The following is a 57671-nucleotide window of genomic DNA, read 5'->3' as shown; positions in this document are numbered from 1 at the left end:
CTAAAAACCATGCAAAATTCCTCAATATTGCACTAATTTTGATTACACTTCCATATTTTATTTTCATGGGTTCAAGAAATGTTTTGCTTGCAGTTACTTTTCCAGGGTATTTAAGTTACTTTTTGTTAAGTAGAGATAAAATAATCAAAAAAACCATCATAACAATTATTATCTATTTAATAATCTCAAATATTTTATTATTGGTAATTAACTATCGGAACATTGGTTTTCAATCATTTTTTAATTCAGGACAAAGCCTACCTTACATAGAAGAGACGAAAACTAATGAGAAGCATTTGGGTTTAAATATGCTAGAAGAGCTTGCTAACATCAACAATTTTTATAATAAAAAACAACTAGAACCTAGTTATGGAATGGGTTATTTATCTGAGTTACTGAATTTTATTCCCCGTGCTATTTGGCCTAATAAACCATCTCCTAGTATTGATTATTCTAAACTCAGAGGATTTTCATCAAATACCAGAGATGTTGGTGTTTTTGCAACTATCTCTACTGGTATGATTGGCCAAGGTGTTACTAATTTTGGCCGTTTCTTAGGACCAATTGCTGGAGGATTCTTAATGTCCTGTTGGGCTGCTTTCATGTCTAGGCTTTGGCTACAGAGGTTCTCAACATTACGACTTAGTTTATTTATGATTTGCTTAGGGCTTACTTTTAACTTAGGTCGAGACATAACATTGCTGGTTTTATGGCCTGCGGTGTTTGGTTATGTGATAGTTCGATTGTTTGAAAATAATTTGAAGCGTAAGAGCCAAAATCTACTACAAATAAATCCAGGTATTAGTATCAGATAATCAAAAGGATTTTTTTAACTCATCTTACAGCAGATTGCGCTCTTTTGAGGTAAAAACTTAAATTATGAACCTATTGTGGTGTGGGCATCTTGACGGCTAGAAGTGTAGCTCATAAAATCGGGAAGTGCTGTATTTCCAAGAAAATGTTGCAAATATTTTCAAACATTAATAAATCGGTAAAAACTATTTTAAACACAAATTTCATATTTTAATTTACCGAAAATAACAAAAGAGAGTGAAATAGTGCATATAGTTTTATTGTTTACAAACTTTGGACCATATCATATAGCACGAGCCAGTAAACTTTCCGAACACCTGGCTCTCAAAGAATGGAAAATGACGGCTATAGAATTGGCTCGCTTTGAACAAGAATACAAGTGGGAAACAGAAGTATCTGCACTAAATTTTGATTTGGTTTCTTTGACAAAGAATAAGTTAGAGAACCAGGCTGGACATAATCTGGTTTGGCAACTTTACCAACGGTTATTTGAGTTGAAACCGGATGTTTTAGTAATTGCAGGTTATTCCAGACCATCTATGTTAGCAGCTTTATTATGGGGATTATGGCATGGAAAATATTTGATCATCATGTCTGCCACTACGGAAGGTGATGCACCTCGTATTTGGTGGCGAGAAATGTTCAAGAGTTGGTTTTTAAAAAAATATGATGCAGCTTTAGTTGGTGGACAGCCTCATAAACGCTACTTTATGAAATTGGGAATGGTTCCAGAATCGATATTTTTAGGTTACAATGTTGTAGAAAATTCAGTCTTTAATACACAGCAAATTCACTTATTGCCTAACCCTTTAATTAAACCTTTTTTTCTGACAGTTAATCGCTTTGTTCCTAAAAAGAATCTCTCTAGATTAATATCAGCTTATGCTGCATATCGTGAATTAGCTGGCTCAGATGCTTGGGATTTAGTGCTGGCCGGAGATGGAATTCTATTATCATCACTGAAAAAACAGATTAACAACCTAAATTTGCCAACATCTGTTCATTTACCTGGTTTTCTGCAACAAAATCAACTTTTACCTTACTTTGCTCATGCCGGGTGCTTTATTCATGCTAGTATTCAAGAACAGTGGGGTTTAGTAGTAAATGAAGCAATGGCAGCAGGTTTACCAGTATTGGTTTCCAATCGTTGTGGCTGTTATGAAGATTTAATCATAGAAGGTGTGAATGGATTTGGTTTTGATCCTGAGGACTCTCAACAGCTAACTGAATTGATGCTGAAAATGAGTTCAGGAGAGATTGATTTACAGAGCATGGGTAATGCGGCTTTAGAACATATTGGAAAATTTTCTCCTGATTATTTCGCTCAAGGATTGATACAATCAATTAGTTACGCTTTAAATAAACATTAATTTTAATTTATGAGAATTTTAATGGTTATTCCTGCTTTGGCAGATGTGTATGGTGGAACGACAAAAATTGTTCTTGAGTTAGCAGAATCTCTTGGTAAATTGGGTGTTAAAGTTGATGTTATAGCTACTAATGCCAATGGATCAAAAACTTTAAGTTTCCCTCTTAATCAGTGGATTACACAAAAAGATTATAGAGTTCAATATTTTTCTTACTTCGATTTTATAGATTATAAATTCACTTTTTCAATGAGTAAATGGTTATTTAGCAATGTATACAAATATAATTTAGTCCATACTCATGCTATTTTTTCCTATCCAGTTCTCGCTGCGTATTGGATGTGTCAAATACACAAAATTCCTTATATTGCTACACCTCATGGAATGTTAGAACCTTGGGCGTTAGCTTATAAAAGTTGGAAAAAGCAATTTTATTTTTCCTTTCTAGAAAAGCCATCATTACAAAAAGCAAGTGCTATTCAAATGACAGCTTCTAGCGAAGTTAAGCAAATCAACAACTTGAAATTAAAAGCTAATCCAGTTATTGCTCCAAATGGAATTCATAGACAAGATTTTGAAATTCTCCCTGATCCAGAAATTTTTTATAATCAATTTCCAGAGACGAAAAATAAAAGATTAATTATATTTTTAGGACGCATTGATCCTAAAAAAGGATTAGATTTATTAGCACCTGCTTTTGCTCAAGCATATCAAAGATTTCCTGAGACTCATCTGATTATTGCCGGACCTGATAATACAGGATTTTTATCTACTGCTGACAGCTATTTTATCAAAGCAGGTTGTAGAAATGCTGTTACATTTACGGGGATGTTGACAGGTACGATAAAATATGCTGCTTTAGCAGCAGCTAATATCTATGTTGCCCCTTCTTATTCTGAGGGTTTTAGTATGTCGGTCCTAGAGGGCATGGCGGCTGGTTTACCCTGTGTAATTACCACTGGCTGTAATTTTCCAGAAGCTGCGGAAGCTCAGGTGGCTAGTGTTGTTGATATCAATACTGATAGTATAGCCAATGCCTTAATTCAACTGTTAAAGGATGATCAAGAGGCTAAAAAAATGGGCGATCGCGCTCGTCAATTTATCCTAGAAAATTATACATGGGATAGGGTAGCAACAAAAATGGTTTCAGTTTATCAAGACATTATCAACAACGTACTATAAATTAATACAAATAAGGGTTGATTATCATCATGGTTTCTAAGCAATACGAATATTCCTATGCTGATGCTAAACTTAATCATCACCATGCCTATTTGAGCAAACCTCTCTTAGAGATGATATCTGAATTTGCTTCTCTAAATGCTAATCAGCAACCTCTTCGCATCTTAGATATTGGCTGTGGTAATGGTAGTTTCAGCAACTTTATTGCACAAAATGGATATGAAGTGGTGGGGCTTGAGGAGTCTGCATCCGGTGTTAAGTTTGCAACTCAATCTTTTCCGGATTGTCAGTTTATTCAAGGAAGTATTTACAATATTCCCTATACAGAGTTAGGAGATAAGTTTGATATTATTATTTCCTGTGAGGTTATTGAGCATTTATTTTATCCAAAAGAATTAGTGAGAAATATCAAAAAATGTCTTAAGCCGAATGGGCTTTTAATTATTACTACACCCTATAATGGCTATTTAAAAAACCTGATTATTGCTGCAACAGGTAAAATGGATCAGCATTTGACTACTTTATGGGATGGAGGTCATATCAAATTCTTTTCTGTAGCAACTATGACTACGTTACTCAAATCAGAAAATTATACAAACATCAAGTTTAAGTTTGCAGGTAGACTTCCTTATATTTGGAAATCAATGCTATGTTCTAGTGTATATATTCATCCAGAGTAATTATTGACATTGAGAGAATGAGTATAGCTATAAAAATATTAATCTTTACTAGCAGTTCAAATAACAATGCAAACATATTATATAAAAGCATTAAAAGCCGATCTTATTAAGAATAATCAATTTTTATCTTTCCTCATTTCGATCAGTGGATTAGTAATTTTATTCTTAAATACCCTATTAGAAAATAAACCACCTATATTTGATGAAGTTTTCTATTTAGATCAAGACATAGCGCTAATTAATAAATTAGGGATATCAATTGAATTCCTACGTGATTCCCAAGTTGCCGTAGGTCCATTAACAGTTATTATACATTATCTTCTGCAACCAATTACTCATCTTCAAGTTCCTTATATCAGATTAGTAAACTTTTTATTACTTATTGGCATATTTTTTATCCTCATTAGTTCTCTCAAAATATTAGGATATGCAAAACCCCATTTTCATGTGATGGGAATGATTTCTGCACCTATTCTTTGGCCAGTTTCAGGAATGGCTTTATCAGAAATCCCCGCCATGTTTTTTTCATCTATGGGGTTGTATCTTTTTTTGTTAGCCTTTTGTCAAGAATTTGACTCTAAATGGACATCCCTAAACCAAAAATATCCAATTAAACTAATAGCTTCATCATTAGGTGGTTTATTATTTAGTTTTTCTATTCTTGGAAGACAAACATTTTTAGTCGGTTTATTAGCATTTCCTATACTTCTAATTAAAGATATAGATAAAAGAAAATATATATATTCGTTTTTATTTACTGCTTTAATGCTACCAATAATTGTATTTATAATATGGGGAGGAATCGTACCTCCTTTGCACTTAGCTAAACCAGGTTATATCTCTAAAGAAACATTTTCTATTGTTAACGGTTTTCTTTCTTTTGCCTATGCAGCTATTATTATGGTCATAATCGCACCAAAAATTTTTATTTTAAATAGAAAGCTGTTATTAATTACAATATTTTGCAGTACCATTTTATCTACAACAAACATATTTTATAATTTTCTTACAATAACTCCAGCGAAATCACTTGCTAGTAAAATATTTCCAGATTCCTTATCTTTAATTATCTATACTAAAGTTAGTTCTGGTTTTTTAGCTGTATTCGGATTATTTTTTTTAATTGCTATTTTCAAAATGATTATAGAGAATAAACATGATTTAATTTATGTATTTCTGTGTATTTATTTCCTGTTATTATGTTCGACTCCCTTTAAAATAGTTCATCTGTTTTCTAGTAGATACACTGCAACTACTCTGCCAATTATGATACTTGTAACAGCAAGATATAGTAGCACGAATGATTTATGGAAACCAATTAGATTAATGGTGGGCATTATTGCTGGTTTTTTAATTCTCAGATCATTTTTTGATGTTCATTAAATAAAACTTATGCCGAAGAATTTAACTCCTCTCATACTGACATATAACGAAGCACCTAATATTAATCGTACTCTAGAAAAACTCAATTGGGTTAATAGAGTTGTTGTAATTGATAGTTATAGTACAGATGAAACACTTGAAATTCTATCTTCTTATCCTCAAGTAGAAGTATTTCAAAGAAAATTTGATTCTTTTGCTAGTCAATGTAACTATGGATTAGGGAAGATTTCATCAGAATGGGTACTATCTATAGATGCAGATTATGTATTAACTGATGATTTAATTAATGAAATTAAAAAACTATCAATAAAGTCAGATATAGACAGTTATAGTGTCAGATTCAAATACTGTGTATTTGGGAAACCCTTACGTGGCACTTTGCTTCCACCTAGAAAGGTTATTTACAGAAGGGAAAAAGCAATTTACCAAGATGATGGACACTCTCATAGAGTAATTGTAGAAGGTAAATCTGAACAACTCTCTGCTTACATTCACCACGACGATCGCAAACCTTTGAGTCGTTGGTTGTGGGCGCAAGATCGTTATATGATTTTGGAAAGTAAAAAATTATTGGCAACTCCTAATCATGAACTTAGTTTAGGCGATCGCATTCGTAAAAAGAAAATCCTAGCACCTTTAATAATTTTAGTCTATTGTTTAATTATCAAAGGCGGTATTCTTGATGGGTGGCACGGTTGGTACTATACATTTCAGAGAGTTTTAGCAGAAATTTTTCTAAGTATACATCTTATAGAATCTGATAAATTAAAATCTTAATTATATCCTATATGCGTCTAGATAATTATAGTCTTGGTACTTATACACCTGGTGCGCCGTATATTCAGCAATTATTGTGGTACTTTGTTGGCTCACCTTTAGTGGAAAGTCATTGGCTTCCTATATCATCTATAAAAGTTGGGATTTTGCGAATTTTTGGCGCAAGTGTCGGTAAAGGTGTCCGCATCAAACCAGGAGTACGCATCAAGTTTCCCTGGCGCTTAGTTGTTGGTAATTATGTCTGGATTGGGGAAGATACCTGGATTGATAATCTAGCTACCGTAGTCATCGAAAATCATGTGTGTCTATCCCAAGGAGTTTATCTTTGCACTGGTAATCATGACTGGAATCAACCCAATTTTCAACTGATTACCGCCCCTATTCATATTCAAGAGAGTAGTTGGATAGCAGCTAAATCAGTCATCGGACCTGGTGTTATCATTGGTAAGGGAGCAGTTTTAACACTAGGCAGCGTTACAGCAAGATCCTTAGAAGCGAATATAATCTACTCAGGCAACCCTGCTCAACCAATCAAAAAAAGGACAGAATCCCACGACACCACAGGGAAAATTAAATAACTCTTAAATTATATACCTGATTTATTTATAGTTTGTTGTATTATTTATTACAGAGCATAAAATAAGAGTTACAAACATTAGTCTATAACTAAACACAATTACATTAGTAATATAGGACTAATATTTGATTTTTGTATCCCTTATGGGAGGAGAAGCCATCAAGATACGTATGTACGCTTGATTAATGGTACTTCACGGCTTTGCCTAATGCACCCTACAAATACTTAACCCAAGTTGCTACTCATCTAAATTAAGGCTGACAAGAGGTAATTGGTGATAAAATCTCAGTCTTAATCCTGTTCATCCTTAAATCCTGATTCTGACAATTTGCCTAACGCACCCTATAAATACTGAGATTTTTTCAAAATTAAAATACTATCGCTATATATACAGACAAATGACAAATAAGCGTGTAAAATGTAAAAATGCTTTCTGTATAACAAAGACTCTACCAAAATTTTGATACAATGCAGCATTTTTGTATCTTGTTATCTAAGTTACTACTTGCATTTTGACTTATTTTCAAGTTTATTTTTAATTGCCGAAATAACAAACGATATTTTTTCACAATAGTAAAAAACATTTATATATCTTTACTTTACTATTTACCCAATAAAAATCAATGATTGAGAAGCAAACAACAACCCACAGAAGTTATTACGGCGACTCTATTCCCAGCCCTAAATTATCTCCCTATGCAACCTTTTCGCCGTTTCCAGAAGAGGCTAATGAGTGGAATTTAAAACGCTTTTTTGGTCTTATACAACGTCGAGCCATTATTATCACAGGGGTAGTCTCTGTCACAATGGCTGGTGTTAGTTATTCAACACTGAACCAAGAATCTGTATATCAAGGTAGCTTTCAAATCTTAGTTGAATCTGTCAATGATGATAGCAAAGTAGGGAAACTAAGTTTACTCGATTCTAACGCTTCTTCAGGAAGTAGTCTAGATTATGAAAGTCAAATTCAGGTTCTCAAAAGTACAGAACTGCTACAACCTGTTTTGACAAAGTTGCAAGAAGCATATCCTGATCTTACTTATAATGCTCTTCTACAAGGTTTAACTATTCGTCGCTTTGGTGCAACAAAAGTAATCGAAGTTAAATATCAAAGTCATGATACTAAAAAGATTCAACTCATATTAGATACAATTTCCCAATTCTATTTAAACTACAGCTTAGACAAGCGGCAAACAAAACTGCGTCAAGGAATTCAATTTGTAGAAAAACAACTACCTGATATCCAAAAACGGGTAGCGCAGTTACAAAGAGAAATGCAAATATTCCGACAAAAATATAATTTTATTGATCCAGAAAGCCAATCTCAAAGAATTTCTGGACAAATCCAATCTCTGACGCAACAAAGATTAACAATAAATCAACAATTAGCTGCTGCCAGAGCTAATTATATGAGTTTACAGGGACAAGAAGGACAATTTGCTGCAATTAATAATGCCCCTATATATCAACAATTAATTACTCAACAACGCCAATTAGAAACCCAAATATCTGGAGAATTAGCTCGATTTCAACCCGATAATCCAGTCGTTCAAACCTTACAAGAAAAAAGAGATAACCTCTTCCCCCTGATTAGAGAAGAAGCAAAACGAACTTTAACTATCAAATTAGCTGAAGCTACAATTTTACTTCAGAGAATAGAAGCAGATAGTCAACAACAGGCACAAGCAGAACAACAACTGCAAAGAGAATTAGAGCAATTACCAGTTTTATCGAGGCAATACACTGATATCCAGCGGAATTTACAACTAGCCAATGAGAGTTTGACTAGGTTTTTAGGTAATCGGGAAAAGCTGCAAATAGAGGTAGCACAAACAGAACTTCCTTGGGAATTAATTCAATCACCTACTCTAGCAGAATTGCCAATTTACCCCAATATTCCCCGCAGTTTACTATTAGGATTGGTGGCTAGTTCTTTGTTAGGCATTGGTGCAGCCTTACTCATTGAAGAGATGGATAATACATATCATAACATTGAGTCTCTGCAAGAAAAGATTAAACTACCCATATTAGGAAGACTTCCCTTTGATAAAACTATAGCTAATAATTCATCTTTAGATATTGCAGGTAAGGTAAGTAATAAAGAACAACTATCAGATGATTATTCTAGAAACAAGCATCAATTGTCTAATATGTTTGCTAGTCAGATTACCCAGTCTGGTTATTATAGTCAAGGAGCATTCTGGGAATCTTTACAAATTTTATATGGTAATCTTCAATTACTCAATTCTGATCAACCAATTGGTTCTTTAATAATTTCTTCTTCTCTTCCCGGAGATGGTAAAAGTACAGTAGCATTTCATTTAGCTCAAATAGCTGCTGCGATGGGAAAAAGGGTATTACTCGTAGATACTGATCTTCGCCGTCCACAAGTTCACAAACTCTCAGGATTAAATAACTTATGGGGATTAAGTAATTTAATTTCTGCAAATATAGCAGTAGAGCAGGTGATTCAAGAAATGCCGGGAATGAATAATTTATCTGTGATTACTTCAGGACCAATACCACCTGATCCGGCGAGGTTGTTGTCATCAGAAAAAATGAGGCAACTAATGTCATATTTGCGTCTGAATTTTGATTTAGTAATTTATGATTCTCCCCCAATATTAGGCTTAGTAGATGCTAGATTAATAGCTCCTCATACTGATGGTTTCATACTAGTTGTCAAAATGAATCAAACAGATAAATCAGCCCTCTTACAAGTTCAGGATAGCCTCAAAAGATATCCAATCAATGTATTAGGGATAGTTGCTAATGGTGATAAATGCCAACTTAAAGGCTATGATTCTTACTATCGGCAATCGAATTTTGCAGAAGTTAAATATTCTTGAAATGTTGCTAATTTAGGTAGATATAAAAAAGGGCGTTGCTGATAGCCTGCGTGGCGTAGCCATATTGGCGTATGATTTTCGGAGTAGAGACGTTCCATGGAACGTCTCTACAAAGGTATTAAACATATGCAAAATTATTTTCATCCCTAAAATCGGCAACACCGCTTTTTTAATGAAACGATTATAGTGTAAACTTAGGAACTATGATGACTAGTTATTGCTAAAACAATTGTTAAATAAATTTAAAATAGACTGGTATCATTCTTGATCTTACTACTAAGGAGTTTTGATGATGTGGTGTAATATAAGAAAATATAGTAAGAGTATTGCTCTAACCTGTTTCGTAACAGCTAGTGTTGTGGCTTCAAATATAGCTTTTGCTGCTCGTGAGCGCAACTATCAGCCCGATGAATTCCGCTCTGTATTACGAGGGTTAGGTTATAACATTAAAGTTACAAAAAATCCCCTTACCGACGAAGAAACTAAAAAGGGTATTACTGAATTTCAAACAGGTTACAAGCTAAAGGTGGATGGAAAAGCTGGTCCCCAAACCCAAAATCATGCTGCTATTATCGTTCAAATTCTCCAACGTAATTTGAATGCTGCACTCAAGCCAAATCCTCTATTACCCGGTGATCAATTTTACAGTCCCCGAATAGAAGAGTTGGTAAAAGAGTATCAGAAAAAACACCAGCTTCCAGAAACTGGTATTGCTGATTTACGACTTCGCCAAAAACTAGATCAAGAAGTTAAGAACATTATTGCTAAACCAACGGCTAAACCAACAGCTAAACCAACGACTAAACCAACGGCTAAACCAACAGCTAAACCAACGGCTAAACCAACAGCTACACCAACGGCTAAACCAACAGCTAAACCAACGGCTAAACCAACGGCTACACCGACAGCTACACCGACAGCTACGCCAACGGCTACACCAACAGCTACGCCAACAGCTACACCAACAGCTACACCAACAGCTACACCAACAGCTACACCAACAGCTACACCAACAGCTACACCAACAAATTGACATCCTTGATATACGCTGCTTAGAAGGTTTTCCCGTTTTGTCTAGACTTCCTCTTGTTGAACATTGCCTTTTTTGAAGTCAAGTTATGATGGACGAGAAACCCATGCAGCATATAGCCTGAGATTTGGCATGAAAGTAGCAGTTTTCAGTACAAAAAATTACGATAGGCAGTTTTTAGAAGCTGCAAATTCTCAAACTCAATATGAGTTGGTATTTTTTGAACCCCGTCTAAATCGGGATACCGCCATCTTAGCCGCAGGATTTCCCTGTGTTTGTGTATTTGTTCATGATCAAGTTGATGCACCTACTTTAGAAATTCTTGCTGCTGGGGGAACTCATCTTATTGCTTTGCGTTGTGCAGGGTTCAATAATGTAGATTTAGCAACCGCAGCCAAGCTAGGAATTAATATTGTCCGCGTGCCAGCTTATTCACCCTATGGAGTCGCAGAACACGCGGTAGGATTGATTTTAAGCCTGAATCGCAAAATTCACCGCGCTTATAATCGTGTGCGTGAAGGTAATTTTTCTCTGAATGGGCTTTTAGGATTTAATTTATATGAGCGCACAGTAGGGATTATTGGTACAGGTAAAATCGGGCTAATTTTAGGACAGATTATGAAAGGCTTTGGCTGTAATCTTCTGGCTTATGATGTTTATCACAATCCAGAGTTAGAAGCTTTAGGTGGTAAATATGTAGAGTTACCTGAGCTTTTAGCTAATGCTGATATTATCTCTCTTCATTGTCCTCTGATGCCGGAAACTCATCATTTGATTAATAGTGATGCGATCGCTCAAATGAAGCCGGGTATGATGATTATTAACACTAGTCGAGGTGCGTTGATTGATACCCAAGCAGTAATTGAGGGTTTAAAATCGGGGCAGATTGGTTATCTCGGTGTAGATGTTTACGAACAAGAATCGGAATTATTTTTTGAAGATTTGTCTGGAGAAATCATTCAAGATGATGTTTTTCAGCATTTGACAACTTTTCCGAATGTTCTGATTACTGGACATCAAGCCTTTTTTACGAAAGAGGCTTTAGAGAATATTGCTGAGACTACTTTGGGTAATATAACTGATATTGAACTAGGTCGTCCCTGCACTCATGAAATCCGTTATCAACCCGAAAAAATATTAATTGGGTGATTTCCGATAAATAAAACAATTGACGATTGTCAATTGACAATTAATAACCTTAACTCTTCAGCTTTAAGGCTTCTGTTGCTGATATTCCCTCACCTTGAGTACCGAAATACCACAAAGCTGCACTAGCTTCGGCACGAGTTACAGGTTTTTTCGGTTGAAATAATGTTGTATAGCCAAAAACTCGGCGAATATTTGATTGTTCAGCATTTTGGAAATCAGCTAAAACTGCTTTTAATGCTTTGGGTTCAATATTACCTGCATCTTGAAAACCCCAAGTTTGTTTAACGGCTTCTAAATTGGCTGCGGGTAAGGCTTGACGGGTATCTAAAGGAACTTTCCATAATAGCATTTGTTCTCGCGTTACAGGGGCATCAGGACGAAATAAAACCGCTGTTGCATCTCCAGATAAGGCACTGGGAAGTAAACCTGCTTCTGCTAATCCTTGAATAACTGGAAAATCGGGATCTTTAGTTAAGATATCTCTAAAAGCTGGTTGAGTGCTGGAGGATGCTAACCGAATTTGTTTGGCTGGATTGTTAGCATACATGGCATTGTTAGCCGCAACTAACCAGCGAGCATATTCTCGACGAGTGATGGTTTTATCAGGTAGAAATTCGTTGGTTTTTGGTTCGATAGATAAAATACCTAATGTAGCTAAATCTTGAATGTGCGATCGCCATTCTGGAGGTGCTTTTTGAATATCCGTAAATTCTTGGCTTGCTAAAGTCTCTGGTTGGGTAGTTGGCTGGGTAACTACGTTAGTATTATTAGTTTTAGGTAATAATGGACCGATAAATTCGGGATTATCTGATGGGGTAACTTGGTTCGCTGTAGTTTGAGAATTAGGCGAATATTCAATTACTAATTTAGTGGCTGTTTGAGGTTGATTGGCTTCAGCTTTAGTAACGGTTTGTGGCACAATTGTGACGTTGATGAGTAAATCATTGCGTCGGGCTGTAAAAGCGCCTTCTACATCATCTTGAGGTTGTTGGACAATCTGCCAGTTTTTAGCCTGAAATTGGCTACGATAAAAGCTGGTAATTAAATTACTAGGATCGGCACTTTGCCAACGAGTTGATATTTTATTTTCTGAATTAGTTGGTGTAATTTCCTGTAATTCCGCATTGGGATAAATGGGAATATCTGACGGAAAATCAGCAGGTAACTTAATTGTTGATGTGTTTGGGTTTGGGGTTACTTGCTGATTCTGAGGTTTGCCAAAGGGAACAGGATTATTTTGCAACTGAGGATCAGCCGCTAATGATTGTTCTAGATTTTTGGCAGATGGACTGTTAGTACAGGCTGTTAAGGAAGATAGGAAAACAGCTAAACTCAGGAATACAGCAGGGCGATTACGGGAAAACACAAAGAAATCACAAATTGATTTTCACTTCCTACACTAGCATTTTTAGGGCTTGGTGACTGGGGAAATTTTGTCCTACTGCTATTGGGTTCAGATTTTGCCTATAATGATTTTTTATCAAGTTTTTCAACCCACCTTCGTGGGTTTTGTCTGTGTAGACGCGGTTTCTAACCGCCCTTTTAACTCATGAAGATGGGTTTTGCCTGTGTAGACGGGGTTTCTAACTGCCCTTTTAACTCATCTAGCATAAAAATATGAATTCCCAAAATTATTATCAACCTGGTGGTAGTCTTCCTCCTAATGCACCTACCTACGTCACACGCAAAGCTGATGAGGATTTATATCAAGCTGTGAAAGCGGGAGAGTTTTGTTTTGTATTGAATTCTCGACAAATGGGAAAATCAAGTTTGCGTGTCCGCACCATGCAAAGATTAAAGGCTGAAGAAATTGCTTGTATGGCTATTGATTTAACCGCCATTGGCACATCAGAATTAACTTCTGAACAATGGTATAATGGCATTATTAATAATATTTCTGAAAATTTAAAGTTAGATAATAAATTTGATTTAGATGTTTTGTGGGAAGAAAATAAACGACTTTCTAATGTACAGGTTTTTGGTAAATTTATTGATCAAGTCTTAAAATTAGTTCCTACACAAATTGTTATTTTTATTGATGAAATTGATAGTATCCTCAGTTTAGGTTTTCCTGTTGATGATTTTTTTGCGTTAATTCGTGCCTTTTTTAATCTCAGAGTTGATAATTCTGAATATAACCGCATTAACTTTGTATTGTTGGGAGTTGCTACACCATCAGAATTAATTCAAGATAAAAAACGGACTCCTTTTAATATTGGTAAAAGTATTGAATTAACAGGTTTTAAATTTGCAGAAGCTTTACCTTTAATCAAGGGATTTTCTCACCAAACTAGCAACCCTGAAACCGTACTCGAAGCGATTTTAGATTGGACAGGAGGACAGCCATTTTTAACTCAAAAAATTTGTAATTTTATTTGTAAATCTAAAGATGAAATTCCGACGGGAAAAGAAGCTAGTTTTGTAGAAAATTTAGTCAAAAATAAAGTTATTGAAAATTGCGAATCTCAAGATGATGAGAGCCATTTTAAAACCATTCGGGATAGAATTTTAAAAAAAGATGAACAGAAAACAGCATATTTATTAGATTTATATCAACAAATTTGGTATTCACAAGGAATTGATACTGATAATAGTATTGAACAAAGTGATTTACAGTTAGCAGGAATCGTTGTTAACAAAGACAGTAAATTGAAAATTTATAATCAGATTTATCATACTATCTTTGATAATTTATGGATTGAAAAAACTTTAGCTAGTTTACGTCCTTATGCAGATAGTTTTCGTCAATGGTTATTATCAGGTAAACAGGATAAATCTCGATTATTGCGAGGGGAAGCTTTAGCAGAAGCTGAAGTTTGGGTAAAGGATAAAAATTTAGGTTTTGAAGATAGGGAATTTTTAGCAGCTAGTCGGACACAAGAACAGGAAGAAAAAGCTATAAAAATTGAAGCTGAAGCTAAACAGGAAGCAGAAAGACAATTAGCAATTGCCAAAAAAAGAACAAAGGTTGGTTTAATATTTTTATCTGTCACTTTAGGTTTTGCAACTGTTTCAGGAATAGCTGCATTTAAAATGAATCAAAATGTTGCTAAGATGGAAAAAAATGTTGCTAAAATCAGAGAATTATCAGAAGTAGCTTCTAAACTACAACAAAAAAATCAAGTAAATGAAGCTAACCAATTTTTAAATATTGCAGGTTTAGTTTTACAAGATAAAATCACAAATCAAGAACTTAAAGAAGCTTTATTAGATAGTTCTTTAGTTTCAGGATATGAATCTTTATCGAAAACAGAAGAGGAAGAGGATAAAAATCTCCAATTAGATCCAAAATATAAGAAAGCCAAAGAAGATTTTACTAAAAGTATTGAAAAATTACCAAAAGAAAATAATTTTGATAAAACTGACACCAGCTATTTAGCGACTTTAGTTTATATTTATTATGTAAAAGCGAAATTAGAAAAAGAACAAAATAAAGCTTTAGCTGATTACAAAAAAGCATTAGAGAAATATAACCTTCTCAAATCAAAATCTAATACTGATTTATTTAAGTTAGACCTGAATATTCTCTATAATGGCAATGCTGATATTGTCGCTAATCTTTATCGTGAACTTATTAAAAAAACTGATACAATGCAAAATGCTGATAGCTCAAATACAGTTTATTATGAATCTTTAAAAACACATTTATTAAATGAATTAGATTATTTAATGCAGCAAAATAGATGGAAAGATGCAGATAGTAAAAATTCGCAGTTTATTCTGGTTTCCGCTAAAAAAGAAAACCCAGGTTATTTAGAAGTAAATGATATTAAAAACTTTAACTGTAATGATTTACGAAAAGTAGATGATTTATGGTTAAAAAACTCCAAAGGAAAATTCGGTTTTAGCCTCCAAAAAAGGATATGGAAGGAAATAGGCAATTCTTTAGATTTTGAATGGGAAAAGGAAAGATTTCCAAAAAAATGGACCGCTCAAGGGTATAATAGTTTTGCCGAAAGGGTGGGATGGAAGAAGGACACAGGGGGAGGCTTTTTGATATATGATGAACTACTTTTATGGGAATATAAAGATTTAAGTACATATAAGCAGTATATGGGTACGTTACCTACTACCTTAGCAGGGGAGTGGAGCAGCGGTTATACTCCTTTCTTCTTGCAGAGACTTGTAGATTGTAGCAGATAAGGCTTTCAGAGCATTATAAAGATTTATTAAGCACTCATTTTCCACGAAAGAATAGGGTTTTCGCTTAACGGAAGTCAAAAGTCAAAGGAAAAAATTAAATAGAATTTCTACATATCATCGTTTGAAAATTGATTTTCTATATCTCTAGATTGATGAAAAATTCTGACAATTTCTAAACTTGCAGAATCTTGAGTCTAGAATATAATATATGGCTTAACAGGAAAGCTACGAAGTCCTGTTTCTAGTTCGTCTCTTTTTGTTCCCATATTAGGAAATTGAGCTAACATCGGAAATTTATCAAAAATTTGTGCGATTTTTTGGTCTGCTAATATTTCATTTTGTTGAGAGAGATAAATCCAAATATCTTCTAAATCTTTTTCTGCTAGTTTTGAAATCCGAAAGCGATTCATTCAGATATTTCTCCTTGTAAACGTTCCCGACCTCGTGCTTTAATTGAAGTTATGAGAGTAGATAAATTGTTTTCATCATATTCTGTGTATTCACCGTTTTGGAGTTGTTGAATACCTGCTGCTATATCCTGTTTTAAGGATTCAATATTTTGTGTTTTCTGGTATTCATTTTGTCGAGAATGTTGAATTTTTTCTACTAAGATTTGATATTCTTCTTGAGAAAGTGAAAGGATAATTTGAGCGAGAGAGTCAAGAAGTCGTGTATTAATTGTAGGAATGGGTTGGTTCATAAGGCAATAATGTTAGAAATTATGTTGATAGTTTTCATTCTAATTATTAACTATTAGTTAAGCATACTATGTACCGAATAACCAGATAAACTAACGAATAAAATTAATCTGACAAATATTAAGAGAAACAACAGGTTCAAACTCTTTACGATCTGAAGTAACTAAAATACCACTTTCTCGATTAGCCAGAGTTAATGCAAAACAATCTGCTAAAGAAATTCTTCTGATACTTGCCTTATAACCTCCTACCTGTGGCCAAAAACTGATAGTCAAATCATCTCGAATAACTAGCCCTAAAGATTGTACATCTTCAATAAGAGCATCTGCAATTGTATCTCCTCCCGTTCGCAGAAAATCATAATAAACTTCACATAAATTAATGCCATGAATCATGCAAATATATTGATTATCAGACAAATAGTTTTCTACAATTTCTGCCCCTATCTCATTTCTAAAAAAAGCAATTAAAGCACAAGCATCTAAAATAATATTCATCTTGCTAATTTTCTAAAGCAATCTCTGCCTGTTTCTTATCTGCAAAATCATCACTATTTGTAGCTAAATTAGAATACTTCCCTCGTAAGGAATGAACTCTAACTTGCTTAGTTTCCTTTTCTCTTCTTTTGCGGAGTGTTTCAAATAGAAAATCTTGATCTTCTTTTGACAAATTTGCTAATGAATTAATAATTTCTTGCAATGTTATCATAAAATCTCTGATAATGTAATCACTGACAAATTATAGCACAATCTCCCAGTTTCCAGCTTTCCGTTATTCCACTTTAGCGACAATCATTGGTTCTGTTGGGTTTCACTGTGTTCAACCCAACCCCCAACCTCCTCCCCGCAGGCGAGGAGGGGCTATGATGGTATTTAATGTAGGGGTAGCGCCCCCGTGCCTACCCCGGTATTTGGGGCAACCACAGGGGGTTTGCCCCAAATACTGGACGTATTTTTCTAAATCTTCAATTTGCGGTGCGGGTAGTATTTGGGGCAACCACAGGGGGTTTGCCCCTACTGGACGTATTTCTCTAAATCTTCAATTTGCGGTGCGGGTAGTTGGTTAAGAACTCGCCAAAGGATGGTGTAACTGCCATCTAGATGACTGCGAACGGGGCGGAAGGCGATGATGGTATCACTACTAGGAACTTGTGATAATTGCTGTTTAGCGCGGCTATTACGGCGGGTTATGGGTTGACGATTGAGAATTATGTCTGGAAGTTGGAATTGGAGCGATCGCACTAAATAGGTACGATTTAATTGGGCTTTTGCACCAGTTAAGATGACTTGTGATTGATTCCAGTTCTGATCTTTACCTGTCACAAAGCGGCGTTTATCTATTTGTAAAGATTCTAACTCTTTGGGCGGCTGGTAGTTGAGGAAAAAATCTCTTGTTGGCTTGTTGAGAACTGCCAGTTTCCCATCCAATTTTTCTAAAGCGAGATCACCGACATCAACAATAAAGCCATAATCTATATTTTCAGGAACTAATTGAAAGTTTTCGCCAACTACCTGAAGTGGTAAACTGGGAACAAAACTGCCTTTAGTCTCAACTCCCAAGGGAAAAGGATAGACGTTAATATTAGCTTCTAAACGATTCTGCACAACATTCGGCTGACGATGGTAAGCTGAATTAGGTAACACCTTAACCATACCTGTGTTAGGTAGTTCCAGAAAGTTAGCGTAAATTTTTTGTTCTGGGGAATTAGTGCGATCATTCAAGCGGTTTAATGCCGTAAAAGCTTGCTGCTGACTGGGAAATGCTCCTGGGGCTGTTTGCAAGAATTGAGTAGCAGTTTGGAGATGATTCAATGCTTCTATTGGTACTGCGATCGCCGGTTGCATTGGCGGTACATAATTAGCTATAGCTGTTTTTTGGGTTCTACCAATAATTGCTAAAGGAGGTGTAGTTAAATTTGGTTCTCTGTTATCAAGCGGTATTGCTGGTTTGTTCAAGTTAGGACGCACTACAGGAGCGATAGGAAGTACAGGATCTAATTGTCGTTCCCCGGAAACTAAGGGTAATTCTCTGACTAGAGTTATTTCCCCCCGTCGAGATAATAACCGATCTATGATTGGGCGTAGTTTAAACAATTCCTGACTAGACGCAAACAAAGAACAGTAAATTTGCGCTCTTGACTCATTGAACTGAATAGGTAAAGAAGAAAAATCTGAAAAATTCCCTTGGGAATTACATAATTTTTGAGAATTTGGGTACTGACGTTTGAGAAAACCCTCTATTTGAATAGTCTGGGTAATTAATTGTCCTCGTACAGATATCATTTTATTAGCATCTGGTGAGTTAAAAGCCTCTTCCATCCGGGCAATTAATCTTTTTTGCTGCTGGATTAACCGAGCAGTTGTAGTATAAAAACTATCCTCTGTTGACTGCAAATCCGGATTTTGACTTAGATCGGTCGGGGGCTGTAATTCCTGAGCTAGAAGCCTAATCGGTATAAAAGTAAGGGCAAAAGGCAGCAAGATTCCGAAAACAATTCCTTTCATATCAAAAACCTAGATCGGATTACGGTAGGAAGAATCTAAAATAGATATTAAATTAGAAAAAACAACGACCATCAACCAACGTCAGTCCATTTTACTTTCTGTAAAGCGTCGCCAGGTTGTTACCAGTGCTGAAACAAGATGTCATGCAAGTTTCCCAGGATCAGCCTATATATTCTGAAGCTCCACTCCAACTGTTGCTATTTGTAGATGGACGACCTAAGTCCCGTCAACAAGTGCAACGAATTCGCGCTTACTTAAAAGAATTAGAGACTGGGTATAGTTTTGAACTACAAATTATTGATGTTGGAGAACAACCCTATTTAGCCGAACACTTTAAGTTAGTAGCAACTCCTGCTTTAGTCAAGATTCATCCAGAACCCCAACAAACTATTGCTGGTACTAATATCATCCCGGAATTAAAAACTTGGTGGCCGCGCTGGCAAACTGCCATTGACACCTTTTTAAAATTACAGGAAGATTTACGAGAAGTTGAGGATGAAACCAGTCAGGTGATCTTGCCTAAATCTACCATTCATTCTGTTGCTACTTCGGCGGAATTGATTCAACTTGCAGATGAAATTTTTCGTCTGAAGCAAGAAAAAGAGAAACTTCAAGAACAGCTACTGTTTAAAGACAGAGTGATTGCGATTTTGGCGCATGATCTTCGTAATCCTCTCACAGCGGCAGCGATCGCTCTGGAAACTCTTCAATCTAATTACAATCCAGATATAGGAGCATTCCAACGCCTGAAACCAGGACTAGCTTTGCATCTATTAAAACAAGCTCGCACCCAAACACGGATCATTGATCGCATGATTGCTGATTTGTTACAAGTGGGACGCGGTGAGGATACGGAATTACCTATTACACCACAGAAGTTACAATTAGGAACACTGTGTTTAGAGGTATTAGAGGAATTGAGCGATCGCTACATTGCCAAATCTCAAACTATAGAAACAGATATTCCCCAAGATTTACCCTATGTGTATGTAGATCCAGAACGAATTCGGCAAGTGCTAACAAATCTTTTAGATAACGCCATCAAATATACACCTGTGGGTGGCATTATCAGTGTAGCGGGACTGCATCGCACTACACAAAAAATTCAATTTAGTATTGGTGATAGTGGTCCTGGTATTCCTGAAGAAAACCGCGATCGTATTTTTGAAAATCTTTTCCGTCTCCAACGTGATCAAAACACAGATGGATATGGAATTGGTCTTTGTTTATGTCAACGCATTATCCGCGTCCACTACGGTCAAATTTGGGTAGATTCATCTCCCCACGGTGGTGCATGGTTTCATTTTACTCTGCCAGTATATCCATCGTAGAGAATTGACAATTGACAATTGACAATTGACAATTGACAATTACCAACCCTTCGGCTACGCTCAGGGCAAGTCACCAATTACCAATTACCAAAAATGCCAAATCCATTAATGTATCAGCAGGATGATTTTGTTGTTTTAGAAACAAATCAACCAGAACAATTTCTCACAGCGGCTGAGTTATTAACAAAGTTAGAAAAAACTTTATCACAACTTTCTGATGAAGATTTACCACCAGATTTGCAAAAATTGGAGTCTGTTACCGAAAAAGCACAATATTTGCTCGATACAAGTTGTAATTTAGATGTTGGACCAGGACAATATTTACAGTGGTATGCAGTACGTTTGGAGAAATAAAATTATTTGTTAATAGGTTCAGGAAGAATTACAAGATCCAGCCAATAGTTAATGAAGCCTTGAATAGTGGCTATTAATCTTTTAATATCTATTGGTTTCAAAATATAACTAGCGACAGAATATTGATAACAAGCTTCAATATCTTTGGGGTTAGAAGAAGTAGTAAAGACAATTACAGGAATTGTTTTTAAATATTCATCCTCCTTGATTTCTTTTAATACTTCCCTACCATCTGTTCCTGGTAAATTTAAATCAAGTAAAATAATTGCCGGGAGAGGGAAAGAATTGAAATCTTGATAAATTCCGTTGCGATATAGATAATCTAGTGCATCATCACCATCAGTACAACGAAAAATGGGATTGACAACTGCTTGTTGTTGAACAACTCTAGAAAAAGCTTCAAAGTCTTCATCGCTATCTTCAATTACTAAAAAAGGTTTGGTATAGTTGCCAATCATTTATTATTGTTTTGATTTAGATTTGTATTATTAGTTTCTATTATACAAGTAATTTGTAATAGGTCATTATTAATTATTTTTTTTATAGAATTATGATTTAATAATTCTGAAAGTTTATTATATTAGCGTTGCTAGAATAATTAAAACAATATTAAGTTTTGAAAACCTTATGACTATTGTACTTCATCACCTTGCAATGTAAAATAGAAAGTAGTACCTTCACCATAAATTGATTCTACCCAAATTTTACCATCATGTTTTTCCAAAATTTTCTGAACAATTGTTAATCCTGCACCTGTTCCACCACCATATTTACTCGGTCCATGTAGTCTTTTAAAAATGCGAAAAATGGTATTAAAGTGTTTAGTTTTAATGCCAATACCGTTATCTTTGACGTAGAATTGTAATGGGTTAGTTTTTGGCAAATAACCAATTTCAATCCATTTTTCATCTTTATCATTGTATTTAATGGCATTAGCGATGAGATTATTAAATACTTCACTTATTTGTACGCGATCGCAATAAATTTTTGGTAAAGGTTCAGGAATCCGAATTTCAATTTTTTCCTGTTCAATCCGAGGACTTAACAAATCTAAAATGTTATCTAAAATTTTATTCAAATCTATTTGCTGCATAGATAAATCTATTCTCCCTAAGCGAGAGAAATGCAGCAGTGAATCAATTAGATCTTCCATGCGTTGAGTCAAACGAATTAATGTTCTTAATTTTGATTGGCCATCTTCATTGAGAGTTTCACCATAATCTTCAATTAAGAAATTAGAGTAATTATGAATTCCTCGCAATGGTTCTTTTAAATCATGGGAAGCAATATAAGCAAAAGCATCCAATTCATTATTACTGCGTTCTAAATCTCGATTTAATACTTCCAATTCATCTACTTTTCGCAGAACCACACCAATAATTGAATTTCTCAATTCTAAAGCTGCATTTATTTCACAGGATTTCCAAGGAAGTGACTTTAACTGAACTATTTCTTTCCAGAGTTCAAAAGATTTACGGGGTGATAGTGGTATCCCTTCATCTTCCATAATTTGTAATGGTTGATAAGGATTTCCTGCCCAATCTATCGTTTGTAACACTTCTGGACGAAACCATAAAATATAGTTTTTCTGACTTTTAGCAATAGAAACTACCAACAACCCACTAGCTAAATTCCGAAATTCTTCAGCAGGAGGATAAAATTGATATAGCGTATTAGTATAAAATATTGATTCTTGTAGATTTTGATTTATCCATGCTACCAGCTTTTGAATATCCTTTTGTTCAGGAGTATTGCCAATTGTAATATATTCTCCATCAAAACATATTGCTGCACCTTGGGCATTAACTAAATTAAGTATATTAATTTTGTGATTTATTAAACCATCAATAAAGTTTTTATCTATTGACATATATTCAATTAACTTAGATTGAATAGATGCTAAATGTATTTTATATTCACTATCTTGATTATCTTGTTTGTTTGCCAATTCTAAAGATGTCATCTGTCCCAAAATTTCGCAAGCACTACGAATTTCATAAGGTAGATATTTAGGTAATTGATGATGACAAGCAATTAAGCCCCAGAGTTTTTGATCCTTGACTAAGGAGATAGTTAAAGAAGCTGCAACACCCATATTATGTAAATATTGAATATGGCAAGGTGAAGCACTTCTTAACATCGAATTAGTTAAATCTGTGGGCTGATTTGTAATTGGATTATGGCAGGGAATAATTTCTATTGGTTTAGCATTAGCATCAGGTATTAATCTGGTATAGTTAGAAGTAAAGAGTTCTCTAGCTACGCGAGGAATATCGGATTCGGGATAATGTAGTCCTAGATAAGTTTCTAAACTGTCTAATTTATCTTCAGCAATTACATAACCATGTCCATCATCATCGAATTTATATAACATTACCCGATCAAATCCGGTAATTTTTCTGACTTCTTTAGCTAAAATTTGACAGATCAGAGGTGTACTATCAGCACCTTTTAATTTAGAAACAGCTAATTTTATTAAAGGATAAAATTTAAAAAACACCTTACTTTTATCTAAAAGAGTAGGTTCTAATTCTAGAATTAATATGTCTTGACTGCGATGAATAACTCCATCAAAATCTATATTTTCATCCCTGACGTTAATAGTAAATTCAATAGGATTACTAGATTGTAAATCCTGTTGAGATAAATAATCTAGAAATACATTAATTTGCTCCTGATCTATAAATTTACTTAAAGGCTGATTGAGTAAATCTTCTGGAGGAAAACCCAAAAAATGGGATGTATTGTTACTAACTTGTAAAATAGTTAATTCTGGTTCTTTTATGGCTAAAAAGACTCCATGAGGTTGAGTAAAGCCAATAAATTTTATGGGTTCTGGTGTATATTCGGAAATAGGTAAAAGGTGATTATTCATATTTTAATTTTTAATTATTTAAGTTTGTTGAGATTCAAAAGTAATATGTTCAGACTGATATGCAGGTGGTTCAACATGAATTAAAATCCTGACGGGACTAAAACGTTGTTCTAGTTGTTGTTCAACTTCTTCTGTAATGTGATGAGCCGTTTCTACATCTGGTGCATTAACAATTAAGTGCATTTCTATAAAAGCTTGACGACCAATGACACCACGAGAAGCGATATCATGACAGTTAATTACACCAGGGACAGAAACTGCGATCGCATGAATTGTTTCCGGAGCGATCGCCATTTGATCCACAAGCCAAGGTAAATTTTCCTTTAATACTGACCAACCACTCCAAAATACCAATAAAGCTACTGGGAAAGCTAGTGCCACATCTAACCATTGATAACCCAGCCAAACGCCAATCAAACCACCGATAACGGAGATTGTCACCCAAACATCACTCATGGTATGTGTAGCATCAGCAATTAAAATGGAACTACCTACCCGTCTCCCTACATTTCGTTCATAAAACGCTACAAAAATATTTACTCCTAAAACAATAAGTAATAACCACAATTCTGGAGGTGATATTCTTACAGGTTCACCACCTTTGAGAATTCTTTCGATTGCACCTTGCAGAATTTCAAAACAGGCTATTCCTAAAAATGCAGCAATACCCAAAGCACCTACCGCTTCAAATTTATTATGTCCATAAGGATGCTCCCGATCTGGTAAAGGTGAAGAAAACTTAATAGCAACTAATCCTAAGATATTATTGGCACTATCAGTCACACTATGTAAAGCATCAGCAAGCAAACTTAAAGAACCTGTCCAATAGCCCACAAGAGCTTTTAACCCCATCACAAATACGTTAAGTAACAGAGTAATAATTAAAACTCGTCTTACATCCGAGCGATTATCGTAAGTCATTATGTTTATAATTGTGATTTATGAAAAAAAAGGAATAGAGAACTTATTTTCTTTAACTCTTACTGTAACAACAATAAGTATTTATTTCTAAAAATAAATATATAGGAAATATCTAAAAAATTGCTAATTAAGAATTTATCTCTTTATCACTGAATCCGTTTAGTTTTTAGAAAATTGTAGGTTGGGTAGAACGAAGTGAAACCCAACAAAATCTCAGAAATGTTGGGTTGCGTTCCTTAACCCAACCTACGAAAAATAGATTTATCACCTGATAATAATCTAGATTTTATTGAGATTAATTATAATTAAAATCCAAAAATTCAGTTTTAGGAATCTTTGCAGAATTTAGAAAGATTGTAGAGAACATCTTCCGGTAATATAGATAATTACGAATAATTTTTAATAAGTAGCTTATGTCTTCTGTCCCTCTCACACTGAATTTAGTAGAAGGTTCTGTTTCCGTCAGTTTTTCACCCCAAGCAGCGCAAGAATTAAAAGCAGCAATAGATGAATTGATGAAAAGTCTCAAAGTTGTTGCTAGTAAAACTCCAGGTACAGGTAAAGTCAGTCCCCAACCCTCTTTAGAGTATCGTTACACTGGGGATGTATTTATAGAAATATTCTGCAATCCTAATATCTGGCCTACTCCTTTCGCAGCTAAAGTTTTATTAACAATTCGCAATATGGGTATTCGTCTGACAACCGAAGCAGAACTTACTCGCGTTATTGAGGATATTAACCAGTATTTAGAGCAATTTTAAATGAGGTGATAGGGAAGAAGCAGAATTTTTCCTAATAGACAACGACCGAATTTAAATATGCGTATCCTAGAAGCATTGTAGAGACGTTCCATGGAACGTCTCTACATTATCGGAGATGTCTAATCACCAATTATCAAAGTATGCGGTACGCTTGGAGAATTGACGCTCTCTTCCTTTGAAATGTAAGGGTGTTATTGCTTTAATGATCAAAGTTGACTAAACTTGTCACAAAATTGGGGTAGAGGTATTGTGAATATACTGGATTTTGCTTTGACTTGTTTTATTGTACATTCTAAGTATACTATGTAATAATATTTAGACATTGACCGACAAAACTAAACAAAACCAAGTATGGATTTTGGCAATATGAGTAACTCAGTATATAAGGTATTTGAAGAAATCGAGTTTAAAGCCAAGCTACTGGCTCAATACTGGAATAATTTTCACACGGAAATATCTCAGCATTTACCAGAGAGTTATCAGCCGGAAATTCAAGAACTATCTAACAACTTAGAAACAGCCTTAACTCAGCTAATTTACGAATTGCAAAATCCTACTCTTACCCTAGCCACAACAGGGACTACAAGTAGCGGTAAAAGCACTTTAGTAAATTTGCTATGTGGAGCAGAAATAGTCCCGGTTGCAGTGAGTGAAATGAGTGCTGGGGCTGTGACTATTGAGTACAGTAAAGACAAATCTCTGATCATTCACGAAACACCGGGAGCATTATGGGAGTGTGGAGAATGGAGAGGAATTAGTGACGATAAAATTTATCAACGTCTTTATCAAGCAATGATAAGTTATATCGAAAACAGAGAAACACAACCAAATTTAGCCTGTCCACAATCTACAATTTCTTACCCTTTTCGACTGTTAAAAGAATCTCAGTTACAATTACCAAAAGGAACAAGAGTCAGAATACTTGATTTACCTGGTTTAGCTTATGTGGGTGATCAAGGTAATGCTAATGTTATTAAACAATGTCGAGAGGCTTTATGTATAGTTACTTATAATAGTGCGGAAACAGATTCTCAGAAAGTAAAAAGTTTATTGCAAGAGGTTGTACAGCAGGTAAAAGATTTAGGTGGTTCTCCAGCGCGGATGCTTTTCGTACTAAATAAGATTGATGTTTTTAGAGCAGATAGAAGCTGGCCAGAATCAGAAACTCGGTTTGTTGAAAAAGCTATTCGTAGTATTAAAAATGAATTAACTGATCAATTAAGAGAATACACAGAAGAGATTGAAAATTTAAAAGTAGTTAAACTGAGTACATGGCCTGCTTTATTATCTTTGCAAATTCCAAATTATATTTATACTGCTGATGCTTGTAAAAAAGCGGATAACCATTTTAATGGATTAATTGAAGATATATTACAAGACTTGCCACGTAACACACAAAAATGGAATAGCCACGATAAAAATAGAGTTGCTGAGGCATTATGGCAGAAATCTTATGCAGAGGAATTTCATCATAATTTAAGGGAGCATATTAATAAACATTTTCCGCAGTTAGTAATTCCCCAAATGATAGATCGTTTTAATATTGCTGCTGGAAATCCAATCGCAGAATATGCAATACAAAAAACAAGAGCTATTCCTAATAGTTCGGAAGAACGCTATCAACAAGAATGTGAAAATATATTACACATCCGATCATCACTTGAGCATTTTTTACAAGACAGTAACACAAAGTTGAAGAAACCGTTTGAAGAACTAAATGCCAGTATAAAAAGAATAATAGCACAACAATCAGGTAATCGTCCAGATCCAGTGTCCCTTTTAAGAAAGAAGATTGAAGAACTCCAAAGTAAAGAACCTTATAATGAATTAAAAGAAAAATTATTTCCACTTCATTCATGGGAGTTTGAATTTAAAAAAGGCATAAACATAGTTTTGGATGCAGTAGCAAGGTCTTTAGAAACTGGCAAAGTAGACTTAGACAATCCGAATTTAAAAAAAGCAAAAGCTGAATATGTTAGTTTACTAGCAAGAAACTTAAACCGTTTGGTTAATTTAGGTTACACAAATTCTGTTGCTAAAGAAGGTAAAACAATAGAAGCAAGAACAGAAGAAGAAAAAAATAAACTCAAAGCAATCAATGAGGAATTAAATAACTTATCTATCCATCTGAACATTATCATAGAAGATGTGATAAAGCAAATAACTAAACAACAAATAGATAGAATTGAACACGCTGTATCTGAGTTGTTCCGGTGTAATTTATCCTATCTTGAAAAGGGAGCAAATGATATTGCACCTAATATGTTTTATTTTAAATTCCCTGAATCAAAACTTACTCAAGTTGATTGTAAACTTACATTTAGTTTCCACTTTAGAACAGAATTTGCTATTACACAAGGAACTTGGCAAGAAGAAATAAAAGTTGAAAGAAGAAAAAGAGTTTGGTATAAATTATGGTTAGGGAAAAAAACATTTTATGAGATAGAATATGAAAAACGATCTAGTGATAATGCTAAATTACCTAGTACAGAAGATTTACTAGGAGGTTGGATAATGCAGGCTAGAGAGCAAGAGCCAGAAAGATTCAATCAATTTGCAATTTGGATCATACAACGGATTGATTATCTAAAACAAGATGTAGATAAGATCCAGAATGATATTATTGACCGATATCAAGAAAGACTCAATAAAGCACACCAAGAAATTACTCTAAATTATGAAAAAGAAACAAACATCTGGAAAACAAACATCTGGCTACCTATGCAAGAAAAAGCTCAAGATTTAGCTGAAAAATCTTCTAGCTTAGAAAAATATTGGAAAGTGAATAATTAATTTTGAATGATAATATAATTAAACCTGAGAAAAGTTTTGGTAAGCCTGTTAATATGTGGAGAAGAATGATATGAAATTATATCTTGTAGTAATAGGATCTCTAATTGTAGCAACTTTGACGTATATAAAGTACATCAATAATAATACTAAAAATAAACGTAGAAAAAAAGCAAAATACGTTGCAGAAACTAAAGTATCACATAAATTATATCAAAAACAAAAAGATACTAGACCTGTGGCTTTATGTCTTATTGTACCAGCATTGCCAGCATTGGCATTAGAAAATGTCAGAAAAAATGATCAAATTAATTCTGAATATATAAAAGAACTCATAGATAATTCTTTATATTTTCTATGTACAGATGATACTTATGAAGCGAAGAAAATCTCAGAACTTCTAGAAACAACCGACGAAGAATATATAAATGTTAGCGAACAAAGAGAAGTTTATGTCAGTATTGAAATTGACAATGCTGAAGAAATGATTGGAAAGACAGTTCCATATATTTTAAAGAGAAATCTTCCTGTTAATGCACAAGGTGAGGTTAGAAAAATAGCTTGTCTGAAATATTTATCTGTATCTGGTTTAGAAAAATTTAACCGCATTTAAGGAGTATCTACAAAAGGGACTGGAAAACTGCATCTTCCTACTACGAAACCCGTCTAACTGACGCTTTAAACATCCAAAGACACGCGGTACATTTAGCCAACTTACCTCAAGCAGAAGTTCCCGAAAAATTGCGACAATTATCTATTGCCTTAAAAAGTAATATTATAGAAAGTGGGGGAAGATTTGCCAATAGCGTCATGTCATTCTGAACAGACTCCTAAAGTCTTGTTAACAATTCGCAATACAGGTATTCGTTTTACCAAATGAGCGAAACTTACTCGCGTTATTGAGGATACTAACCCGTATTTAAAGCAGTTTTAATCCTCTAAGTTAGAAATTTAATTTCAGAAGCTGACAAGTTGCAAAAGAAAAAGTTAAAATTAGATACAGCTATTTTAGAACTTGATAAAATAACTCAGAAATATAGTTTAGACGGATCTAATGTCCAAAAAGGAGAAAAAAGAAAGGTTGAGAAACCAGTATTAATTATTTCTGAATCTTTTACTTAATCACCTTACCAGCTTTCCTAATATGGTAACAATACAAATAAGGCAATTAACAGTACCACCAGGACATAGAATTATATTACACAATATTTCTTGGCAGGAATTTGAAGAAATATTAACAGAATTAGGAGAAAATCGTGCTAGTAGATTAGCTTATCATCAGGGGAATTTAGAAATTAAAATGCCGTTACCTAAGCATGAAGTAGCGAAAGTTATTATTGGAGATTTAGTTAAAATAATTCTAGAGGAATTAGAAATTGATTGTGAATGTTTTGGTTCAACCACCTTTAAACGTCAAGATATGAATAGTGGGATAGAACCAGATGACTCATTTTATATTCAAAATCATGTACAGATGATTGGTAAAGAAAAAATTGATTTAAATATTGATCCTCCTCCTGATTTAGTTATAGAAATTGATGTTACTTCCAAAACACAATTAGATGCTTATTTAGCTTTAGCAGTTCCCGAAGTATGGCGATATGAAAATGATAAATTGCAGATTAATATTTTGCAAAATGGTAAATATATAGAATCAGAAATTAGTCCTAATTTTCCTAATTTACCAATTTCAGAAATAATTCCCCAATTTGTTGAACAAAGTCGTATTCTTGGAAGAAGTCCCACTTTAAGGAAGTTTCGACAATGGGTAAAACAGCAATAACAAAAACCAGATCCCCGACTTCTTAAAGAAATCGGGCATTTGAATAAATATGCTATAATATTAAATCATCACAAATATCATTGGAGATGAAAATTATATGACTCTCACAATTGACACCTTAGAAAAAATAGAACAAATATTAAAAGATGATGATAAAGACTATCAAATAGAACTACAAGAAGGAAATATTTTAATTATGGGTCCATCGGATATAGAATCTAGTGAAATTGGTGCTGAATTGATTAGATTATTAGGTAATTGGATAAAACCTCGTAAATTAGGGCGAATATTTGACTCCAGTGGTGGGTTTATTATGCCGAATACTGATTTACGCGCTCCTGATGTTTCCTTTGTATCCGCCCAAAGATTAAAACGTACTGTGAGAGATTTTGGTAATTTAGTTCCTGATTTAGTAGTAGAAATTAAATCAAAAACTGATAGAGTTTCTAAATTAGAAGATAAACTCAAATTGTTTTTAGAATTAGGTGCAAAGGTAGGAATTTTAATTAATCCTGATGAATTAACTGTTACTGTTTATCGTCCTCATGAGAAAATTACATTATTAACAGAAGATGATAAATTAACCGTAGCTGAATTATTTCCTGGTTGGGAAATTGCTATTTCTGAATTATGGCCTCCTGTGTTTGAATAGGTGTTTATATGTACCTGAGCAAAATTAATTTAACATTTTTGGAACAAAGAAAAATCTCTGTATTCCTTATCTGTTCACTTTTCCCTGTTCACTGTTCCTTCTTCCCTAATCAACAAGTGACAAAGTTAGTTAAAATATTCAACTAACCTCGACACAGAAAGAAGCCGAAAACTCATGCCAGATCGAATGCAGTGGACAAACGCCCTATCAACTCGCCCTTCCTTAGAAGCGGCTATTAACGATGTTATAGAACAAGCTGTTGCATCATTAACAGCACCGGCGGATTTAGGGCTGGTATTCATTTCTTCGGCTTTTATGAGTGAGTATTCCCGACTTTTGCCTTTATTGGCAGAGAAACTTTCTGTACCTATATTGATTGGTTGTAGTGCTGGGGGTGTAATTGGGAAAAAACAGACAGGAGAAACTGAAGAAATAGAAGCAGAACCAGCCTTAAGTCTGACTTTAGCTCATCTTCCTGGTGTGGAGATCAAACCTTTTCATATTCTGGCAGAAGAATTGCCAGATTCGGATAGTTCCCCTACTGCTTGGATTGATTTAGTGGGTGTACCACCGTCACCAGTACCCCAGTTTATTTTATTGTCTAGTCCTTTTGCTTCAGGAACGAATGATTTATTGCAGGGCTTAGATTTTGCCTATCCTGGTTCGGTGGTTGTGGGGGGACAAGCCAGCAGCGGGTTTATGAATGGTCGGGTTGGGTTATTTTGTAATGATAAGTTGTATCGAGAAGGGACGGTAGGTATAGCGTTGAGTGGCAATATTGTATTAGATACTATTGTTGCCCAAGGATGTCGTCCCATTGGTGAACCGTTGCAAGTTACCAAAGCTGAAAGGAATATTATTGTTGAGTTGGATGAAAAAGTCCCCTTGGTGGTATTGCGGGATTTAATTAGTAGTTTGAGTGAAGAAGATAGAACTCTAGCACAGCATTCTTTGTTTGTGGGTTTAGCAATGGATGAGTTTAGGCTAAATTTACATTCGGGTGATTTTTTGATTCGCAATATTTTGGGAGTAGATCCTTCTGCTGGGGCGATCGCAATTGGCGATCGCATTCGTCCCGGACAAAGGTTACAATTTCATTTGCGGGATGCCAAAGCATCAGCAGAAGATTTAGAAATTTTACTGCAAGAATATCAAAATCAAAATGTCAGTGAACCTTCTCCTCTAGGGGCTTTAATGTTTACTTGTTTAGGCAGGGGAACAGGACTTTATGGCAAACCTAATTTTGATTCTCAACTATTTAGCAGCTATCTCCATGATGTGCCAATGGGTGGCTTTTTCTGCGGTGGTGAAATCGGTCCTGTAAGTGGCAGAACGTTCCTTCATGGTTATACTTCTGTTTTTGCCATTTGTCGTTCTTTAAGGGAATAGGAGTCAATTGTCAGTTGTCAGTTGTCAGTTGTTAGTAGAAAGAAAATCACCAATTACCAATCACCAACCCTTCGGCTACGCTCAGGGCAAGTCACCAATCACCTATTTACCAATCAAAAGCGTACTGTGGTTATCAATTAAAGCTGTTTTGCCATCATTAATGGCACTATATTCTTCAATGTAGCGACGGACATTGATAGGGAAGTGGGGATAGTCTAACATGGCATCACCATCAGCAATAGTCGCCCAAAAGTCCCGTAAACCGGGGGCTAGTGTTTGCGCTTGTGCTAGTGGTAAACTTAGTGGTGGTAAAGTTAATAATTTGATCAGGAAAGGATAAGAGCGATCGCCCATCCATTGTCGTGATAATGTTTGTAAATTGGGAAAATCTGGTACTGATTCAACTCGATGAGAGACAACTTGTAACCATTCTCTCCCCAATTCATCCCGATTAAATTCTAATACTCGATAAGGATGGGGATAGCTAACTAAAGAACCAGTAGTAATATCATATATTCCATCAGAACAAGCAACATCTTGAACGTGCAAATGTCCTGTAAATACTAACTTTACTCCATAACGTTGTAATAATTGACGGAGTTCAGCAGCATTTTCCAACATATAACGATTTGCCATCGGATGACGTGATTGATTCGGTAAATGTTCAACCACATTATGATGGATCATTACTAAAACTAATTCATCCTCAATGGCTGCTAATTGCTTTTCTAACCATTGGAATTGTTGACTATCTAACCGTCCTATTTGCTGACCTTGATCATTAAATGAGTTAGAATTAAGACCAATCAATCTTACTCCTGGGAATATTTGACGATTGTAATAATGTTGTTCAGGATTTTCATAACCAAACTTTTGGTAATAGCTAGGGAAATCTGCAAACGCAATTGATTGTTCATTGGCCATTAAAACAGGGACATCATGATTACCAGGAACAACATAAGATGGAAAAGGTAACTGAGATAACCTGTTTTTTAACCAAGTGTGGTTTGCTGATTCACCATGTTGGGTTAAATCTCCAGGGATCAACAGAAAATCTAAATCTAATTGTGTTAAATGTTCTAATACACTATCAAAAGCCGGAATACTCACTTCCACCAAATGAAACCGACTAGGATGATCCCAGATGGTTTGAGGAAGTGCAATGTGTAAGTCGCTAACGATAGCAAAACGAAAATTGAGTTTCATTGATTTAAGAAAATGTTAAAAATAAAGTTGCAAAGATTCTTTTTCTCAAAGTATAACTCTTACTATGTATACCTGTGTAGGAATATTTAGACTTAATAATATTTGTATACATTTGTTATGAATTGTTGTTTTTTAAGGAGAGTAAATTTTGTCACCTGTTCGAGTTCGTCAACACGTTAACCCCCTTGCGAGTAAGTTCCAAACCCCAACCGCTTCTCCAGACTGGGATCAGATTTATATCCAACCAAATCAACCTCTACATTTAGATATTGGTTGTGCTAGAGGTAGATTTGTCCTCAAAATGGCAGAAATAGAACCAAATTGGAATTTTTTAGGTTTAGAAATTCGAGAACCTTTAGTAATAGAAGCAAATAGAATCCGCGACGAAATGGGTTTAACAAATTTGCATTATGTATTTGCAAATGTGAATAATTCCCTAGATTCGTTATTATCAACTTTACCTTTAGGAAGATTACAAAGAATCACAATTCAATTTCCTGATCCTTGGTTTAAAAATCGTCATGCAAAACGTCGAGTAGTTCAACCAGAATTAGTGAAAGAATTAGAGAAATATTTAACAGTGGGTGGTGTTGTTTTCCTGCAATCGGATATAGAATTTGTAGCAGCAGAAATGTGCGATCGCTTTTATGAAAATCCCGCTTTTGAAAAGTTAGGAACAACAACATGGTTAGCAGAAAATCCCCTCTCTGTACCCACAGAAAGGGAAATAGCAACTCAGAAAAAAGGTGAACCTGTATATCGGGCTTTATTTAGAAAAAAAGAATTAGCAGGAGGTTAATTTTCTTTTTCACAGAAACAACTCATGTTTAAAAACATGAGATTTAAATAATTACACGGTTTTTTTTCGTGCTACGCATCTTTTTTTTGACTGAACTTTAAACTCAGCAACTACAGGTTCTTATCTGTTCCCTGTTCCCTGTTCCCTGTTCCCTGTTCCCTTCTTTAAATCATACCAACCATACCAATGCAGCACAGCTAACCATACCGCTGAAAGTAAAGCTGCAATACTCAAAGTCAAACCAGTGAAGGGAATTAATAAACCAAATACAGGTAACACAACTCCAGCAATAGTACAAATAATTGCTGCTAGAGAAACACGACGATTTGCACCTAAACCATAGGTTAAAGCTAGTAAAATTAAGGAAATTACCATCCAAGCTAATTCAGCATTAATTAACCGTGCCGTATAGGTTAAAGTTAGTAAACAAGCAAAGAAAATTCCGCCAGCAATAGTGACATTCTTTAAACTCATATTTATGGATAGATACAGAAGTAATATCCACCATAAAAACAAAGCAGGTGCTAACAATAATAACCTGGGAAGAATACCAGTTTTACCAATTGGTTTAGTGCTAGTAAAGACACCAAAAGGATTTTTCACAGAAACATTTTCGGCAAATGTCCAAGTAAATTGGGTACTTTGTCCATCAACTTTGATATTATTAGGAATAATCCCACTAGCAAAATCGGCATTATTAAAATTAGCGATCGCTACAAGCCGAAATTGGGAAAGTAACTGATTTGTAGCACTATAAACCCAACGTGGTCCACCTTGTGCTTGATAGGTAACTTTAAAAGTAGTTTCTTTCCCTGGTTCTAAACGGAAGGGAAAACTATAATTATCGTTATTTGTTTGTGGTAATCTTGTGCCATCACGTTCTAATTTATAACTAGCTAATAGTGAATAACCATTAGGAGGTGAAGCATCAAAGTAAAAATTATTGATATCACTCAATTGGTTAATAACTTTGTAATCAGCAGTGTAGTCTGTTTGATAAATAGAACTCCGATTTTGAACATCTACACTTTGATTAATTTTAACTTGAATTTGTGAACCAGCTAAAGCTAAATAACGAGTAACTTTTTGTTTATCATTAACTTTAACTATTTTGCCGTTAACTTGCGTGTTATAAACATAAGGTTCTTCGGTAATGTAACGGACTTGGGGCGCAAATTGTTCAAGTTTATCACCAGCTACAGTAGCAGCAACTTGTGCCACTTTTGCCTGTTCCCAATAATGGTAACGATTGCTTAAAGTTGAACACAGAAAAAAGCCCGTTACTAACAAAATTAAAATTAGAGCTAAATGCTGTAATCCCTGCAATAATTGGGAGTAACGAATTGACCATTGTCCAAAAAAAACCGCTTGTTCTGTCGGATATCTTCGCAGAGAAAAACTAATTAAAGCGATCGCCACACCCAAGGCTACAATTAAAAATACTAATAACAGTGAACCTTGGAGTAATTGAGAACCAAACTGCACCAATTCCTGGGGATGTGTTAAATCAGGTAAACCGGGAATACCTTTAGCGTCAAAAGACATAAATAGATATTTGGGTAAATTTTACACCTTGACAGATTTAATATCACAAAAGTTGCTAGTACCGCAGGGTAGAATTAAAAATTAATAATTAATAAAGCAGATTAAATAGGCTTTTCAAGTATTTTTAATAGTTGATTAACTTACTTTGTCTTGTGCTAGTAATATAGTCTATTCTAGTAATGGGTAATTTGTCAGTAGTCAGTTGTCAGTAGAAAACATATTCTCCCTGCACCCCTGCCCCTCTGCACCCCTGCACCCCTGCCCCTCTGCTTCCTCTGCCCCCTGTCCCCGATTCCCTGAAATAATCGAAAAATATGCCGATTGCGATTGATTTTGGTACAAGTAACACAGTTATCACTCGTTGGAATCCCGTTACCCAGCAAGCAGAAACCCTGAATCTCCCTGGTTTATCAACGCAACAATTTCTCAATCCTCCACTGATTCCCAGCTTAGTTTATGTAGAAAATGCCAGCTTAGGTAAAATTATAGCTGGACAACAGGTGCGCGATCGCGGATTGGATACAAAAACCGATGCGAGATTTTTCCGGAGTTTTAAACGGGGAATCGGTGCAGATATCCAAGGGTTTTTACCAGAACTAGATGGCCAAAATATCACCTTTGAACAAATAGGAAAATGGTTTTTAACCAAAGTCATTGCAGAATTAGCACCCCTAGAAGGGGGAATAGATTCATTGGTTTTAACCGCACCAGTAGATAGCTTTGAAGCTTATCGTCACTGGTTAGGGAAAGTTTGTCAATCATTACCCGTTGAACAGATCCGGATGTTAGATGAACCCACCGCTGCGGCTTTGGGATATGGTTTAACAGATCAAGGAACTTTATTAGTTATTGACTTTGGTGGAGGAACTTTAGATTTATCTTTAGTTAGTCTAGATCAAATCAAACAAGCCAAGACTAAACCCGTAGGATTTCTCCTCAAATGGGGCGAGAAAACTCTGGGGGAAGATTCTAAACAAAAAATTAAAACAGCCCGTGTGTTAGCCAAAGCAGGGCAAAATCTAGGCGGAACTGATATTGATAATTGGATAGTAGATTACTTTGCCAAAACCCAAGGATTACCAGTAAGTTCTCTGACAACAAGACTAGCAGAACGGGTGAAAATTCAGCTATCAAACCAAGATAAAGCGAGTGAAGTTTATTTTAATGATCAAACTTTTGAAAGTTATGAAATGGATCTAGATCGGCAAACTTTTGAAAATATTCTCAAGGAAAATGGATTTTTTGATAAACTCCATGATGTGATGATGACGTTGTTACAGCAAGCACGACGTTATGGAATAGAAATTGATGATATTAATGCAGTATTATTAGTTGGTGGCACAGTACAATTGCCAGTCGTGCAGACATGGATAGAACAATATTTTGAACCAGAAAAAATTCGTCGTCAATTGCCTTTTGAAGCGATCGCTCATGGTGCATTACAAATTACCCAAGGCATAGAAATCAAAGACTATCTTTATCATAGCTATGGTGTCCGTTATTGGGATCGCCGTAATCAACGCCATAGTTGGCATCCGATTATTAAAACTGGACAACCTTATCCCATGACTCAACCCGTCGAATTAGTTTTGGGTGCTTCCATGGAAAATCAACCCAGTATTGAATTAATTGTAGGGGAATTAGGAGCAGAAACAGGCGGAACAGAAGTATACTTTGATGGCGATCGCTTAATAACTCGTCAAATTGATAATCGTACCACCACTGTTAAACCCCTCAATGATACAGCAGGTGCAAGTAAAATTGCCAAACTCAGCCCACCAGGATTTCCAGGAAGCGATCGGATAAAAGTACAGTTTCAAATTGATGAACAACGGTTTTTAAGAATTACTGTAGAGGACTTATTAACAAATAATACCTTAGTAGAAAATCAGTTAGTAGCACAGTTGAGTTAAATAAGATGACAAATATCAAACGTATCGGCTCAATTACCCGATCAGGGGAAACTATGCAAAAATAAAAACATTACTTTAATGATGTAATGAGTATAATTATGCAGGATAGGATTAGCAAAATCAACTATGAAAAGCTTTATCCAGAACTCAAACAATTTTTCGGTGGCTACTTCCACCAAGATTGGACTTATATCTATGACTGGCAGGGAAAGTCACCATCATTTCAGGTTGTTGTGCGTGACTTTAAGACTAATAATTCTCAAGCGATTGTTACCCAGGTAACTCAAGAATTGGAACAATTCATTGCGGATCATCTGATATTAGAAGATGATTGGGATTTGGGTGAAATAGTAACTCGTAAACTTTTGTCTTGTATTTACGCTCCTGGACTGGGGCTAACTTATCGACAATGGTTAAGAGAAATTTTGACTATTCTCAAAGAGTGATTATATTCGCCTAAAACGTTTTATTAAATACTCAATTGTCAGAATCTAAAATTGATATTTTACTCAAACAGTGTAGTTCTAGTGAATCTTCTCAAGTCGTTGAGGGAGTTCAGGAACTGCTTGATCTTAAAGCTTATTCAGCAGTACCCACAATAGTAGCGTTATTAAGTTCTGCTGATACTGTAGTCCGGTTTACAGCAGCAGCAGCTTTAGGTTATTTAGGACAATTAAACCCGGAATTGGTGGGGAAGGAACTTGTTAAATTATTAGTTGATTCAGAAGCGATCATTAGAGCCGAAGCATTAGATTCTCTCGGTATACTTAGTTATACAGCAGCAATTGAACCCATAATGTTTTTGCTAGAAAACGATCCTGATCCCCTCGTTCGTGCTTCAGCCGCAGAAACTCTTGGTGACTTGGGACAAGAGGAAGCAATAACCGCAATCTTTGCAGCATTAGTAGATCCTGATGAATCTGTTCGAGCCTATGCAGCTAATTCTATCGGACTATTAGGTACACCAACGCTTTTGCCAAAATTAGCAGCACATATTAAATCAGAAAGTTCTCTTAGGGTGAAAGCGGAACTTTTAGGAGCTAGATATAGATTAGGTGCAAAGGAAGATATTCATCTTTTCTTGGATTTGTTGGATAACGCTGATGAAGATATGGCAACAACACTCCTCAATATTTTGGCAGATTTAATAGATCGCAAACAGCCTTTATATCTTTCTGAAAGTTCTTTTTCTATTAGTGAAGTGCTAACTAAGTTGTCAGATATTTTCCCCATGTTAAATCCCCAAGTTCAGGGATTAATATTCCAACTCAAGACCATAGCTCAAAGTTAAACTAAGTTTCTGATAATCACCTATGAAATTGGACAGCAGATCGTATGAAAAACTTTATCCAGAACTCAAACAATTTTTCGGTGGCTACTTCCACCAAGATTGGACTTATATCTATGACTGGCAGGGAGAGCCACCATCATTTCAGGTTGTTGTGCGTGACTTTAAGACTAATAATTCTCAAGCGATTGTTACCCAGGTAACTCAAGAATTGGCACAATTCATTGCGGATCACCTGACATTAGAAGATGATTGGGATTTGGGTCAAATTGTCATCCACAAACTTTTGTGTTCTATTTACGCTCCTGGACTGGGGCTAACTTATCGGCAATGGTTAGAAGATATTTTGACTATTCTCAAAGAGTGATTATAAGTATCACTCAGTCAAGTCAGGAAATACTAGTACAGTACGGCGTAAATCAACCAACCATTAAGAATTCTCAAGAAGCTTGTGTAATCTGCTTTTTTAATTTTTAATTGTTAATTTTTAATTCCGCCTTAATGGACTGGAAGGGAGAGAAACGGGGTAGCGTTAATGGGCTTTATTTATTAGACAAGGACAGTTAGCAACATTTTTTTTGCATAGAAAATAAAAAATAATAAAAAAATGCATTATAAAATTATAAACAATCCGACATATACAAATACGATGAAAATAGGATTAGAGGTACAACCAGAAAACGAACCTCTTCAATTTTTTTTCATTAGTATGCGATTACATAAGTATCCGGAATTTATACATGACATTTTAAATGACAGAGGTTATTTGGGAGACCCACAGGGAGTGTTATTTTACAACGACCTAGATGACGAAGACTTTGCAACAGACAATGTATTTAACAAAGAGGAAGTGAAAGTATATCACCATGTCTTTGGTGAAAGCATTGTCTCTAGAAAAACATTCATACAAATGGTCTATGATTTTAGCTGCAAACTGTTAGAAGTTTATGGGAACGATGGAAATATACCAGAAAATTGGAAACTTCAAATGGAAAATAGTTTAAAGGAATTAAGCCTAAAAATGGAACATTGACCTTCAATGCGATCGCGCATAGAAAATCAGTTAGTAGCACAGTTGAGTTAAATAATATGACAAATATCAACTGTATTGACTCAATTACCCGATTTATTGGAAACTATGCAAAAATAAAAACATTACTTTAATGATGTAGTGGGTGTAATTATGCAGGATAGAATTAGCAAAACCAGCCAAAATCACACATCTGCACCAAAGTCAAACCCCTTTCAAACAAGAGGGTTTGGGATTGATACCCCAAAAAAGTCAGCAACACCCGCCACAGACATAGACTTTGATGCCCAATATGAACACGCCAAGCGTTACGCACTGGACTTGTCTAATGTTCCCGTATTCCCACCATCACCAGTCCAAGCAAAATTAACCATTGGGCAGCCTGGAGACAAGTACGAACAAGAAGCTGATCAGGTAGCATCCCAAGTGGTACAACAGATCAATGCCCCTGCATCGGTACAAGCTGCTCAAGGACAGCCACAGCCACAGCAGCAAGAAGAACTAGAAGAGGAACTTCAGGCGAAACCGGAAATATCATCACTCCAACGCATGGAAGAACTAGAAGAGGAACTTCAAGCTAAGTCAACCGTACAGCGTCGGGAAGCGATAGGTGGAGGGGAAGCTTCACAGGATTTAGACACCGCTATTAACAGTTCTAGGGGCAGTGGACAGCCATTAGATGCAGGACTGCAAAGGTCAATGGGGCAGGCGATGGGGGCGGATTTTAGTGGGGTAAAGGTTCACACAGATGCACAGTCTGACCAGTTGAATCGCTCAATCCAGGCGCGTGCTTTTACAACGGGACAGGATGTGTTTTTTCGGCAAGGGGCTTATGATCCAGGGAGTCGCGGGGGGCAGGAGTTGATTGCCCATGAGTTGACTCATGTAGTTCAGCAGAATGGTGGGGCTGTGCAGCGATCGCTTATGCAAACAAAAAAGGAATCAATCCAGACTGCTAATATTTTGACTGTACAACTTTGGCCGGATGGAACGACACGTCATCTAAGACAAAGAGCAAGCGAGCGAAGTATTACAGAAGCACAGATAGATAATGCGGTCAATAACGGCGCTAAATACGACGATGCCGACTATCCAGGTGGAACAATTTATTACGACTCAAGTACCGGAGTAACTGTTTGTGAAGTAGCAGACCGAACTAAGACAACCTGTTATGTTAGTAGCCGTCCTAAATCTCGATGGACATTAAGAGTTTAGTTGATAATAGGACTTACGCAAAATATCTCTGAAACTCTCTTTTCTATCCCTAACGGGACGCTCCGCGAACGTGGTTCGTTCTTTCGTGACTTGTGCGTAAGTCCTGGATAATTAGGAAATCACTATTAAAATCGCCCAAAACTCTCTTCCTGTTCCTGCGATGCACTGAGCGAAGCCGATAGCGTAGCGTGGCGTAAGCCATAGTGTTCCCTTGCCCCAACGACAATTTTTAACGCCCAACTACTTATTCGCAGGAGAATAACATGATAGTATTTAACAATATTTTTGAGTTAGAAGCTCCGATGCAAATCCTTCTGCAAATTAATGAACCTGATACAGAAGGTTGGAGAAATTACAGAATGGCACTTGTCATCAACAAAGATAAATACAAATTGGTAGAATTTGAACAATCGTTCAGTAGTTTATGTATTGAACGATTGCAGGGTGGTATCAATGACCTTCTAGAAGCAAGAACGGAGCAGTTTGACTTTGAACCTCTAGAACCAGCATTTCGCTTACAAGTATCACGTTTAGCTCCTGACGAATTTGAGATGCTCTGCATTGTCGATATCAGTTATGTAAGGAAAGGTCCAGCAACGGAAACGGGAATTGGTATGGCAATAGTGGTAAAAGCGGATGAAGTGAAAAGCGCCTTGAAGGAACTTAATGGACGATAAATACAATGCTTGCCATAGCGCGATCGCCAGTATAAGAACAGTTAATAGTACAGTTTAGTTAAATAAGATGACCAATGTCAAACGTATTGGCTCAATTACCCAATTCATTGGAAACTATGCAAACATAAAAACATTACTTTAATGATGTAGTGGGTGTAATTATGCAGCATAGAATTAGCAAAACCAGCCAAAATCACACATCTGCACCAACGTCAAACCCCTTCCAAACAAGAGGGTTTGGGATTGATACCCCAAAAAAGTCAGCAACACCCGCCACAGACATAGACTTTGATGCCCAATATGAACACGCCAAGCGTTATGCACTTGACCTAAAAAATGTTCCCGTATTCCCACCATCACCAGTCCAAGCCAAATTAACCATTGGGCAGCCTGGAGACAAGTACGAACAAGAAGCTGATCAGGTAGCATCTCAGGTAGTACAACAGATCAATGCCCCAGCATTGGTACAAGCAACTCAACAACAGCAGTCACAACAGCAGTCACAACAGCAGTCACAACAGCAGGAAGAACTAGAAGAGAAACTCCAGACGAAACCAGAAATTACATCACTTCAACGCATGGAAGAACCGGAAGAGGAACTTCAGGCAAAACCAGAACTATCATCACTTCAACGCATGGAAGAACCGGAAGAAGAACTTCAGGCGAAACCAGAACTATCATCACTCCAACGCATGGAAGAACCGGAAGAAGAACTTCAGGCGAAACCAGAACTATCATCACTTCAACGCATGGAAGAACCGGACGAGGAACTTCAGCGACAGGAAGCGATTGGAGGAGGGGAAGCGTCAATGGATTTAGACACCGCTATTAACAGTTCCAGAGGCAGTGGACAGCAATTAGATGCAGGTCTGCAACGGTCAATGGGACAGGCTATGGGAGCAGATTTTAGTAGGGTGAAGATTCATACAGATGCTCAGTCCGACCAGTTGAATCGCTCAATCCAGGCAAAGGCGTTTACAACGGGGCAGGATGTGTTCTTTCGTCAAGGGGCTTATGATCCAGGGAGTCGCGGGGGACAGGAGTTGATTGCCCATGAGTTGACTCACGTTGTGCAGCAGAATGGTGGGGCTGTGCAGAAAGAGAAAGAAATTGTCAGCAGAACTCAGAATGAAACAGCTTCAATAGATCAAGCAGGTATTATTCAGCCAATGCTAGATAATAGTATTATGCGTGCCTCATTATATCGGGGCATGACAGAAAGCAGTGGTCAACCGAAAATTGGCAGTACGGCACGCGAACTTGGTGTACGTGATAGCGATGTGAAACTGAATGAACAGAAAAAAGTCGTTCCTGGAAAAGGTATGTCAACAGCGAAGGGAAGTCCAGAAAATCTACCATCACATCGTCGTTCATCCATCTGGGGTGGTACAGGAAAAGATCCAGTTTGGGAGATTGAAGAAAATAATATCAATGGCAAGCTGAAAGCAAATCATGATGGTGACAACCATGTAAGTATTACGGCAGCCCAAAAAAATATGTCACTGGAAGAATTTCAACAAGAACTAGCTGCGACACAACCAAACTGGACAAAAACTCCAGAACCACAGAAAAAAGAAAAGTGAATATAAAAAAGAGATTGACAAATAAAACAGGGGTGAATAATGGCATGGCTTTTTAGTTTATCGGCTGAATGTGGAACTCAAACTCAAGCCGAGCTTTTTTTAGGCTATTTTCAAAAGCTATCTTGGACACTTGGAGATGGAAAAAAAATCACGACTGTACCGGAACTGATGGAAGATCATGATGGTAACTGGTGGTGTATGGTTGTTCCTCTGGGGATGAATGAGAACTTAGTCGAAAGTGACGAAGATACACCACAAATAAGGGAAATAGGCAACTTACTTTATGGAAGTTTGCAGAATGCGCCGGATTTTCGCTATGCTTTGTTAGGTGTTGAAGTAGATCTATTTAGAACATTTAGCGAATTGTTGGCGGATACAACAATTACTGAACAACCATCCAGTTTTGTAGGACTGGTGCTGGCGGAGTCAATCTGGGATATGATAAATCGTCCAGAAGCTTTTCAACTCTTTAAACCTGGTTATTTCTGGATACCCTTTGACCATGACTATTTTTGTAAATAGCATGACTCCTCTTTTGATGGTCAAGATAAAAACGGCGTTGCTGAATCATGGGATGATTTCGCCCAATTTAGAATGAATTTTCAATAGTTTCAATCGCTAATTCATCCCGCATTTATGCAATGCCGCTTTTATGTTAGGAGGGTCAAAGCAGTGCGATCGCCTGATTCCGTCCTTGCTTTTTCGCTGTATAAAGAGCTTGATCTGCATGAGATATTAACATTTCTAAATTTTGTTCTATTGTGGGCATTTCACAGGCAATTCCCATACTCAAAGTAATGCGATAGCAAAGCGCTCCGTAGGAATCGCTAACATCAGAATCTTGGTGAGGAATAGCAAGATTAGCGATCGCTTCTCTAATTAACTCAGCAATAATTAACGCGCCTTGGGTATCTGTATTTGGTAAAATAACGGCAAATTCTTCACCACCATAACGCGCCACTAAATCAGTCGGGCGTTTTATAACTTTGGCGATCTCTTGGGAAACTTTAATTAAACAATCATCACCACTTTGGTGTCCATAACAGTCGTTGTATCGTTTGAAATAGTCAATATCAATAAGAATCAGCGCGAGGATATTTTTTTCTCGTTGATGACGTTGCCATTCAAGAGCTAAATAATCATCAAAGCGGCGACGATTAGCAATCTGGGTTAAACCATCTAAATTTGCCAGCAATTTCAATTGATGATTTGCTTCCTGTAAAGCAAGTTCAGTTTGCTTACGTTTGGCAATTTCAGCTTGCAAAATTCTCTGTTGTTTCTGAATAGTTAAATGAGTTTCTATTCGGGCTACAACTTCTTCAATTTGAATCGGTTTAGTGATATAGTCAACACCACCAACTTGAAATGCTTTTAATTTATCTAAAGTCTCATCTAAAGCACTAATAAAAATAATGGGGATATAACAAAGATCCGGTTCATCTTTAAAGGCTTGACAAACTTGATATCCATCCATCTCAGGCATTTTAACATCCAAAAGAATGAGATCAGGACAATTCAATTTTGCAGTTTTTAGCCCCCTATTGCCACTGATAGCACTACGAACTGTGTAACCAATTTTAGAGAGTAACTCGGTTAATAATTTTAAGTTTTCTGGCAGATCATCTATTAAGAGAATATTGCCTTTTGTTTGAGATTGGATATCAAGATGCACTGGATTTTTTAATGATTTGGTACATGAAACCTGGTAAAAAATACAATTTTGTGTTAGTCTATAATAGACTTATTATCAAAATTAAAATTACATTAATGACCAATAGAAATTGACAATTTCTCTGGCTATTGATTTATTTTTAAAGATGTCTATTTCGTAGTTTCATCGGTCAATAATTCTACTATTTCATCAAATTGAAATTGACGTGCTAATGTTTCGAGAACCTTGACAAAATGGGATTCTTGATTGGGTATTTCTCGAATTAATTTCATTACCAGATTACTATCACCATCTAAGGACGCTTCACATAATTGCGAACGCCATTCCTTAGATTCAGACATCACAGCTAAATCTTTAGATGATAGCATGGTTGGGGAGCGATCACTAATAATATCAACCGGGGCTAATTCTTCATAAATATATTTCACTCCTAAATGTTTAGTTAAACTCTGAAAAATTGTACTTTCTTTAAAAGGTTTTTGTAAAAAATCATCACATCCTACTGATAAAATCATCGCTTTTTCTGCTTCTAGTACACTAGCGGTTAAAGCAATAATCGCTGTAGCGTTACCCTTCGTAGTAGATTTAATATTTTTAGTAGCTTCATAACCATCCATAATGGGCATTCTCATATCCATAAAAATTAAGTGAGGTTGCCACTCATCCCAAATTGCGATCGCTTCCTGTCCGTTACTTGCTTCTTTAATCTCAAAACCTAAAGGGGTAAGGAGTTTAATTAATAATTGACGGTTGATTACTTTATCATCTACCACTAGAATTTTATATGTGGGTTGTTCCGGTGCTAGGGCTAATATTTTTCTCTGCTCAATATTTTCATTTTTGATAATTGCTTGCCCCAATTTTACGGGAATTGAAAATTTAAAAGTTGTGCCTTTGTTTAATTCACTTTTTACAGTAATATCTCCTCCCATTAGCTGCACAAATTGACGACTAATAACTAAACCTAAACCTGTTCCTTCTTGACTTTGTTTTCCTGATTCTGTTTGAGAAAAAGCCTCGAATAATTTAGTTAATTCTGCGGGGGCAATTCCCATACCAGTGTCACTAATACAGAAAATTAAAGTATAGTTTTGATTTCCTGCATTTGCGGTAGAATTAATACTTAAACTTACTTCTCCGTGTTTGGTAAATTTAATCGCATTTCCTAATAAATTCAGTAAAATTTGACGTAATTTTATCTCATCATTATAAATATATTGTGGTAAATTTTCACCGCGTTCAAAGATTAATTTTATTCCTACATTAATTGCCGTTAAATGCAGCATATCTTCTAAATCATCTAGGAATTTATACAGGTTAAAATCCTTTTGGTTAAGAGTGGTTTTCCCGGCTTCAATCTTAGAAAAATCGAGAACATTATTAATTAGGGTTAATAAATATTCTCCACTACGCTGAATAATTCCCACATTTTCATATTGTTCTAATGATAGGTTTTTGCTGCGTAACATTAATTGAGAAAAACCAATAATTGCATTGAGTGGTGAGCGCAATTCATGACTCATATTTGCAATAAAGTTACTTTTCGCCTGATTAGCAACTTCCGCTTTTTCCTTAGCAATAACTAATTCTGCTGTGCGTTCTTCTACCCGATTTTCTAAAGTTGCAAAAGAAGTTTTTAACTGATCAGCCATACTATTAAATGAATGAGACAGCGTTGATATTTCTCTAATATTTTTAGTTTCTAGTAAATCATTTTCTTGATCGGAATTTTGCCATTTCCCTAATGCTAAAGCCTGACTTGCTTGACTTAATCGTAAAATAGGTTTAGTAATCCATCGAGCCGTGAGAATACCAATTCCTGTGGCAATCAGTAAGGTAATAGCAGACAATACAAAGGTTAGTTGAGTATTCTGATAAATTTCTGTCATGAAATCAGACTCAGGAATCACTGTGATAATTAACCAGTTTAAGCCCAAATTATCTTGATAAGGAACTACTGTTATGAAATTGCGATCGCTATTTTCTCTAAAATCTAATTGCAGCGTTTCTTTAATTTGATCAAAACTATTAAACTTTGTCAACAGATGTAAGCTAGTTGCTCTAATTAAGGAATCACTCACATCAGTAACTTTGATTCTTTCTAATTTAGTTTTGCCATTTTGTTGTTTTTTAATATAAGTAGCTTGGTTTTTTACCGAAGTTCCAATCAGCAAACCATTAGGTTCAATAATAAATAGTCTTCCTGTTTTACCAATCTGTAAATTAGCCAGAAAATTACGAAAAGATGCCAGATTAGAAGCCGCTGAAAGTACCCCTAATAATTGATTAGTTTTAGGTGCATACACAGGATAACTACTATTGAGAGATAAATCTTTATTATTACCAAGGGGAAAGATGGGAACTCTGGATGGCCTACCTGCTTTCACTGCCGCTTTATACCAAGGACGTTCTTGGATTTTCAGCACTGCAATGTTTTGATTAATAAGGTTAATTTTATTGCCAAAACTATCAACTTTATATTCGTAAATATGGAAAAGTTTATCAGGATTTGCCATTCGTATAGTTCCTTCATTGCTCTTATTAGCAATTCTCAGAACTCCCTGCTCAGTACCTACCAGAATATGGGTAATATTATCGAAATGTTGAAGCTGAGTATAAATATATTTTTCTATTTGATCGGCATTCTGAAGATTGAGATTACCTAATTTTACAGCATCTGCATTAATTTTATTAACCAAAACTGGAGTAGCTAAATAGTTATCCAAATACTGCACTACACGAGTAGTTATTTCATTTCGCAGTTCATTTGTTAATCGGTTTACTGATTCTTGTCCACTTTGGTAAGAAAGATAACCTACTAATCCCACTGCACCAACAATTTGCAATACAAAAGGAACAATTAATACTAATCTCAGAGGGATTTGTCGAGATTTATTGGATTTGCCTATACCATTATTCATGATTTATTAAAGATTCTACTCAAGCAACTAATTTTTCAAATTCAAATGTCCGTGCAAGTTTTATTAAAGATTGAATTAAAAAAATTGCTGTTTTCGGAAGTTCTCTAGTTAATTCTATGACATAGTTGGTATTTGTTTCTAAAGCAGCTTCATACAATTTATTAATCCATTTTTGATCCATACACCTAAAATACTCAGAATTATTTTCTATCCGCATTAGTTCTCTTGTATCACTCTCTGAAAGAAAGAGGCTAAAAATAGCGATCGCCTGATATTATAGAGTGCCTTTTTGAGTTTGTGGCATTAAAATTTTAAAAAAGAGAGATTTTCAAATTGATGAACAAGGGTTTTTAATAATTACTTCTAGAGGATTTATTAACAAATAATACCTGAGTAGAAAATCAGTTAGTAGCACAATTGAGTGATAGCAATTCCCTTGTAAGTGAGGTACAAGAAGAAAGAATTAACCGCAGATGGAAGAGGATAAACGCAGATAAACGCAGATGAATTTGTACCTCGTTAGATGAAGAAATGCTATAAATAATTATGACAAATGTCAAACATATCGGCTCAATTACCTCTATTGATTGGAAACTGTGCAAAAATAAAAACATTACTTTAATGATGTAGTGAGTGTAATTATGCAGGATAGAATTAGAAAAACCAGCCAAAATCACACATCTGCACCAAAGTCAAACCCATTCCAAACCAGAGGTTTTGGGATTGATCCCCCAAAAAAGTCAGCAACACCCGCCACAGACATAGACTTTGATGCACAGTATGAATACGCCAAAAGTAACGCACTTGACTTAACAAATGTTCCCGTATTCCCACCATCAACAGCAAACATACAACCCAAACTCGCAATCGGTTCACTTTCTTCTTCAGAACCTGCCAATACTAGTGAATCAGTAATCCAGCGTGGATTGTGGGATAGCTTCAAAAAAGGCCTCAAAAAAATTGGTGGGGCGATCGCTTCTGAAGAAAAATCTCCAGATCCTGAACCTCTTTCTCTGACTCAAAGCTTGAACCCATCTAGTATTTCAGACGATGAAATCAAACAGGAAATTAAACTGATTCGCAAATGGATTGCCAAACATCAAGAAAGTAGCCCTGATGCGACTTTATTAGCATCTTGCTTACAAACATTCGAGTCTGAAGTTGAGGCCAGGGAAGCAGTCGCCGCTGTCAAGAAATTACCGGGCTGGGGGAAAATGGCATCTAACGATCAAGCAATTTTAGAGAATATGCTCAAAGGGAGAGAAAATGATGTTTCTAAAAGTGTTCGTAGTCGGTTAAAAGCACTAAAAACAGTTTTATCAAGCCAAACCGATATTGAGCAAGGTAAAACTCTGACTGGTTTAATTAACGCCAAGGAATCCATTCCTGGTGTAGTCAGTGAACCTGTTAGCACTACAAAGATAAAATATACATTAGCAGGTCCAACTACAGAAAAAGATTACGCATTTCAGGGTAAAAAAGCTGATGCGGAAAAATGGATTGTCAAGTTTGAAGATGGCATTAATATACCTATTGTTGCACCTAAAGCTCCTGAACCCGGTCATCATAACCATACAGTTAAGCAAGCGGCTGATGCAGCCAGCTATTTACCCAAAGCAAATCGTTCTGTAATGACCACAATTCTACTCAATGCTGTAGTCAATCCTGATGATGCTTATTGGGCTACTGAATATAACACCCCTGACTTTCATTCCTATATGACAGCGGGTAAATCTGGTGTTGTGACTATTTATCCAGATAAGGTTTCTGAGAAGCTTCCAGATGAAAATTATATGCGTGGTACTATGATTCATGAGACAGGTCATACCTGGTCTTATAAAAATTGGGGTACTGATACCAAAAAAGGGAAATGGGTAGATTGGCAACAGGCAATGGATAAAGACAAGGTATCCGTTTCTGGTTATGCAATGAATTCGATTGATGAAGATGTAGCAGAAACTATCCAAATTTATGTTAGTACAAAGGGGTCTCCTCGCTTTGCGGAGTATCTTCAAATTGTGCCTAACCGTTTTAAAATGCTGGATGTGGAGTACAAGTAATGAAGAAATATTTAAGGCAGTTAAAACCGTGGTCAGTGAGCTTGTCGAACTGCTCGTGTCGTTTTCCTCTCAGCACTCAAGTGACTGAGTTTCCCACTTACCGCAAGGTCTTATGAGCAATCTGATTCAGTGTTGGATAGCAGGAATTATGATCATGCTAAACTCTGTTGGTGGGGGTGAATATCTATGTAAGCAAAGTCTTTCGGTCACTCACCATAACCCTACGGAGGTAAATAAAATGACTGGTACAACTTCTCCATCCGGTGCAACACATCCCGGTCAAATTTTGTTTGAAGATCGTGTAGATGATCGACAATGGACTAAGCAGGCTAATGAAGTTCCTCAAACAATAGCTTGGGTGAATTTAGAAGGTGTATGGCTTCCTGTAATTCGGATTGAGATTACAGGAACAGTTGACAAACGACGGATCACCAAGTACGGGAAAGATGGTGAGTTCTTGGAAACAACTATTCAATCTCCACCTCCTCGACCTCGACCCTGATCAGATATTATGGATTCGTTAAGCTGTCGTAACACATTATCGGTATTCTACTCAAAGCGATCGCTCATCTATTGTCACTATCGCCACATAAAGGTTTGTAGTTAGGACTTTAGTCCTGAATTCAGGGCTTAAGCCCTGACTACGAGCAAAATCATAATAATAATATTTCCAATTTCTACCACCAACGCATTTCTAAATAACCTCGTTGGGGTTGATTAAGTTCTTCTTCCGTTAACCATTCCACCGATTTATAAGTACCAAATATATGATCCCACCAATCTACTCCTAAACCAAAATTATGATCCCATTGATTGTATTTGTGGTGAACATAGTGAACAGGCATTTTCATCCAGAAACATTTTGTGGGATTATCATGTTGTAATTGATGAGCGTAAGCAGCAAAAGCCGCATAAACCAGACTCCCTAAAAACCAACCAATGCCCGCTGGTAAAGACACAAAAAACATCACACACATGAAAATGATACTGCCTTGAACATAGGCTTTAAATTCCCAGACTACCCCTTGTCCTTCATTGCGACGATGATGATCACGATGACGTTTACCGATTTTGGGAGAATAGTGCATTAAACGATGTAGCCAATATTCAACCAGACTAGCAAAAATAAAAGCAAGTGCAAAACACCCTGTAGTGATAACTATGTTTTGTAACTCGATCATAAATTTTATTACCTTATATTTCTAATCTTAACCCAATCACACACTATTACGTAGAAATTGATCTAGCCAGTATCAGCCTATAGAGATTGAATATTACTCAATATCAGAAATATATGCAACAATCTCAAGAATAATTAAATAATCAAAAATGATACCAAGCTCCAGCATTGGATGAGAAGGAGAAATTGTGGAAGTTGTTCAAGAATATATGCAAGCTCTCTATGAGAGTGAACTTTATCCAGAAAAATTTATCTGTCATTACAAACAGGGCAATTTAGTTGATGTTGAAGATACGACAACAGGTAAGCGACATAAGCTTCTCACCTTCTGTACCAATGATGTTTTAGGGTTAGTCCAATCACAAGCCGTCAAACAGGCCGCAGTTGATGCGATTTGGCAATATGGGACTTCTAATAGTTCTTGTTCAGTATTAAGTGGTCGGATTGATCTTCATCGTCAGCTAGAACAGGAAATATCAGAATTTAAACACTTACCATATACTCATTTATTTGTCAATGCTTGGATGGCAATGCAAGCTCTGATGGATGGGTTCTGTCATTTAGCGATTAACATTCCCGGCTTCAGCAATACCAGAGAAACCTTGATTCTGACTGACATTCTCAATCACGGTTGTATAGTCTCTGCGGTAGTTAATGCTGACAACCGTTCTGGTAAAGTCTTTAGTCACAGTCCTGAAGTCCGTGTTAAGCCTTATCGTCACTGTGATATGGCAGATTTAGAGCGAAAATTGCGCCGTTATGCTCGTCCAGGCGATCGCATTATGGTAATTTCTGATGCAGTATTTTCGATGGATGGAGATATTGCCCCCTTACCAAAAATGCTGGATATCCTGGACAATTATCCCGGTAGTGTGATTGTCATGGATGAAGCTCATGCTAGTGGCGCACTTGGGGCGACTGGAGGGGGAATTTATGAGCATTTTGGCATAACGACCCAATCAGTATTAGAAAGGGGAATTATCCCCATTATTATGACTACCTTTTCTAAATTTGCGGCTTCAGCGGGAGCAGCTATTAGTAGTCATTCCCGTGAATTAATTGATTTATTGGATGTTTCTCCTACTTCCATTGGCACTATTTCCTTAGCCCCACCCTTAACAGCCGCAGCCTTAGAAAGCATTCGTCAGGTAAGACAAAATCCTGAATTAGTGCAGCAGTTACAAGCTAATACTCGTTATTTGCGATCGCGCTTACTAGCAGAAGGTTTTACAGCCATTGGGGAAACTAATGTCATTCCCGTGATGATGCCTGAAAATATCAATCCTAAAAAGTTTGCGCGGCAAATGATGGAAGAATATGGCATTTGGGTATCTCCCATTTGGTTTATCGCCAAACCGCGACTGCGAATTACCGCTAATGCCCTACATACCCAAGAAGAAATGGATTGTTTAGTAGCTGCTATGGTAGCTACACGCAACACCCTAGATCCGGCAAAAGAACCTGTCGGAGTGTCCTAACCTCTTGATGAAAAATCCCCAATAAATAATGGGCGTTGCTGATTAAGAGTATGATTTTGTTTCACGCAGAGGCGCTCCAGTCACAGAGAGTAAGAGTTTGAAATCATTGATTTTTGAATTTCATACCCTAATTCAGCAACGCCAAATAATGTAGAGACGTTCCGTGGAACATCTCTACAAACCCTTCTATCTTCCTCCTTCTCTTCCTTCGTGTCCTTCGTGCCTATCCCTTCGGGACGCTCCGCGAACGTGGTTCATTCAGTATTTCTCCTCGGAAATTCACCAACATCAACAGCCCTAACATCAGTGGTAAACTGGCAGCCACATAAAACACGCCTATCAACCCTTGATCACTTAATACCAATCCAAATAGGCTTGGACAAAGGAACTGTCCCAAAAAATTTGCCCCTGTACCGGCGGCTAAAATACTAGATTGATATTCCGAAGGAGCAAGATTAGATAACAAGTTATAAAGACTGGGGACAACAATTCCCAATCCCACACCAAAAATAATAGTAGTTGGAAATAGCAAAACTAAATCTTGGAGTTGGGGAATAATCATTAAAGGTAAAGCCATACAGCCAAAGCCGCATCCTATCGTCGAAATTAAGCCAAAACGTTGAACTAATCTCCTGACTCCAAAAGCCGAGATAGCAGTAGCACCAAGGGCTTGAGATGCTAAAACAATGCCGTTTAGAACAGTGGTGGAGTTCATGGTGGCTTTGAGATAGAGAGGCAAATAAATGATCACAGCGTAAGCGGTTGCGGCTGTTAAACAGAGAGTTAGAAAGATTTGTAATATGAAGGGGTTTTTTAAAGCCTGAATGAGTTGATCGGAATTATTAGCTTTTACAGATGATTCCGAAGAGGATGTTTCTAAACCTTTTTTTGGTTGTAATGTAAGGACTACTAATAACCCTAAAGGGAGTGCTAAACCATACAGACAAAAAACCAATCTCCAGTGAAAACCACCAACCAAACCTGCTAAGACAGGATAGATAATATTAGATACAGTGAGAACACTAGATACATAGGCGATCGCTTGGGAACGTTCCTCACTGGAATCATACATTTTCACTAGCAAACCCAAACTAGCAGCCGCAATTCCCCCACTAGCAGCCCCCACCAAACCCCGCGTTATCAACATCGGCAGGAAACTCTGCATTAACCCCCCAGCCATGCCAAATAAAGCATAGAAAACCAGGGAAACCACGAGTATTCGCACTTGACCCAAACGGTCTGCTAATATCCCTAAAATTGGACTAAATATAGCAACAGTCAAGAAATGACTACTTACCAAATAACCTGCTAGGGCTGGACTCAGATCCAAGTCTGTGACAATTTCCGGGAAAATTGGCGCAATGACTCCTCCTGTCATCACAATCAAAGAGCCTGTAGCTAAAAGTACCAAAAGTTGGCGATCGCGTCCAGTCATTTTCAAGATTAAAGCACTCACACACAACCTCTGAATTATTTTAATTGGATGGTTTAAAAAGTTTAGATCCCTGACTTCTTGCAGAAGTCGGGTATCTTTTTATTCACACATCAAAACGGATTTTTATCTGTTTACGGAACGGATAAAATAAATGCTTGCCAAACTTTTCAGGAATCGCATCTCCATGAACACCAAAATTCTTTGGTTGTTTACCAGCAGGTAAATAAAATGTCCCAAACATTAAATCAAACACAGGGAACAAAGCCGCAAAATTCTTGCCAATTCCTTCCGTATCTTTACTGTGATGCCAACGATGAAACACGGGACTAACTATCAAATAGCGGAATGGTCCATAATTCCAAGGTACATTAGAATGGGTAAAAGCTAGATAAAAAATTAGGAAAGGAGTATAAATTTCCACTGATAAAGGTGAAAACCCCAAAAGTAAAATTGGCAAAGATTGCATTACTCGACTGAATATATCATTCAGTGGATGTACCCGCACAGAAGACAGCCAATCTAACTCTTCAGAAGTATGATGAACAGCATGAATATCCCACAATCGGCTGCTATGTAGCCACCGATGAGTCCAATAACCAATAAAATCAGCAATTACTATTACCATCAAACCCTGCACCCACTGGGGTAAATTAGCAGCTAGTCCATAACTTGATTTTAATATTTGTGGATCAATAGAACGCCCCAGCACCAGAAATAAAGGAACTATAACTATTGCAATACATATCGCACTCAATAGATGACTAATTAAAAGGGTAAAAAACCAGTAAAAGCTATCTAGCCAAACACCCTTGCGCCATTTTTGTTGATTGGTGATGCTCGGAAAAATACCTTCAATAATCCCAAAAGCTATTGTTAAGATGATAAATAAAATAGCTATTGTCACTAACCTTTCTCTAATCATCAGCACACTGTCTTTAGTAATTACAAGTAATCATTATTGTATAGCAGGAAACAGCGCAGAAAGGAAGTATCAATCGCAAATAAATAACCTGGCAGTTTTCATCAACTACCAGGCTTTTCGACTACTCAAAAATTATGTTATGGATAAATTACAGAATACCCCAGAAGTGGAGGAAGCCTTGTCCAGAAAATAGTTCAATTAAAGCTGCTGCTAAAAAACCGATCATTGCTAGACGGCCATTCCAGATTTCTGCTTCAGATGTAAAACCCCAACGCCATGCGTTACGATCAGTCGCTACAGGTGTTGTAGATGTTTTGGTTGCGTTAGTCATGGTCAGCACTCCAGTTAGGATTTACTAAGCTTTATTGCCTTATGTAAATAAATATAACAATTATTTTCAAAAAAAGCAATCTTTATTTATATTTTTTTGCAATTATTATGTAGATCAAAATTTTAGCAACCATCTAATATGATCAAAGTCTTCTCAGCTTTTTTCAAACAACGTGGTCTGGTTCTAAAGCACAAGGATAAGCAGAATCACCTATTTCCACCTGGAGAGTAGAGTGTTTGATACCAAAATGGTGTTCAAGTTCCTGGCAAACTTCCCATAAAAAAGCATCCCCAGGGTAGCCTCCGGGCATCACCAAATGGACTGTGAGCGCAGTTTCTGTGGTACTTATAGCCCAGATATGAAGATCGTGGATTTTCAAAACACCAGGACGCTCAATTAAGAAATTTTTAACTGCACGTGGCTCGATTCCTGTTGGTACGGCATCAAGTGCTAAGTTGACAGAATCTTTGAGTAAGTGCCACGTTCCAAATACTACAACTGCCACAAGAACTAAGCTTACCAACGAGTCAAGCCACACCCATTGTGTAATTAAGATAGCAATCCCAGCCACCACGACCCCCAAAGAGACCAACGCATCAGCAGCCATGTGTAAAAATGCTCCCCGAATGTTCAAGTCATTTTTACTACCTGACATAAACATGAGTGCAGTAATGGTATTAATTATAATTCCTACCATAGCAATACCAATAATTGTTCCTCCTGCTACAGGTACAGAATCGTTAAAGCGGCGGATGGCTTCCCAGGCGATCGCACCCATAGACAAAAGCAGGATAATAGAATTCACTAAAGCAGCCAAAATTGAAGAAGCCCGCAATCCGTAAGTATAGCGGTGGCTGGGAGGACGACGAGACAGCGTACTTGCACCCCACGCCAGGAGGAGTCCCAACACATCACTGAGGTTATGACCAGCATCAGCAAACAAAGCTAGAGAGTGCGCTAAGTAGCCATAAGTTGCTTCAACAATGACAAATCCTAAATTCAGTACAGTCCCAATGGCAAAAGCCCGGCTAAATGTTACCGGGGCGTGACTATGATTATGGTGTTTGTGTCCGTGTGTCATGGTGATGAGTTAGGAGTAAAAAACCAGATAATACTATGGTTGGTACATTGCTATTGAACCTGATAGCGGTATTTATTCCGTTCTACTTAATATCATTGCAAATACTGTACTTCCCAATCTTCAAGTTGTAGATTTTCAACTCCTTGAAATTCTCTAGTGTTATGAGGTACTAAAATAAGATTATTAGCTAATGCAATAGCAGCAATTTGAAAATCATAAGCACCGATAGGAGTACCTATTTTTGATAATTGAGAACGGATTTCACCATAAATTTTAGCCGCCTTTCCATCAAAAGGTAAACTGATATATTGAGAGAAAAATAACTCATATAAAGCTAGATTTTGTTCTTTTTTTATACTACGACAAGCTCCATATAGCGGTATGCACTTGAGTGAGATACAGTCATTAAATCGCAAAACCTGTAGGGGTGGGGTTTCCCCGCCCTCGATTGTATTTCATCCGACCGATAACCGCTATAGTATAATTCGGCTTTGACAATATCGCACAAACAAATATTTTCACGATGAGTAGTTTTAAATTTATTAATTACATTTTCACTACGTCCTGTTAAATATTGAATGCAGGTGTTAGTATCTAACAAGTACATCATCATTCAATATCCCAAATTCTTCGATCACAATCAACCAAATTTTCTCTAGCTAAAAATTCGCCTTCCCATTTTCCAGCAGTTTTATCAAAAAAATCAGTAGGATATCCTAATTGTTCTGGTGTTGGTATTTTTTCTTCAGAAGAATCAGTAATAATAATTACTAATTCTTGATTAGCTAATTGCTGGGGAAGCTGTAGTAATAATTTACCTTCTGCATCAACTTTTGATTTAAGTTTTATTTGCATATAATTAGCTCCTTAGTATCTTTTATTATTATACTCTAATTTTAGGAAAAAATAGTTTTCAATCATTCATTGCTTTGAATAATTGCTCGATTTCCTTGGCTGTCGTTATTGATATTATATACATTTTACTTTCTGTCAATAACATGATATTTAATTCTTGATAGTAGCATTTGCGGTGGTTGATTATCAGAAAAATATTTAGGTAAACTAGAACCAAAAACTTTAGAAATTAATACTACCAGCTTGAAAAAATATAAACAAATGATTGCTAATCGGGTTAGAGAAAGTAGGGATTATTTTAAAGTAAAGATTGAAAACGTTCATCTTCTCTAATAGCATCAAAATCTAAATCAGTTTTTGCCCATTTTTTAACTGTATCAGGATTTATATTAATTGCTATTTGTAGATTTTCAATTGCTTTTTCAATATTACCTTGCAGGGCATAACTACAAGCTTTATTATACCAAGCATT

General features: G+C 36.2%; 54 protein-coding genes (1 of these 54 running past the window's edge). 32 read left to right on the top strand and 22 right to left on the bottom strand.

Going from position 1 to position 57671, the window contains the following annotated elements; genetic code table 11:
* The 10 genes from FJR04_RS09380 to FJR04_RS09335 all read left to right on the top strand — a co-directional run.
* Positions 1 to 815, top strand: partial view of a hypothetical protein gene (locus FJR04_RS09380; protein WP_168493933.1) — the 3' portion only. 568 nt of this gene lie to the left of the window's left edge; 815 of the gene's 1383 nt are visible here — the last part of the coding sequence; its start codon lies beyond the left edge, outside the window; its stop codon occupies positions 813 to 815.
* 243 nt (positions 816 to 1058) lie between these two features.
* The gene (locus tag FJR04_RS09375; RefSeq protein ID WP_371717570.1) at positions 1059 to 2183 is read left to right on the top strand and encodes a glycosyltransferase family 4 protein; all 1125 of its coding nucleotides are present in this window, start codon (positions 1059 to 1061) and stop codon (positions 2181 to 2183) included.
* A 9-nt stretch (positions 2184 to 2192) separates the two neighbouring features.
* Entirely contained in the window at positions 2193 to 3362 is a 1170-nt protein-coding gene (locus FJR04_RS09370) for a glycosyltransferase (RefSeq protein ID WP_168493931.1), read from the top strand.
* A 29-nt stretch (positions 3363 to 3391) separates the two neighbouring features.
* Positions 3392 to 4042: a bifunctional 2-polyprenyl-6-hydroxyphenol methylase/3-demethylubiquinol 3-O-methyltransferase UbiG gene (locus tag FJR04_RS09365; protein WP_168493929.1), complete on the top strand. Its 651-nt coding sequence runs from the start codon at positions 3392 to 3394 to the stop codon at positions 4040 to 4042.
* A 66-nt stretch (positions 4043 to 4108) separates the two neighbouring features.
* Positions 4109 to 5425, top strand: a complete 1317-nt coding sequence (locus FJR04_RS09360; RefSeq protein WP_168493927.1) for a hypothetical protein — start codon at positions 4109 to 4111, stop codon at positions 5423 to 5425.
* Positions 5426 to 5434: 9 nt separating this feature from the next.
* Positions 5435 to 6202 (top strand): glycosyltransferase family 2 protein, encoded by a 768-nt coding sequence (locus FJR04_RS09355; protein ID WP_168493925.1) that lies wholly within the window; start codon positions 5435 to 5437, stop codon positions 6200 to 6202.
* Between the two features lie 11 nt (positions 6203 to 6213).
* A complete protein-coding gene (locus tag FJR04_RS09350) occupies positions 6214 to 6780 on the top strand; it encodes a WcaF family extracellular polysaccharide biosynthesis acetyltransferase (protein WP_168493923.1) in 567 nt (188 codons plus the stop codon).
* Positions 6781 to 7402: 622 nt separating this feature from the next.
* A complete protein-coding gene (locus tag FJR04_RS09345) occupies positions 7403 to 9628 on the top strand; it encodes a polysaccharide biosynthesis tyrosine autokinase (protein WP_168493921.1) in 2226 nt (741 codons plus the stop codon).
* Positions 9629 to 9920: 292 nt separating this feature from the next.
* A complete protein-coding gene (locus tag FJR04_RS09340; RefSeq protein ID WP_168494348.1) occupies positions 9921 to 10661 on the top strand; it encodes a peptidoglycan-binding protein in 741 nt (246 codons plus the stop codon).
* Between the two features lie 129 nt (positions 10662 to 10790).
* Positions 10791 to 11807, top strand: a complete 1017-nt coding sequence (locus tag FJR04_RS09335) for a 2-hydroxyacid dehydrogenase (RefSeq protein ID WP_168494346.1) — start codon at positions 10791 to 10793, stop codon at positions 11805 to 11807.
* 49 nt (positions 11808 to 11856) lie between these two features.
* Here FJR04_RS09335 and FJR04_RS09330 read toward each other — a convergent pair whose 3' ends face one another.
* On the bottom strand, positions 11857 to 13173 hold the full coding sequence (locus FJR04_RS09330) for an S-layer homology domain-containing protein (RefSeq protein ID WP_168493919.1): 1317 nt from the start codon (positions 13171 to 13173) through the stop codon (positions 11857 to 11859).
* A 251-nt stretch (positions 13174 to 13424) separates the two neighbouring features.
* Here FJR04_RS09330 and FJR04_RS09325 point away from each other — a divergent pair, with 251 nt between their 5' ends.
* Entirely contained in the window at positions 13425 to 15950 is a 2526-nt protein-coding gene (locus FJR04_RS09325) for an AAA-like domain-containing protein (protein ID WP_168493917.1), read from the top strand.
* 194 nt (positions 15951 to 16144) lie between these two features.
* Here the strand turns inward: FJR04_RS09325 and FJR04_RS09320 are convergent, their stop codons facing one another.
* The 5 genes from FJR04_RS09320 to FJR04_RS09300 all read right to left on the bottom strand — a co-directional run bounded on the left by FJR04_RS09320 (position 16145) and on the right by FJR04_RS09300 (position 19041).
* Positions 16145 to 16360, bottom strand: coding sequence for a type II toxin-antitoxin system RelE/ParE family toxin (locus tag FJR04_RS09320; protein ID WP_168493915.1), 216 nt, complete (start codon positions 16358 to 16360; stop codon positions 16145 to 16147).
* Positions 16357 to 16650 (bottom strand): hypothetical protein, encoded by a 294-nt coding sequence (locus FJR04_RS09315; protein ID WP_168493913.1) that lies wholly within the window; start codon positions 16648 to 16650, stop codon positions 16357 to 16359. Before FJR04_RS09315 ends, FJR04_RS09320 begins: the two co-directional genes overlap by 4 nt.
* Positions 16651 to 16740: 90 nt before the next feature.
* Entirely contained in the window at positions 16741 to 17145 is a 405-nt protein-coding gene (locus FJR04_RS09310) for a PIN domain-containing protein (protein WP_168493911.1), read from the bottom strand.
* Between the two features lie 4 nt (positions 17146 to 17149).
* Positions 17150 to 17356, bottom strand: coding sequence for a hypothetical protein (locus tag FJR04_RS09305; protein ID WP_168493909.1), 207 nt, complete (start codon positions 17354 to 17356; stop codon positions 17150 to 17152).
* A 305-nt stretch (positions 17357 to 17661) separates the two neighbouring features.
* The gene (locus tag FJR04_RS09300) at positions 17662 to 19041 is read right to left on the bottom strand and encodes a hypothetical protein (RefSeq protein WP_371717563.1); all 1380 of its coding nucleotides are present in this window, start codon (positions 19039 to 19041) and stop codon (positions 17662 to 17664) included.
* 236 nt (positions 19042 to 19277) lie between these two features.
* Here FJR04_RS09300 and FJR04_RS09295 point away from each other — a divergent pair, with 236 nt between their 5' ends.
* Both FJR04_RS09295 and FJR04_RS09290 read left to right on the top strand, forming a co-directional pair.
* Positions 19278 to 20483: a histidine kinase gene (locus FJR04_RS09295; protein WP_174763524.1), complete on the top strand. Its 1206-nt coding sequence runs from the start codon at positions 19278 to 19280 to the stop codon at positions 20481 to 20483.
* A gap of 93 nt (positions 20484 to 20576) precedes the next feature.
* Positions 20577 to 20837: a chlororespiratory reduction protein 7 gene (locus tag FJR04_RS09290; RefSeq protein ID WP_168493905.1), complete on the top strand. Its 261-nt coding sequence runs from the start codon at positions 20577 to 20579 to the stop codon at positions 20835 to 20837.
* Positions 20838 to 20839: 2 nt separating this feature from the next.
* On the opposite strand, the gene FJR04_RS09285 is transcribed toward FJR04_RS09290, so the two are convergent.
* The 3 genes from FJR04_RS09285 to FJR04_RS09275 form a co-directional block, all read right to left on the bottom strand.
* The gene (locus tag FJR04_RS09285; protein WP_168493903.1) at positions 20840 to 21295 is read right to left on the bottom strand and encodes a response regulator; all 456 of its coding nucleotides are present in this window, start codon (positions 21293 to 21295) and stop codon (positions 20840 to 20842) included.
* Positions 21296 to 21468: 173 nt separating this feature from the next.
* Positions 21469 to 23712 carry an ATP-binding protein gene (locus FJR04_RS09280; RefSeq protein WP_168493901.1) on the bottom strand — a complete coding sequence of 748 codons (2244 nt, stop codon included), beginning with the start codon at positions 23710 to 23712 and terminating at the stop codon, positions 21469 to 21471.
* A gap of 18 nt (positions 23713 to 23730) precedes the next feature.
* Positions 23731 to 24633: a cation diffusion facilitator family transporter gene (locus FJR04_RS09275; RefSeq protein WP_168493899.1), complete on the bottom strand. Its 903-nt coding sequence runs from the start codon at positions 24631 to 24633 to the stop codon at positions 23731 to 23733.
* 413 nt (positions 24634 to 25046) lie between these two features.
* Between FJR04_RS09275 and FJR04_RS09270 the strand changes: the two genes are divergently transcribed.
* From FJR04_RS09270 to FJR04_RS09245, 6 genes are all read left to right on the top strand, one after another.
* Positions 25047 to 25394: a hypothetical protein gene (locus FJR04_RS09270; protein WP_168493897.1), complete on the top strand. Its 348-nt coding sequence runs from the start codon at positions 25047 to 25049 to the stop codon at positions 25392 to 25394.
* A 366-nt stretch (positions 25395 to 25760) separates the two neighbouring features.
* Entirely contained in the window at positions 25761 to 28187 is a 2427-nt protein-coding gene (locus FJR04_RS09265; protein ID WP_168493895.1) for a dynamin family protein, read from the top strand.
* A 70-nt stretch (positions 28188 to 28257) separates the two neighbouring features.
* A complete protein-coding gene (locus FJR04_RS09260) occupies positions 28258 to 28797 on the top strand; it encodes a hypothetical protein (RefSeq protein WP_168493893.1) in 540 nt (179 codons plus the stop codon).
* 531 nt (positions 28798 to 29328) lie between these two features.
* Positions 29329 to 29967 (top strand): Uma2 family endonuclease, encoded by a 639-nt coding sequence (locus FJR04_RS09255; RefSeq protein WP_168493891.1) that lies wholly within the window; start codon positions 29329 to 29331, stop codon positions 29965 to 29967.
* Positions 29968 to 30064: 97 nt separating this feature from the next.
* Entirely contained in the window at positions 30065 to 30619 is a 555-nt protein-coding gene (locus tag FJR04_RS09250) for a Uma2 family endonuclease (RefSeq protein WP_168493889.1), read from the top strand.
* 174 nt (positions 30620 to 30793) lie between these two features.
* Complete coding sequence (locus FJR04_RS09245) at positions 30794 to 32008, top strand: FIST N-terminal domain-containing protein (protein WP_168493887.1); 1215 nt, start codon at positions 30794 to 30796, stop codon at positions 32006 to 32008.
* Positions 32009 to 32110: 102 nt separating this feature from the next.
* Here FJR04_RS09245 and FJR04_RS09240 read toward each other — a convergent pair whose 3' ends face one another.
* Positions 32111 to 33214, bottom strand: a complete 1104-nt coding sequence (locus FJR04_RS09240) for a metallophosphoesterase (protein WP_168493885.1) — start codon at positions 33212 to 33214, stop codon at positions 32111 to 32113.
* A 148-nt stretch (positions 33215 to 33362) separates the two neighbouring features.
* On the opposite strand from FJR04_RS09240, the gene trmB reads away from it, so the two are divergent.
* Entirely contained in the window at positions 33363 to 34013 is a 651-nt protein-coding gene (gene trmB, locus FJR04_RS09235) for a tRNA (guanosine(46)-N7)-methyltransferase TrmB (RefSeq protein ID WP_168493883.1), read from the top strand.
* Between the two features lie 120 nt (positions 34014 to 34133).
* Here trmB and FJR04_RS09230 read toward each other — a convergent pair whose 3' ends face one another.
* Positions 34134 to 35558: a UbiA family prenyltransferase gene (locus FJR04_RS09230; RefSeq protein ID WP_168493881.1), complete on the bottom strand. Its 1425-nt coding sequence runs from the start codon at positions 35556 to 35558 to the stop codon at positions 34134 to 34136.
* 314 nt (positions 35559 to 35872) lie between these two features.
* Here FJR04_RS09230 and FJR04_RS09225 point away from each other — a divergent pair, with 314 nt between their 5' ends.
* From FJR04_RS09225 to FJR04_RS09180, 9 genes are all read left to right on the top strand, one after another.
* On the top strand, positions 35873 to 37471 hold the full coding sequence (locus FJR04_RS09225) for an Hsp70 family protein (RefSeq protein WP_168493879.1): 1599 nt from the start codon (positions 35873 to 35875) through the stop codon (positions 37469 to 37471).
* 98 nt (positions 37472 to 37569) lie between these two features.
* A complete protein-coding gene (locus tag FJR04_RS09220) occupies positions 37570 to 37917 on the top strand; it encodes a contact-dependent growth inhibition system immunity protein (protein WP_168493877.1) in 348 nt (115 codons plus the stop codon).
* 35 nt (positions 37918 to 37952) lie between these two features.
* Complete coding sequence (locus FJR04_RS09215; protein WP_168493875.1) at positions 37953 to 38762, top strand: HEAT repeat domain-containing protein; 810 nt, start codon at positions 37953 to 37955, stop codon at positions 38760 to 38762.
* Between the two features lie 22 nt (positions 38763 to 38784).
* The gene (locus FJR04_RS09210; protein WP_168493873.1) at positions 38785 to 39126 is read left to right on the top strand and encodes a contact-dependent growth inhibition system immunity protein; all 342 of its coding nucleotides are present in this window, start codon (positions 38785 to 38787) and stop codon (positions 39124 to 39126) included.
* A gap of 240 nt (positions 39127 to 39366) precedes the next feature.
* Positions 39367 to 39792 carry a hypothetical protein gene (locus FJR04_RS09205; RefSeq protein WP_168493871.1) on the top strand — a complete coding sequence of 142 codons (426 nt, stop codon included), beginning with the start codon at positions 39367 to 39369 and terminating at the stop codon, positions 39790 to 39792.
* 150 nt (positions 39793 to 39942) lie between these two features.
* Positions 39943 to 41004, top strand: coding sequence for a DUF4157 domain-containing protein (locus FJR04_RS09200; RefSeq protein ID WP_168493869.1), 1062 nt, complete (start codon positions 39943 to 39945; stop codon positions 41002 to 41004).
* Between the two features lie 263 nt (positions 41005 to 41267).
* Complete coding sequence (locus FJR04_RS09195) at positions 41268 to 41681, top strand: hypothetical protein (RefSeq protein ID WP_168493867.1); 414 nt, start codon at positions 41268 to 41270, stop codon at positions 41679 to 41681.
* A gap of 161 nt (positions 41682 to 41842) precedes the next feature.
* A complete protein-coding gene (locus tag FJR04_RS25870) occupies positions 41843 to 43264 on the top strand; it encodes a DUF4157 domain-containing protein (protein ID WP_217359286.1) in 1422 nt (473 codons plus the stop codon).
* Between the two features lie 39 nt (positions 43265 to 43303).
* Positions 43304 to 43786 carry a hypothetical protein gene (locus tag FJR04_RS09180; protein ID WP_168493865.1) on the top strand — a complete coding sequence of 161 codons (483 nt, stop codon included), beginning with the start codon at positions 43304 to 43306 and terminating at the stop codon, positions 43784 to 43786.
* A gap of 142 nt (positions 43787 to 43928) precedes the next feature.
* Here FJR04_RS09180 and FJR04_RS26630 read toward each other — a convergent pair whose 3' ends face one another.
* The 3 genes from FJR04_RS26630 to FJR04_RS09165 form a co-directional block, all read right to left on the bottom strand.
* The gene (locus FJR04_RS26630; protein ID WP_168493863.1) at positions 43929 to 44936 is read right to left on the bottom strand and encodes a diguanylate cyclase domain-containing protein; all 1008 of its coding nucleotides are present in this window, start codon (positions 44934 to 44936) and stop codon (positions 43929 to 43931) included.
* Between the two features lie 149 nt (positions 44937 to 45085).
* Positions 45086 to 47857, bottom strand: a complete 2772-nt coding sequence (locus FJR04_RS09170; protein ID WP_168493855.1) for a hybrid sensor histidine kinase/response regulator — start codon at positions 47855 to 47857, stop codon at positions 45086 to 45088.
* Positions 47858 to 47876: 19 nt separating this feature from the next.
* Complete coding sequence (locus FJR04_RS09165) at positions 47877 to 48038, bottom strand: hypothetical protein (RefSeq protein WP_174763523.1); 162 nt, start codon at positions 48036 to 48038, stop codon at positions 47877 to 47879.
* Positions 48039 to 48498: 460 nt separating this feature from the next.
* Here FJR04_RS09165 and FJR04_RS09160 point away from each other — a divergent pair, with 460 nt between their 5' ends.
* Both FJR04_RS09160 and FJR04_RS09155 read left to right on the top strand, forming a co-directional pair.
* Complete coding sequence (locus tag FJR04_RS09160) at positions 48499 to 49917, top strand: hypothetical protein (protein WP_168493853.1); 1419 nt, start codon at positions 48499 to 48501, stop codon at positions 49915 to 49917.
* A 112-nt stretch (positions 49918 to 50029) separates the two neighbouring features.
* On the top strand, positions 50030 to 50419 hold the full coding sequence (locus tag FJR04_RS09155; protein WP_168493851.1) for a hypothetical protein: 390 nt from the start codon (positions 50030 to 50032) through the stop codon (positions 50417 to 50419).
* A gap of 175 nt (positions 50420 to 50594) precedes the next feature.
* Here FJR04_RS09155 and FJR04_RS09150 read toward each other — a convergent pair whose 3' ends face one another.
* A complete protein-coding gene (locus FJR04_RS09150; RefSeq protein WP_168493849.1) occupies positions 50595 to 51098 on the bottom strand; it encodes a sterol desaturase family protein in 504 nt (167 codons plus the stop codon).
* Between the two features lie 187 nt (positions 51099 to 51285).
* Between FJR04_RS09150 and FJR04_RS09145 the strand changes: the two genes are divergently transcribed.
* Entirely contained in the window at positions 51286 to 52575 is a 1290-nt protein-coding gene (locus FJR04_RS09145) for an aminotransferase class I/II-fold pyridoxal phosphate-dependent enzyme (protein WP_168493847.1), read from the top strand.
* Between the two features lie 223 nt (positions 52576 to 52798).
* Here the strand turns inward: FJR04_RS09145 and FJR04_RS09140 are convergent, their stop codons facing one another.
* The 7 genes from FJR04_RS09140 to FJR04_RS09105 form a co-directional block, all read right to left on the bottom strand.
* Positions 52799 to 54031, bottom strand: coding sequence for an MFS transporter (locus tag FJR04_RS09140; protein WP_217359284.1), 1233 nt, complete (start codon positions 54029 to 54031; stop codon positions 52799 to 52801).
* An 82-nt stretch (positions 54032 to 54113) separates the two neighbouring features.
* The gene (locus FJR04_RS09135) at positions 54114 to 54914 is read right to left on the bottom strand and encodes a sterol desaturase family protein (RefSeq protein WP_168493845.1); all 801 of its coding nucleotides are present in this window, start codon (positions 54912 to 54914) and stop codon (positions 54114 to 54116) included.
* Between the two features lie 166 nt (positions 54915 to 55080).
* Entirely contained in the window at positions 55081 to 55263 is a 183-nt protein-coding gene (locus FJR04_RS09130) for a chlorophyll a/b-binding protein (protein WP_168493843.1), read from the bottom strand.
* 163 nt (positions 55264 to 55426) lie between these two features.
* Positions 55427 to 56344, bottom strand: a complete 918-nt coding sequence (locus FJR04_RS09125) for a cation diffusion facilitator family transporter (RefSeq protein WP_168493841.1) — start codon at positions 56342 to 56344, stop codon at positions 55427 to 55429.
* A gap of 92 nt (positions 56345 to 56436) precedes the next feature.
* Positions 56437 to 56760, bottom strand: a complete 324-nt coding sequence (locus FJR04_RS09120; RefSeq protein WP_174763522.1) for a PIN domain-containing protein — start codon at positions 56758 to 56760, stop codon at positions 56437 to 56439.
* A 193-nt stretch (positions 56761 to 56953) separates the two neighbouring features.
* Entirely contained in the window at positions 56954 to 57199 is a 246-nt protein-coding gene (locus FJR04_RS09110; RefSeq protein WP_168493839.1) for a hypothetical protein, read from the bottom strand.
* A gap of 298 nt (positions 57200 to 57497) precedes the next feature.
* On the bottom strand, positions 57498 to 57671 hold a 174-nt coding region (locus FJR04_RS09105; protein WP_168493837.1), incomplete at its 5' end, for a tetratricopeptide repeat protein.

Origin of the sequence: Anabaena sp. UHCC 0204 (assembly GCF_009711975.1) — a bacterium.
Taxonomy (GTDB): domain Bacteria; phylum Cyanobacteriota; class Cyanobacteriia; order Cyanobacteriales; family Nostocaceae; genus Dolichospermum.
Note: the sequence above shows the minus strand (reverse complement) of the source record. Positions and strands in the feature narration are given on the sequence as shown.

What these genes read in the sequence shown, in the direction of transcription:
- FJR04_RS09315 (WP_168493913.1), bottom strand. Translation starts at nt 16,650, where the DNA reads ATGAACCAACCCATTCCTACAATTAATACACGACTTCTTGACTCTCTC.
- FJR04_RS09290 (WP_168493905.1), top strand. Translation starts at nt 20,577, where the DNA reads ATGCCAAATCCATTAATGTATCAGCAGGATGATTTTGTTGTTTTAGAA.
- FJR04_RS09225 (WP_168493879.1), top strand. Translation starts at nt 35,873, where the DNA reads ATGCCGATTGCGATTGATTTTGGTACAAGTAACACAGTTATCACTCGT.
- FJR04_RS09350 (WP_168493923.1), top strand. Translation starts at nt 6,214, where the DNA reads ATGCGTCTAGATAATTATAGTCTTGGTACTTATACACCTGGTGCGCCG.
- FJR04_RS09360 (WP_168493927.1), top strand. Translation starts at nt 4,109, where the DNA reads ATGCAAACATATTATATAAAAGCATTAAAAGCCGATCTTATTAAGAAT.
- FJR04_RS09270 (WP_168493897.1), top strand. Translation starts at nt 25,047, where the DNA reads ATGTCTTCTGTCCCTCTCACACTGAATTTAGTAGAAGGTTCTGTTTCC.
- FJR04_RS09230 (WP_168493881.1), bottom strand. Translation starts at nt 35,558, where the DNA reads ATGTCTTTTGACGCTAAAGGTATTCCCGGTTTACCTGATTTAACACAT.
- FJR04_RS09335 (WP_168494346.1), top strand. Translation starts at nt 10,791, where the DNA reads ATGAAAGTAGCAGTTTTCAGTACAAAAAATTACGATAGGCAGTTTTTA.
- FJR04_RS09310 (WP_168493911.1), bottom strand. Translation starts at nt 17,145, where the DNA reads ATGAATATTATTTTAGATGCTTGTGCTTTAATTGCTTTTTTTAGAAAT.
- FJR04_RS09285 (WP_168493903.1), bottom strand. Translation starts at nt 21,295, where the DNA reads ATGATTGGCAACTATACCAAACCTTTTTTAGTAATTGAAGATAGCGAT.
- FJR04_RS09345 (WP_168493921.1), top strand. Translation starts at nt 7,403, where the DNA reads ATGATTGAGAAGCAAACAACAACCCACAGAAGTTATTACGGCGACTCT.
- FJR04_RS09170 (WP_168493855.1), bottom strand. Translation starts at nt 47,857, where the DNA reads ATGAATAATGGTATAGGCAAATCCAATAAATCTCGACAAATCCCTCTG.
- FJR04_RS09325 (WP_168493917.1), top strand. Translation starts at nt 13,425, where the DNA reads ATGAATTCCCAAAATTATTATCAACCTGGTGGTAGTCTTCCTCCTAAT.
- FJR04_RS09165 (WP_174763523.1), bottom strand. Translation starts at nt 48,038, where the DNA reads ATGGATCAAAAATGGATTAATAAATTGTATGAAGCTGCTTTAGAAACA.
- FJR04_RS09240 (WP_168493885.1), bottom strand. Translation starts at nt 33,214, where the DNA reads ATGAAACTCAATTTTCGTTTTGCTATCGTTAGCGACTTACACATTGCA.
- FJR04_RS09210 (WP_168493873.1), top strand. Translation starts at nt 38,785, where the DNA reads ATGAAATTGGACAGCAGATCGTATGAAAAACTTTATCCAGAACTCAAA.
- FJR04_RS09125 (WP_168493841.1), bottom strand. Translation starts at nt 56,344, where the DNA reads ATGACACACGGACACAAACACCATAATCATAGTCACGCCCCGGTAACA.
- FJR04_RS09130 (WP_168493843.1), bottom strand. Translation starts at nt 55,263, where the DNA reads ATGACTAACGCAACCAAAACATCTACAACACCTGTAGCGACTGATCGT.
- FJR04_RS09320 (WP_168493915.1), bottom strand. Translation starts at nt 16,360, where the DNA reads ATGAATCGCTTTCGGATTTCAAAACTAGCAGAAAAAGATTTAGAAGAT.
- FJR04_RS09250 (WP_168493889.1), top strand. Translation starts at nt 30,065, where the DNA reads ATGACTCTCACAATTGACACCTTAGAAAAAATAGAACAAATATTAAAA.
- FJR04_RS09155 (WP_168493851.1), top strand. Translation starts at nt 50,030, where the DNA reads ATGAGCAATCTGATTCAGTGTTGGATAGCAGGAATTATGATCATGCTA.
- FJR04_RS09340 (WP_168494348.1), top strand. Translation starts at nt 9,921, where the DNA reads ATGTGGTGTAATATAAGAAAATATAGTAAGAGTATTGCTCTAACCTGT.
- FJR04_RS09205 (WP_168493871.1), top strand. Translation starts at nt 39,367, where the DNA reads ATGCATTATAAAATTATAAACAATCCGACATATACAAATACGATGAAA.
- FJR04_RS09245 (WP_168493887.1), top strand. Translation starts at nt 30,794, where the DNA reads ATGCCAGATCGAATGCAGTGGACAAACGCCCTATCAACTCGCCCTTCC.
- FJR04_RS09180 (WP_168493865.1), top strand. Translation starts at nt 43,304, where the DNA reads ATGGCATGGCTTTTTAGTTTATCGGCTGAATGTGGAACTCAAACTCAA.
- FJR04_RS09195 (WP_168493867.1), top strand. Translation starts at nt 41,268, where the DNA reads ATGATAGTATTTAACAATATTTTTGAGTTAGAAGCTCCGATGCAAATC.
- FJR04_RS25870 (WP_217359286.1), top strand. Translation starts at nt 41,843, where the DNA reads ATGCAGCATAGAATTAGCAAAACCAGCCAAAATCACACATCTGCACCA.
- FJR04_RS09255 (WP_168493891.1), top strand. Translation starts at nt 29,329, where the DNA reads ATGGTAACAATACAAATAAGGCAATTAACAGTACCACCAGGACATAGA.
- FJR04_RS09260 (WP_168493893.1), top strand. Translation starts at nt 28,258, where the DNA reads ATGAAATTATATCTTGTAGTAATAGGATCTCTAATTGTAGCAACTTTG.
- FJR04_RS09305 (WP_168493909.1), bottom strand. Translation starts at nt 17,356, where the DNA reads ATGATAACATTGCAAGAAATTATTAATTCATTAGCAAATTTGTCAAAA.
- FJR04_RS09220 (WP_168493877.1), top strand. Translation starts at nt 37,570, where the DNA reads ATGCAGGATAGGATTAGCAAAATCAACTATGAAAAGCTTTATCCAGAA.
- FJR04_RS09280 (WP_168493901.1), bottom strand. Translation starts at nt 23,712, where the DNA reads ATGAATAATCACCTTTTACCTATTTCCGAATATACACCAGAACCCATA.
- FJR04_RS09200 (WP_168493869.1), top strand. Translation starts at nt 39,943, where the DNA reads ATGCAGGATAGAATTAGCAAAACCAGCCAAAATCACACATCTGCACCA.
- FJR04_RS09370 (WP_168493931.1), top strand. Translation starts at nt 2,193, where the DNA reads ATGAGAATTTTAATGGTTATTCCTGCTTTGGCAGATGTGTATGGTGGA.
- FJR04_RS09355 (WP_168493925.1), top strand. Translation starts at nt 5,435, where the DNA reads ATGCCGAAGAATTTAACTCCTCTCATACTGACATATAACGAAGCACCT.
- FJR04_RS09275 (WP_168493899.1), bottom strand. Translation starts at nt 24,633, where the DNA reads ATGACTTACGATAATCGCTCGGATGTAAGACGAGTTTTAATTATTACT.
- FJR04_RS09160 (WP_168493853.1), top strand. Translation starts at nt 48,499, where the DNA reads ATGCAGGATAGAATTAGAAAAACCAGCCAAAATCACACATCTGCACCA.
- FJR04_RS09265 (WP_168493895.1), top strand. Translation starts at nt 25,761, where the DNA reads ATGAGTAACTCAGTATATAAGGTATTTGAAGAAATCGAGTTTAAAGCC.
- FJR04_RS09365 (WP_168493929.1), top strand. Translation starts at nt 3,392, where the DNA reads ATGGTTTCTAAGCAATACGAATATTCCTATGCTGATGCTAAACTTAAT.
- FJR04_RS09110 (WP_168493839.1), bottom strand. Translation starts at nt 57,199, where the DNA reads ATGCAAATAAAACTTAAATCAAAAGTTGATGCAGAAGGTAAATTATTA.
- FJR04_RS09150 (WP_168493849.1), bottom strand. Translation starts at nt 51,098, where the DNA reads ATGATCGAGTTACAAAACATAGTTATCACTACAGGGTGTTTTGCACTT.